Genomic DNA, 57,671 nt, shown 5'->3' with positions numbered 1-57,671 from the left:
AGAAATTCGTTGTCCGTTGAGGGGTCAGATGCGATCGCAATCCACTTCTTCCACCACGTCGCAAGTCGGCGCCCATAGCGCTTTTCCGAAGCCGCATAGTGCCAAGGATCATTGAACCTTGCCGCAACCGATATCTCGTGAACAAACTGCGCGATCTGCCCATAATAGTCAAGGAAGATTGGCTCGACATTGAAGTGGACATACCTCTCACGGAGTAAGCGTTGTAATTCAGTCTTGTCTGCTGCATTCAGATCGTTTTCCATTACAACGATGGCATAGCGGACCAAGTTTTGCTCGGCGCTTACTATTGCCGTATCCGCGAGCGCGCGCAGCAACGGCGGGTCAGTCATACTCGCACCAACGATTAGGACCGACGATTGACCGAAGAGTTTTTTGAGGGCGCCGTATGAATTTGCTTGGGTATCAAAGTAATCCTGTTCAGACACAACAGGGTGGCGATATGTGTCGTTATTTTTTCCCGCTCCACTGTGAGAGCGCGCAACAAAACCGTGAAGGTGAACGCAAGGCGCATCCCCAGCTTGGGGGAATTTGTCATCGCTTATCCACGAAGACAGCTTGACCTTTGATCTGCCAGGAATCCCGAGTGGTTCCACATTTGTCGGAAACTGCAACTGGGGCTTTGAGTCCCAGCGCTTGCGACTAAGCCTCGGACGGCTGGCCTTAGAGATTGTTTCGACTTCACTCCAAATGTAGTCATCGTAATTTGGAGTGACTATACAACTTCCGGGGGCGTTCAAACCCGACTCATCGATCTGGCGTTGGTTAAGAGCGAACATCAGATTGACGAGATTTGTTGCAAGTGATCCAACCCGCCAGTCTTCGCTGTTGTAAAGAGTGACTCGTAGTCGGTCCGTGAGGCGATCGCGATAGTCATCACCATGAGCATTCTGGTACAGGCGAACTGCAGTTGACGCCGCCTGAAGATCCGAAGCTGCCTCAAAGACTTTATTTCGCGATTCCTCAGTGGGAACGAAGGTTTCCATCAGCCCCGAGATAAGCTGACGCCAGCCAATCGACGAACGGTCAATTGTTACACCGGCGCCCGCATAAATCACGAGACGATCCCGACTCGCTAGTTCGGAGATCGCATCCTTTGTGGCCTGCCGACTGAAGAGCGGCTTATCACCTTCAAGACTAACCACCGCGCCTTACCCCCGTCTAACCGACTCTTTCGGCGATACCCCGAGTCGGTCCTATTTTCGTGGTGACGTCGACAGAGCGTTCAGAAGCTCTAATGACCCAGCCTCGACACGCTCTTGATTTCTCTTAGCAGCGATGGCCGCCATCCGCTCGGGACCGCCAACTACAGGCAGGCGTCTGCCGCGATCCTTTCGCGCAGAAAAAACCTTGGTCGCGTGGACACCGCCGCGCTTCTTTGCACGACTCACGGCGATCTTCGCCACGGTTGCCGCCCTAGCCATCCGCTTGCCCGCGTCCGGTGGGGGAAGATTTTGTTCGAGGTTTTGCACGTGGACGTGCCGGTGCAGCGCTCTCGTCCCAAGCTCGCGCTGAATACGCCCGCGAGATGCGCGAGACCGCTCTATTGACGAAAGCCTTTGATGTCGCTCCATAGCTGCGCGTATGGTAGACGACATTTGTCACTTTGTCAACCTTCTCTTTGTTTTCTTCGAGCACCGTGATCGAGCGCTTCGGACGTAATGAAGTGTACTAGTTGTATCCAATCTCAAAATGGAGATTGAGGGAACTTCAGTCAAAATTCCCCCAGTAGCGGGGGCGGTTGTCAGTGATACTACCCAGCGATGCGTCGGCTGAGCTCGTTCCCAGCTGAGTATCGGCTTCGCGCGACAACTACTCCGCGCCACGCTGGTATAGCAATCTGAGGGTCACGCATCTTCGGCGGATCGTGCTCTCGCTGTACTTCCGGCGACGTAGAAGTGCAATGTACTGCTTGATGTCCCTCTCGCTAAGAGCGAGCACGTCCCTCTGGTGCGCTACCGACCACTCGAACCAGTCCTGCAGGTCGGCCCAGTAGGCGCGGGCGGTGTTGTAGCCGTAGGACAGGAGCAGCGCCTCTCGTCGATCGACGAACTCCTGCCACCGAACGGGTATGGCGGGCGCGAACGTCATCGCGTTATCAGGGTAGCGTTCGCGGCTGTCCACGCGACTCATGGTAGTCGCGTGTTATCACGCTTGTGCTTTGTACCTGATCAGGTGGCAATTTAGCCTCGATTCGTGCCGTCACAGATAGTCAGCCGAGACGCCTCCGTGAAGCCCCTGACCCACCTATGACCGCTCAGTGGTCGCCACCTCCGGCTCGCGCCATGACCCGCGGCGGCCGCACAAGAACCCGGTCAACCCCTCTCCCACGCACGCGACAATCGAAAGGATCATCATGTCTTCTACTGCCTTAAGGCGAGCATGTGCTGTCGCAACCTGGGCTGCTTTTGTCGTCTCGCTTTCCGGCTGCTCCGCTGGTTCGATCGCGGGCGCTGGTGCGCTCGACCACCTCCAGCAGCTCCTTAGCAGCTGCCCCGATGGCGCCGCCCTCAACTCCCTCGACCAGTTCGACGGCTCCGGCTCAGCGCAGGGCCGCCCGGACGTCTACGATGCAGCTGGGCCGTCCACCAAGGGGGCAAATTGACGATTGCAGATACGACCGAGGTAGCACCGACCTGGGCGCAGCGACTGACCGAAAGCTCTCGCGGCGACGGCCGGACGTTCGCCCATTTGCTCCCGCAGTACGGCACGCACGTAACTTTGCAGAATACAAACGCCCGCGTTCGCGTTCACTTTGTGGCTCACGATGCCAATGGGCAGGTCGCGTATGCTCAGCTCGCCGAACAGATGGTAGACACTGTTGTCGACTACTGCATTCCCCGCAAGATGATAGAAGAAGCGGATCGCGAGGCGAAAGAATCAAAATCGCAAGCACCCTACGGCCGGTTGAACAGACGCGCCAAAAGTTTGTTCGTAGATGCCGATGGAACGGGGGAAGGGGGCGAACTCCTTCTATACCTGCTCACGGAACAAATCCTCGGTTATCCGCAGATACTAGCCAAGATGGACTTGAAGACCAGCTCGAACATGCATTACCACGGTTCCGATGGAGTGCACGCTACTTTTGCGGCAGATGGCATCCTCGATCTCTTTTGGGGAGAGTCAAAGCTCTACGCCGATACCTCAAAAGCATTCTCTGACTGCTTCGAAAGTCTCGCTCCCTTCATAGATCCAACGTCAGATGGCTCCGAGCGCCATAACGACATTCTTCTGCTAAACGGGCATCTGGACGCTGGGCAAGAAGAGCTTAGCAAAAATCTGGTTCGATACTTTGATTCGAGAAACCCGGAGTCTCTGCGGGTTAGATGGAATGGAGTCTGCCTAGTCGGCTTTGATCTGGAGGATTACCCGAACACCGAAAAAATGACCGCCGAAGTTGTGGCGCAGCTAGAGAAAAAACTGAAGTCGTGGCACAGCTCGGTACAGCATCGGATCAAAAAGCATAAACTTGAAATGATCAACATCGAGGTATTTTGCGTGCCTTTTCCGTCGGTCGACGCCATGCGCAAGGCCGTCCGCGAGGGGCTGGTGGGACCCAATGGCTCAGACGCTTGAAGACGTTGTATTCGAATCGGAGTCGTTCCGAGCGATTGATCGCGAGCTTCGCATGCGGTCGCTCGCTCTTGAGTTTCCGATGTTGGAGTTTCGGCAAGAATCAAGCGAGATCGACTGGAGTTACGCGTTGCTCTGCGCTAGCGGACTGACGTCCTCGAAATCCGAGCGCGCGCAAAAAGCGGTGTTGCGGACGGCGGTCGCATGCCTCCGGGATAATTCTGCTTCCCTTGAACACAAGGTGGCTGCGGGCGCGCTCTTAGATCGGGCCGGGAACAGCCTGACCGTTCAACTAGCCGAGGCAAAGGACTATGTTCCAGTAGGGGCATGGAAGCAACTGCCCCCCGCTTTTCGACTAGACGTAATTAGGCGAAAACTGGAACTCACGCTTCCCCTCCGTTCGGGAGCAGACCTCGTCGTGAACGACTTCCAAAAACAAGTCTGGGAGGTGCTGTCGGAGAAAAACTGGGTGAGTATTTCGGCCCCAACTTCCGCCGGCAAATCGTGGATTATTCGACATTGGTTTGTAGAACGAATTCGTAATAGAACCAAATACACCGCAGCTTACATTGTTCCCACTCGTGCTCTTGTCATGGAGGTCGCCGAGGCGCTGCGCGTTGAGGTCGGGAGCGAAGCCGGTGTTTTCCTTATGCCCTGGGATCCGAGTATCTCAGAACACAGCCGCCGCATTTTCGTGCTGACTCAAGAGCGCCTCCACCTTCTTCAACGTGAAAGACCCGATTTACAGATCGACGAAATGTTCATCGATGAAGCGCAGAATCTCGGCGACCCAGGTAGAGGGATTCTTCTTGCACAAGTTATTGAACGTTCCGCCCGAACTTCTCCGGAAATCCGAATCATCTATGCCAGCCCACTGAGTTCAAACCCATCTGAGTTGCTATCAGATAGACCACCAGGTGTGAACGATGACGACTTACTTTCTGAATACGCGACAGTCAATCAGAATTTGATCTGGGTGGAAAAGTATCCCCGCCACCGCGGGAAGCGACTAGTTCGCCTCATTCATCATGGAGAGCCAATTGAAGATGCAACTTTAAATCTAGTCAGCCGAGTGTCCGCGGTCGACGCGAGTATGGCGCAGATCGTCTTTGCGATGGGTGGAGCCGTGGGCGGAAATGTCGTCTACGCCAACACGCCGCAGCGGGCGGAAAATGTTGCGATTGAGCTCCAGAAACTTGTTCAAGTGAAAGCAGACGTTCCTGCGGACATAAAGCTGCTTCAGGATCTAATTAGTAGAACAATCCACCCCAATTACTCACTTATCGCGTCCTTGAATGTGGGCATTGGGTTTCACTACGGAAATATGCCACTTTCCGTGAGAACCGAAATTGAACGCCTTTTTGCCACAGGTTCACTTGAATACCTGATCTGCACGTCTACCCTCCTTGAGGGCGTAAACCTGCCGTGCAGAAATATTTTCATCCGAAACCCCAAAAAAGGCAGAGATGGCCTGCAATCCGGTGATTTTTGGAACCTTGCGGGGCGTGCTGGGCGATGGGGGAAGGAATTCCAGGGAAACATTATTTGCATTGATACCGATAATGCCGAGGCGTGGCCCGAAGTTCCACGAGTGCGCCACCGTGGAAAGCTGACGCGGGCCGTACGGACCGGCATTGCGAACCCCGATGATCTGCTCGCATTTTTGCGCGTAGATGCGGACGTAGTGAACGGGATGACGGATACCGCTGGACTCTTTAGCTATCTTTGCAGTAGCTACGTCGAGACCGGCCCAACCGGGCTCACCACTTTGCTCAGCGTTATTGATCTAGAGTCGGATCGTTCGGAGGTCGAACTCGCCGTCATACAGGCTGTCGAGCGAGCAAATCTACCTGATTCTCTGCTGGTGAAGCATGCTGGCGTGTCGCCCAACTCGATGGCTCGTCTTCTCGCCCACTTCAGAGCGAGCGGCCAGCAGCCGGATTACTTCCGCCTTCCGGAACCGCGTGAATCGAATGCAAGAAGGTCTTACTTTAGGGCGTTCGAGATCCTAAGCAAGACCATGACGGCTGAATTTGACGGATGGGCTTGGCGCCCAGGACAAGGAGAAGATAAGCGTAAACATCAACTAGCCAACTTGATCGTCAACTGGATGAATGGCATGCCGCTTCGGGTTCTTGTCGAGCAGCGAGTAGGCAAAAAGACCGAGGCAAAGACCGTTGGAGGCGATATCCGTAGTGTCTTGAAAGATATTGAACAGGTAGCCCGCTTCCTAGCGCCCAAATATCTTGATTGCTACGCCGACGTGCTCGATCACTGGTCGATTGAAGAAACTGGCCTTCCTGTCCAGAATGCGCCTGACCTCGTGAAGATGCTCGAGCTCGGAGTCGCTCGCCCCGCGCATACCACCCTAATGACGCTCGGCCTCTCGCGCACGGCCGTGCTGGCTCTGCCCGACGCTGAATTGGATGACAAGTGGACACCTAGTGAAGCACTCAGTTGGCTTGCTGGAGTCGATCTGGCGGACGTGAACTTGCCACACCTAATTGCACGCGAGCTTCAGGACTTGGTTAGATCCTTTGCGCCGGGCGCCTCAGCTGAATCTAGCTAGGGCCGTGGCGGACAGCCACGCTCACCTCTCGGACCGCTTTCCCGCTCGTGCGATCCTGTAGGTTTCTCGATTCTCTGAGCACTGGATTGATCTAGTTCGATCCATGCCAAGGAGACGCTGCCGAGGCGACGACTTTAGTTGAGTGCGAGGTGCGCACTCGCTCTTGTACCTCCCTCGCGAGCGGCCGTATTAGTACTGCGGCTCCGCCGGGACCCGGACGCGATTCCGGTGGTCCCGGTCGAGATGCGGGACTCGCCAGCGCCGACGGGTCTGCGCCGGCGCCGGTTCAAACGAGCGAACATGTAGTCGCGCGACTCAGTGCTCGATCCACAACGGCTGCGCGCATGCACCGCAGTCCTCCACCACGCTTGCCCGCGCTCCCCTGCACCCCAGAGACGGGGACTCCCTGGCGGTGGTGATTCATGTCGAAATCTTGCCGAGAGGGGATGGTCACGACTAGGGTTCCAGCCATGTGAGCTCGGCACACCGGGCCCCGACCCCGCCAGGAGGCGGTCATGCGTATTCTCCCTGCGGTCACACCGACCGCGGAACAGCTAACAATCTTGCTCGAGAGCCGGCCCGGCGTGTTCGTTGTCAACGGCGCCGCCGGCAGCGGCAAGACCACGACCGCGCTACTGCGGCTTACCCGGCTGTGCGGGCAGTGGCTGAGCCGGAAGCAAAGGCTCGGGCTAACCCCGCCGGTGCGCGTTCTGGTGCTCACTTACAACAAGACCCTCGAAGGGTACATCTCGGAGCTCGCGAAGACGCAAGTGGCCGACAGCGACGTGCTGGCCGCCGCGGTCGCCGTCAGTGACCTCCAGCTGGAGGTGTCCACGTTCGGGAAGTGGGCGATGGAGCAGCTTCCAAGTGGTTCATCTCCTGACGCCGACGACTGCGGAACACTGCTGTCGGCCTTCGCCGCAGGGTTCCCCTTGCCGTTAAGATTCGTGACCGACGAGGTGGAGTACCTTCTCGGGAGGTTCCCGGCGGGCAAGCTGGAATCGTACATCGGCTGCGCGCGGGATGGCCGCGGATCCTCTCCGAGGATGGATGCGGCGATGCGTCGTCGCCTGCTCGACGAGGTCGTCTATCCTTACCTAGCGGAAAAGGAGATCCGACACCTGCGTGACTGGAACGACATCACGGCTGAGGCGAAGACCTCCGGGCACCAGATGTGGGATATCGTCATCGTCGACGAGGCGCAGGATTTCGCGGCCAACCAGATTCGTACCCTCATGGCGCACGTCGCAGACCCGCACAGCGTCACCTTCGTGATGGACGCTGCGCAGCGCATCTACCCGCGCTCCTTCACCTGGAAAGAGGTAGGGATCACTGTAACGGCGAGCAAGAAGCTCGATCGCAACTACCGCAACACCGCCCAGATTGCCGCATTCGCTCGCTCGCTGCTGGAAGGGATGGTCATCGGCGACGACGGCACGATGCCCAACTTCGAACAAGCCTCCACAGCCGGATCCAGGCCCCGCCTGCTGGTCGGAAAGTTCAGCGAGCAACTCGCATGGACGCTCGAGCATGTCGTGAAGACAGCGAACCTCAAAGAAGAGTCCGTCGCGTTCCTGCACCCCCTCGGTGGAGGGTGGTTCGACTACCTCAAGACTGGACTACGGGCAGCGAGCGTTCCGTTTGTGCAACTCACCCGTGCCTCGACCTGGCCTGGCGGAGACGAGACCGTGGCTTTGTCGACCATCCACTCCGCCAAAGGCCTCGAGTTTGACCATGTGATCGTCCTCGGCCTGAACCAGCAGGTCACGCCGCATGGTGAAGGCGACGGGGATGCCCAGCTCGAATATCTCCGGCGACTTCTAGCGATGGGCATCGGACGCGCCCGCAAGACAGTCACCCTCGGATTCAAGGACGGGGAAGCATCTGATCTAATCGACCTGCTCGATCCAACTACCTACGAGCGGGTCGCGCTGTGACGGATCCGATTGCGGAGTTCGTCACCGCGCATGAGATCAGTGAGGTCCTCCACTTCACCACGAATCACGGTCTCCTTGGCATCTTCGCCCGGGGCGCACTGCTCTGCCGGGACGACCTGCAGACCGACGACCTTCTGGAGAGCGTGCGGCTGCTGAACTGCGTGCAACGCAAGGATCCCGACTGGACCGGCTATGTCAACCTCTCCATCAGCGCCGTCAACCGCGACTTCCTCGGCTCGTCCCGCGGATGGCATCCGCCGAGAGACGGGCTGTGGTGGACGGTCCTGTCATTCTCGCCGCGAATCCTTGAGGACCCAGGCGTGGTATTCGCGACAACCAACAACACCTATCATGCCGTCGTCTGTCGAGGTGAGGGCCCGGGAGGCTTAGCTGCCCTATACGGCCCAGAGATTCCATACGGATACTATAAATCGATCGCTCGGCGACACTCCGCGGTTCCGATAAACCGGCCCACACACGAGCAAGCAGAAGTGCTGTACCCCGGCCGAGTTCCTCTCGCGGACCTGCAGGCCGTCTATGTTCCTGAGGAAGATCACATCGACGATGTCCGTGGGTTCATGACTTCAATCAACGGAGTACCGAACGTGCCCGTCGCTGCGCGGCCGGAGGTATTCCTGTGAACGGTCGGTTAGAGCGCACCCGCGCATCGATGCTCTGGGCCGCTTGGGCAGACGCGCTGGGATTTATTTCTGAGCTGACATCGGCGGAGAACCTCCGGCGACGAACCCGAGGCCGTGAACTGACCCGCCCGATGCCGTGGTCGCGGATCGTCGGCGGCCGCATGGGTGTCCGTGTCGAACTACCAGAGGGCTGTTATTCCGACGACACTCAACTGCGGCTTGCAACGTCCCGTGCGATCAGCAACCACGGCTTCGACGTCGAAGCATTTGCGCGCGTGGAGATGCCCGTCTGGCCGAGCTACGCACTCGGCGGCGGGCGCGCCAGCAAAGCCGCTGCCGCGGCGATGGCAAAGCAGCAGGCGAACTGGGCCAACAACTTTTTCGATGGGTGGGAGAACGCTGGCGGGAACGGCGCCGCGATGCGGATCCAGCCTCACGTTTACGCGGCACCCGAATTGCGATCGCTGCGACACTTAGACGACGTCATCTGCAACACCATCGTCACGCACGGGCACCCCCGCGGCATCATCGGAGCCGTATTTCACGCCGTCGCGCTCACTTTCACTCTGGACCGCGGAGCCGTCCCGGGACCCGATAGCTTCGGCACACTGCTACAGGCCACCCGCGACGCCCTCGGAGCGTTTGAGCGTCAACCCGAACTCGCCGGCTACTGGTTGCCGCAGTGGGAACGAAAGACCGAACGCTCTTTCGCGCTGTGCTGGCACGAAACCATCGACGAGGTCGAAGAGATCCTCCGCACCGCCGCGCCGGCGTGGCGGATCCTGCACGCTGCCGGACAGAACCGCGATGAAGCGATCCGCGGCTATGGCGAGCTGGTCAGACTTCTCCGGCTCGAAGATGAGACCGTCCGCGGTAGCGGCACCCTCACCTCCGCCGCAGCACTCCTGCTCGCATCCGCGTTTCCCGATCATCCGGCCCAGTCAGCACAGATCGCAGCCTCTAGACTACATACCGATACCGACACCATCGGCACTATGGCCGCAGCGATTGTCGGAGCCGCGTCACCGAAAGACCTTCTCAGCCCCGTTCTTGACGAGGATTACTTAAGATCTGAGGCCGACCGTCTCTACGCAATCTCCCAGGGGCGCGCCGCAGACACGTTCCCCTACCCGGACCTGCTGAATTGGCAGCCGCCGAAGTCAGCCGTAGACGCCACCGGCATTGACGACGGAAACCTCGCGCTGGCAGGAATCAGCTACCTATCCGTAACCGGTCAGGCCACCACGAACAAGGACGGCGCCTGGGTTTGGGCAAGGACCTGGTTCGGGCAATCCGTGCTCGTAAAGCTTCGCCGCGAACTTCGCCAGCTTCCGACTGGGAACCGTCCACTGGAGCGTCGACCTCAGCCAACCGAGGCGATCCCATACGAGGAACCGACGCCGCCGAAGTCCGCACCCCGACAGCTAGAGCTGACCGAACAGCCGCTGTTCGACGACGCGGACCTACGCGCTAGTGGCGTGGCGTTAGACGATCTTCTAGCCCAACTCGCGCGCGACGGCTACCCCGATTTGGGTCTCGGAAAGGCTATCCGGCTCCTTGCGGAAAACGGCAACGAGGACGATCTGCGACGATTCACCGCCGAGATCGCCCCGCGGCTCAAGCGTCGATAAGTCGGCCCACCCCGGGCATATCTACTTGCCGAGGAGGCGCGGAGTTTGACCTCCGGTTGGGTGCGTCCACGGCCTGCAGGTGGCCCGGAAACGCGCACAGTGGTCTGCCTACTGGATCAGAGGCGCGCCGCTGTAGCTGTCCGACCGTCCCCGACGCACGACAGAGCGGGCAGTCTCATCCGAGATCAAGCTCCTAAAGACCGGGAAATGGCTCGCCAGAGGGCCACGGATCGGCCAAGCCAAACAGCTCGTGAATCTGTTGCCGCGCTTCCAAAGACTCGATCAGCTCTCCGACAAGCTGCGTGCGATGCCATGCACCTAGTCCCGCGACCTCGACCAGTGGAGAAGGGTGGTGCCATAAAGTGGCCGTAGCTGTGGCCGCAGTCCATGGCGCGACGTTCGATCCAACGAGGACAGCACTAACATCACGATGACGCCACGCGCCAGGATATCCCCAGTACCCGTCGGTGTTGCGAGTTTCGATTGCGTTATCGGGATTAGCCGCACTGAATGACACCATCGCAGCACCGTAGAGCGCGTTCGCGGTTTCGAAGGATCGATCAAAACCGGAGTCAAGATTAAAGGCAAGGACGAGTGGATGGTCGAGCTCCCCGTATGCGCTTCCCTTCGCATCGAGTGACGCCCTGATAGTCGTCGCCGACTCGGCGGGACCATCATGAGGATTCCAAGCCGCGACGACCTGGTGCTCGAGTCCGCGCGCCTCAGGACTGATGGGAAGCGGATGAAAGTGAATGTCCCAGCCATCTTGCGTGATTGATCGTCGCTCGCCTAAGTCCTCAAGCCATGCGTGCGGCTTGACGATGTCAGGGTCCAGGTCGTTCAGCCATGTCTCAAGATCGCGCCGAAGCTTCTTCGTCGGCAACGCGAGGCGCCCGATTGCCCGAATGTCGAGGCTGAGGAAAAAGTTGGGGCTGCGCACCTTGTTCAGGGCGTCGAGGACTTCGTTCAGACGAGCGGCCGATCCCGTCGCTTTTCCGAACAGCGATTTCGCCTCTAGATAAAAGGTCTCCCCCGCGCCTTCCGCGAGGAAATCCGGGCGACGACCACCCGGTAAGTCCGGATGCACCGTAACGTCGAAATCCGCCCGGCGAAGCGACTCGTGTAGATACAACTCCCACCACGCCGCACTCGACTGACGATCGATCGATGATCGCAACCGGCTGACGAGGTCTCCCCGCGCATCCGAAGGGTAATGGTCAGACCAAGTCTCGAGCAGAGCCCGAACCTGATCCCAGTACGCACCGGTTACGCGGTTCAGGAAGTGAAAACGCGGCTCGTTGTGCCTTCTGGAAGATGGGTCCACTCTTCGGACAGCGTCAAACACCTGGAAACTCATGGTCAAGCTTCCCTCAGGATCATGCGCACGGTGACTCTCGACGGCGTTTCACCGCCATCCGCCACCGAAGCGAGACTGTCAGGCGGCCGCTACTTCCTGTCTCGCGGCGGGAACGGGTCGTTGCCTGGCGCGACGGTGTCGGAGTTCCGTATCCGGTTGTCCCGCCCGTGCGTAACCACTTCCCCACCACCGGCGTTGTGGACGATCTCGCGTGCCCGGTCGATTGCCTCGGCCTGCGTCGCCAGATGAGCCGATGCACGCTGAGCATCGCTCGCGCGCACGTCCCAGCCCCCATCGGGATTTGGAACTACGTGACGATTGTTCGGATTCGTACCCATCAGGGATCCTTAGAACGAGGGCGTGAGTCGGAGCGACGCGCCGAGAGCTCATGTTTAGCACATCGGTTACTGAATCGCGCTACAATTCGGCTCGTGCCAACCGAACCTGATCTCCTCGCCGCTCTCGACCGCGGCCAAGCACTCGAACTCATCTCCTGGGTCGCAGCGACTGCGGCCGCCCGCGTATCAAGAGATTTTGACGAGGACGCTGGCCATGACCAGGCGGTGGTGGGCTTCCTGTCGTACAAGTACCACGTTGACCTGTTCGACCGAGCTACCTCCTCCGGGCGATACGCCTTGCCTGCTGACGCACCGGCCGAAGTCGGTCTCGACATCGTGAGACGCGGAATCACGGACGAGGCCTACGAGAAGATGCCCAGAATTAAGCCGCGCATGATAAAGCGCAGCAACTTCCGGGGCAGTCCCGGATGGGCAGTCGATGATGTTCGTTGGGTGCTGCAGTCCTTCAGCTTCGGTCAAATCGACAAGATCGTCTGGGCGCAGAAGAGCGACACGAAGCAGGCGGTCGCGCGTCAGCTCCATGCGGACGAAGCCAGCTACCTCTTCTCGTATGACGAGCTAGGCGTCGATGAGCCACCGACCGAGACCCTAGACGACGACTTCGCTGGTACCACCCTGGTCTTGTGCCACTCTCTCGACAAGGAAACCGGCAGCTACCAGGAGTACATCGGGGACAGCAAGATCTCTGAGCACTACGGCGATGGACCTTGGAATTGGCGGAGATTAGTTGCAACTGGCGGTGATACACCTACCGGTTTGACGACGACTATCCCAGATGACCTGCCTGGTGTCGCACCGTCTACTGACGTCGAAGACGCGAATGTGCGGATCCGACTCGACCGCAACGCCGAAACTGCTGAGAAGTGAGCGATGAGCTTCGTCCGGTCAGTCAGCTCCAAGGTGTCTCGTCCTCCTTTGACGGCTCGCGGCTGACGCTCGCTCGCCAGCTGGCTGGACTCAGGAAGGTAGAACTCGCCAAGCTGATCGAGATGACGCCGGCGTCCGTCGCGGCTTGGGAGAATGGCACGAAGTTTCCGGCGAAGACCGCGATTGCGCGTCTGAGTATGAAGCTGCAAGTCCCACCCCGGTTCTTCGCGGCTCAGAGCGCAACTGGTCTGGCACCAGCGGCCCCTCACTTCAGGTCGCTCCGTTCAACCACTCAACTCGCTCAAGACCAAGCATTCGCATACGGGAGGCTAGTAGGCGACATAGCGTCGGTGATCGAACGCACGATCGAATTCCCCGAGCGTAACCTTCCCGCCAACCCAGTCGATTCTGGAGTGCCGTCAAGCGATGGACCCGAACGAGCGGCGCAGGCATTGCGAGTTCACTTCAAGCTTCCAGTGGGACCGGTGCAACATCTTGTGCGCCTAGCGGAACGCGCCGGCGTGCTCGTCGTCTTTAGTGCGCCCAAGACCGCGTCAATCGACGCATTCTCAATGGAGGCCTCTGGGCGACCTTTGATCGTCCTAAATCCCGCGAAAGACGACTACTACCGCCAGCGCTTCGATGTCGCTCATGAGCTCGGCCACCTGATGATGCACGTCGATGCCGAACCAGGCGGGCGAATCGCGGAAGATCAGGCGCAGCGATTTGCTTCTGAATTCCTGATGCCGGCGAGCCAGATTCGCGACTACCTTCCGAAGACGACGACGGGAAGAGGCTGGGCAACCCTGCGAGCTCTTAAAGAGCACTGGGGCGTGAGCATGCAGGCGCTCCTATTCCGAGCACGGACTCTTGGTGTCATGTCGGACGTAACCTACCGGAACGCCATGATCAGAATTTCGAGCTTGGGTTGGCGACGTGCGGAACCAGGCAACGTGTCGGTCGTGGAGATGCCTTCACTGATTCCAAAGGCCGTCGAGGTACTCGAGTCGGCTGGGGTTTCTGCCGCAGATCTGATCCACGGACCCGGCCTTCCTCTCGCGGTCTTCGATCTCATCGCTTCCCGCACACCCAACCAGGTAGCCAGCTCTCAGCAGGCGGATGGCGAGAGCGGTCTCCTGTCAGCGCTGCTGCGTAGTGAACAAACGAGCAAGGAGTAAACCCGTGAGCGGCTTTTTCGGCGGGCTTGGAGCCCCTGACCTCGCAGAGACGACGACCGACCCAAAGCGCTTATTCAGAGCCCTACCCAAGCCGTCGGGTTCCCCATTCGTATTTCCTCATGACATTCAGTCCGAGGTCTGGGACAAGTGGTTTGCGCGGCGAAACGAGTCAGACCTGGTGATCAAGATGAACACCGGTAGCGGCAAGACCGTCATCGGGCTGGTCATCCTCAAGAGTTCGCTCAATGAAGGCCGTGGTCCAGCTGTCTATCTCGTTCCTGACACCCAACTCGAATCACAGGTCCGAGAGACGGCGGACGCTCTTGGAATCGCATGGACTGATGATCCTCGCGACGCCGTCTTTCGTCAGGGACAGGCCGTTCTCGTCGTAACTGCGCACACGATGTATAACGGCCTGAGCAAATTTGGACTGCAGGGCCAGGGTGGTCGATCGATTGAGGTGGGCAGCATAGTGGTCGACGACGCCCACGCCTGTATCCCGATCTTTCAGAACCAATTCTCGCTTACGGTCGATCGTCACGCCCACCCGACGGTCTGGGATGTGCTTTTCGATCGCTTCTCCGACCAGCTAAAGGAGCAGTCGCTTGCAGGGTGGTCCGGGCTGGCCGATGGGACCGGAACGCAAGCGGTTCCTCTTCCCTACTGGGCTTGGCAAGCGAACCTCGAGGAGGTCTTTCGCATCCTTGATGGACTGCCGGATGAGAGCGACGCCAAGAAGTTCAACTGGCCCTTGATCCGAGACCAACTGCGGCTCTGCGACGTGGCGTTCACTCCCGGCGCCATGCAGGTTCGGCTTCCGTACCCGGACCTCGGCAAGCTGCCGTCGTTCAAGTCCGCACGGCGGCGGATCTACATGACGGCGACTCTGGCGGACGATTCCGTCCTCGTGACGCAGATGGGTGCCGCCGATCAGAGCGTGACCGCTCCGATCACACCCAGCTCTGCCAGCGACATCGGGGATCGTCTCATCCTGACGCCGATCGAGACCAGCAGGAACGTCAGCGTCGACGATGTGAAGGCGTCAGCAGCTCGCTGGGCGCAATCGCAGAACGTCGTCGTCATCGTGCCATCGAATCGCCGCGCCGAACAGTGGAACCATCTGACGAGCGAGATCCATGAGCGTCGCACTATCAGAACCGTGGTTGCGCGCCTCAAAAGTGGTGAGCATGTCGGACTGGTTGTTCTCGTAGCGCGCTATGACGGCGTCGACTTGCCAAACGGGGCTTGCCGCGTACTTATCCTGGACGGGCTTCCCGAACGGTACTCGCCAGTCGAGCTGGTCGAAGCCGTCGCACTAGGCGGCACCGCCGCAATGGACTCGCGGCAGACTCAGCGCATCGAGCAGGGGATGGGCCGCGGCGTCCGTTCGACCGATGATTATTGCGCGGTGATTCTTCTCGACCCCCGCTTAGTCGAACGACTCTTCGCGGCGTCGGACCGACGAAAACTTTCACCCGCAACCCGCGCCCAGTACGACCTCTCTATGCAGTTCGCCAGTCGCGGTCGCGGTCAGTCAATGAGCTACTTCGAAGGCGCCGTCAACGCCTTTCTCGCTCGCGACACTGATTGGGTTCGCGCCAGCAAGCAGGCTCTAGAAGCAGTGACCTACGAGCACGCCGACTCGGTCCCCGCGGCTGCAAGAGCTGAGCGCGATTCGTTCGCGTTGGCACTTGCCTCGCGGTTCGTAGAAGCAAAGGAACTTCTGGCTGGCGCGCTCACCGAAGTCGACTCCGCGACGAGGGGGTGGCTGAAGCAGCGCGCGGCCACATATCTCAACGCGACCGACCCAGCGGCGGCGCGAGAGCTGCAACGCTCGGCTCGGATCGACAACAACTTCATCCTCAAGATCCCTCACGAGACCGCGACGACGCGGGTCACCGCCGTTGGCGATCAGGCGGCCGCCTCTGTTGGGTACATGACCGCCGAATTTGCCACGGCAAGGACCCTCGAGGTCGCCGTCGAGGCGCTGCTGCTTGATCTCGTCCCCAGCACGACCCACAACAGCCACAAGCAATTTGAGGCCGCACTGCAACGGCTTGGACGGCTTCTCGGTTTCGCCTCCTCGCGACCCGACCAGGAGACCGGCATCGGACCGGACAATCTATGGGCCATAGGAAATGATCGATACTGGGTGATCGAGTGCAAGAGCGAGGCCACAGTCGACGAGGTGTCACGTAAGTATCTCGAGCAGCTCAGCCATTCAACCGACTGGTTCGACTCCGCGTATCCCGAAGCCCGTTACTTCGGGGTGCCGCTGATGATTCACCCTTCGCGGCAGCCGATGTGGGATGCCGTTGCGCGGCAGGGCGCCCGTGCCCTGACATTTGCGCGCCTGGAGCAACTTCGGACTGCGGTATCCAGCTTCGCTGGCGCCATCCAGATTGGTGACGGCTTTAGGGACGCAACCATCGTTGGACGGAATCTCACGCAGTTTGGGCTGAGCAGCAGTCAACTCGAGCAGCGCTGGACTGAGTCATTTTCACCTTCGTCTCCGCACCGATAGGGCTGTAGTCGACCTGGCTCCCGGGTCCTGGTGAGCCTTGACAGGGACGCGCAACCGACGCGTCTGTCCCTTCACCTCGCTACGCTGCCCGCCCCAGCTTCAGCCGGGGTGGGCAGCGTCATTCTGCGTTCGATCGGTGACGCGCGAGAGAGGGCCGGCAAGTGCGTTGCCACGGATAGGCTCGCGGGAGCTCAGGTGAGACTCCGGAATGCGTTGGTTCCGCTCACTCTTCCGCGGTATGGAGCCAGGAAGCCCGAGGCCGCCTTCGTCCGAGCCCGGCTTCGCTGTGCCGGCCCTCTCTCCCACTCCTCGTCACACCATCCGCCTGATGACAACCAGGGGTGCGAGGCGACGGCCGAGATCGACCTGCCGGCCGTTTCTCAGGAGCCGCTCCTCTCGATCGAGGAGATTGAGCGGGAGATCGCGACGGCGAAGCGTAATCTGCGGAAGGTTCCCCGGGTCTCGAAGGTTGGGGGTAAGCACTTTACCGATCACGCCAACGAGACGCAGGCACTCCGACGTACTGGGCGGTACGAGGAGGCGCTCGAGCTACTGTTCGAGTGCATCGCGGCAACGGAGCGAGCGGACAAGCTCGAAGCGAACAGTCCGGCGCCGCCGTACGCCGGGTGGAGGCCACAACGCTCCGCATGCGAAAGCGCCACGGGGAGGACGTAGCGGTCAGCGAGCGGTTCTTCACGGGGCGCTTAACGCGCGAGGAGGGGTGGCGCCTTCCGGCGCCACCCCTCTCGAGCCTCAACTAGTTAGCGGCGTCGTATGCGTCGACGACGTCCTGAGGAATCCGTCCGCGGCTCGAAACCTCGTGCCCGTTTGCGTTGGCCCACTCGCGAATGGCCTTGAGGCGCTGGGGGTCGCTCTTCTTCGCCGCCGAGGAGGAACTCGACTGCTGGGCACCCCCACCCCGAACCTTCCGAGCGCCGTCGATGTAGGGCGCGAGCGCCTTCTCGAACTTTTTCGAGTTCTCAGCAGAAAGGTCGATTTCGTAGTTGGCTCCGTCGAACGAGAAGCGAACGGTGCCGCCGTCCTCGTCGAGCGCGGTACCGTCGAGGTCATCGACGAGGGTGACTTTTTGAGCCATGAGTTCCTCCAGTAGGACCGTTTATCTTCACTTGAACAATACGGGCTTCGCCGGTCAAACTTCAAACTCGCCGCGGTGATTCCCTGCTTTGTCCTCTCGAAGACGAACGTCCCGTCTGTGGAAGAGCGGAACCGCCCTTCTGGTTCCACAAGATTCGATTCGTGATGGGCGCCAGGGCTGCCCTGTTACTCACCGTCTCCGTGCGCCGAGCGAGTTCAGCGCAACAGACTGCCCACTAGCGCGCCGGCTGAACTGCGTCCGCTCCTCGCCCACCGGCGGACGCTTTCGCTTGCCTCCGCTGATCCCCTGGCGGCCGTGTCTCAGCCCACACGGCCGCGTTACCCTCGGGCATGGCCTTCATACCGATCATCCCCGACGGCATGCACCTCGGAACCTCGAGGCTCGTCGACGGTGCGGTCGTCGGGCATCTCTTCGACGACGAGTCCAACGAGCTCAGAGGGCACGCCGCGTGGCAGTGGAATGACGACTCCCACGGGGCCGACGAGGCGCCTCCCTACCGGTCGCCTGACGAGCTGACGCCCGAGGAGCGCGAGGCCGCGATCCAGCTCGTGGCAATGATCGTAATCATGGTGGCGCGAGCTGCCTCTCCTCACGTGAAGCGCTGGTGGAGTGCTATCGCTCTGCCGGCCCTGCGGACGAGTTGGCAGCGCCTTCGTGCCCTTCGTAGCGCCGGGAACCCGCGCTCCGCCGGCAGCCACGAACGCCCTGAGACCGCAGCGCCGGCCAACGCTGACACTGCGCTGGTTGACCTCCTCTCGACGCTGAACGTCACGATGAATCGCGACGAGTGGATCCGCGGATACCAGAGGATCCTCGCGTCGGGGGCCGTCACGAGGGAGCAGCTCAGCATCTTCCGAGCGGCCGGCACGGAGGAGATCGGATCCGATCCCAATGCTCCTCTCACCGAAACTCAGTTCGCTGACCAGTTACAGCTCGTCCTGCAGGCGAACCCTGCGGTGCTCACCTTCGACACCACCAGGAAGCTGGAGCGGGCCCTGCCCCTTGAGCTGGAGGCGTAGGAGGACCCTGGCGGCGAGAAGGGCGGTTCGCGATCGCACGTGACATTGGCGCCCAAATGATCCTCGCGGAGTGGCTCTTCGACGAAACCATAGGCGACCTGGAGCGCCGGAGGAGGCATCGACCGACTTACAGCCGCTACGAGCTGCTCTGCATCGCTCCCCTGCTTCGGAAGATCCAGTTGAACAGCATCTTCCAGCCCTCGACCGTAAAGATCTCCGTTTCCTGGAACCTGAAGCCGTTCTACGTCCGCACGATCCGCTCCCCCGCGAAGTCGGCCTCAGAACGCATCTGCTGCCCGAGGTCGTCGAGCGCCTCGGGTCGGGTGCGCAGCATCTCCTTCTGGTCCATCGATCCACTGTCCCGATAGCGGCCCCGTCACCGGGCATGTCATCGAGCGAGTCCTACGGGACGCTGCCGCCCGCGCCCGCGCGCGGCGCGTCTCGCTCGCCGATGTAGTGCGGTGAACCACCCCAGCCGGACGCCTGTTGACGACGTCCACACTGGATGTCTTGACCAGCGATGCCGGCGAAATTGTCGCAGCTAGAATCCTGGCATGACCGCTCCGTCATCTGTGGAGGTATCGCGGCACCGGCGTCGTCCGGCCCGTCGACGACTGTCCTTCTTCGGCGTCCTCGGTGAACTGCTGATGACCGCAGGCGTCCTCGTCTTGCTGTTCCTCGCCTGGCAGCTGTGGTGGAACGACGCCGTGATCGTCGGCCGTCAGACCGATCAAGCAGCCGAGCTACACCAAAGCTGGGGAGACGACACCCCTCCGACTGAAGATCCGGGCCAGCCAAGCGCGGAGCCGACCGCGCCCAGCGACCCGGTGGTCGCCTCCGTGTCGGCTCTGGATACGACGTTCGGCAACCTCTACATCCCTCGATACGGCGAGGGGTGGGTGCGCACGATCGCTGAGGGCGTGGACGCCGAGAAGGTGCTCGATATGGGAAGCATCGGCCATTACCCGGGAACCCAGATGCCGGGCGAAGTGGGGAACTTTGCGATCGCCGCGCACCGCTCCGCCGCCGGCGGAGGAATGCACCTCATCGATGAGCTCCAGCTGGGTGATGCGATCTACATCGAGACCGTCGACGGCTGGTACACGTACCGATTCCGGAACCTCGAGTACGTCCAGCCCTCCGAGGTGCAGGTCATCGATCCCGTCCCTTGGACGAGCGAGGTCGTTCCGACCGATCGTCTGATCACGATGACGAGCTGCAATCCGCTGTTGTCGACCGCGGAGCGGATTATTGCCTACGGCGTATTCGACTCTTGGCAGCCGCGATCGGCCGGCGCCCCCAGCGAGATTGCCGGATCCCTCGCGAATCAAGGCTAGACACCATCACCCTCGCGTAGGGCCCCAACGCACCCAGCCCCGTCAGCCCTGCGATCGCCAAGTGACGGACGGTCGAAACTTCGCACTTACTGGGCGAATGAACATCGTTTGAACACCGGGTTAATCACACAGGGTGCCGATGCGGAGCGGGGACCTCATCCCGTGCGATACCGCAGTTCAAAAATGAGGCCCCCGCGTGAAGGCTGTGTGCACTACCATGGGGATCACTAGCTCAGCAAATTTCACCACAGGGGATGGTAGATCATGCGCACGAACAAGAAGTCACTCGTCGGTCTGTCCGCATCAGCAATGCTGCTGGTCGCAGTCGCCTTCGCGCCGAGCGCGTCGGCCGCCGAGGTGAACCAGTCTCGCTCCTGTGGAGGGATCCTCACCGTCCGAAGCGTGTCGTCGACGTCAGGCGGTACGAGCCACATCCACTTCGGCAACACCGGCAACAAGACCTACAGCTGGGGCACCGGAGGCTCGCACACTGCCAACGGGCCGTACACGTCCGCAACGGTCAACTTCACGGCTTCCACGATCAATTCGTACAGCACCTCCTGCTACTAGGCACAGCTCGTGAGCATAACTCGGCGTCGTAGTCGAGTCCTCGGCTTCAGAACAGGTACTGCCACTGCAACCGCAGTCGTTATCGGACTCACGCTGTCAGCATGTTCTACGCCTACGCCTGCACCATCTGTAACCCAATTGACCGAAGAGCAGAGCGAAGCCGGCATCCAGCAGGCCAACGACTCAAGTTGGGAAGCAGTATCCGCACAAAACCCCGGAATCGCGCGGCCAGAGGTGGAACGTGTGCGGGTAGTTAAGCCAGCCGAATGGGCGGGAGCAATGGTCGGCTGCCTTGACGCCGCTGGTTTCGCGGCCGAAGAAATTCCCGATGGTGGCATCACTTCAAGTGAAGAGATTCCCACGGCACAAAACGGGGCTTACGCTCTTGCTCTTTTCGAATGTCAGGCCGCTTATCCCGTCGATCCTAGATACACAATCCCACTGAACACAGAACAAATTGACTATCTCTACTCGTACTATCGCGATTCACTGAAACCCTGCATTGAAGGCCAGGGATACGAAGTGCCAGACGTCCCGAGCCGCGAGGTGTTCTCGGAGAATTTCGACGTTGACGGCGGATGGGACATCTATTCCACTGTCATTTCTACTGCCAGCGCAGACGAATGGTACGCTCTGAAAGAGAAATGCCCGCAGTTCCCAGACGAACTGTACGGATGAGGCGATTTGCGACGAGAGATAAGTCGTGTGCTGTTCGTCCTAGACCCCTCCTTGAGACTTTCGGCAGCCAAACGCAGCACTGCGCTCCACCGCGGGGACCGAACCTCCTTAGGAGCTGTGCATGAGTACACATTCGAATACCGCGAAACGCACCTGGCGGCCCTTCGTGCTCATTGTTAGCCTGGTCGCTGCCTGCGCCGGCGCTGCTGGTTGGGCTGGCGGCGTCGTCCTCCAGCCAGCAGCAGATCCGCTGGTTCAAACTGCCTTCACGACCGTTTCAGTGGGGCCGGGGGAGGTGGGATCGAGTCTCAATCTCAACACCGTGGCCGCATGGCAACCAACCACGATCGGCGCCAACCAAGCCGCAGGAATTGTGACATCCGTGGCTGTCTCAGCCGGAACAGAAGTCGAGCAGGGCGACGTGCTATACACCGTCGACCAGCGGCCTGTCGTCATCGCCCAAGGCGAAGTTCCTGCCTTCAGACCAATCGGCGAGGGTGCCGAAGGGACAGATGTCATGCAACTTCAGGTTCTGCTGAAGGGGCTCGGCTTCTACAACGGGACGGCCGACGGCGTTGCCCGCGGAGCGACTGCTCAGGCAATTCGCGCATGGCAGAAGTCTCTTAAAATTGATCAGTCCGGCAGCGCTGAGCTGGGTGACGTCATTTTCGTTCCAATGCTTCCCACGCGGGTCACGTTGGACAGTTCGGTCATCTCCCGCGGTGCCGCCGTATCGGGGGGAGAGCAAGTTATTCAGGGGCTCTCTGTTGCTCCCGCGTTCACAGTGCCCGTGACGGACGCCCAAGCGGCACTGATCTCGACCGGAACGCCAGTTGCTATCACCGCTCCGGACGGAACAACCTGGGATGCCGTCACAACCGATCAACGAATCGATGATCAGACGCAGACTGTGGTAGTGAACCTCGCTGGGCGTAATGGTGGCACAATCTGCCGAGAAGCGTGCGGCTTGGTTCCTGTAACGGGCGAATCCCATTTTCAATCTCAGGTTGTAACGGTGCCGACCGTTGATGGGCTGGTCGTTCCCTCCGCAGCACTCGTCACCGATGCCGCCGGCGAGATGGCAGTGATCGACGCCAGCGGAACGCGAATTTCCGTCACGGCAGTAGCGTCCGCTCGAGGCATGACCGTCATCGAAGGCGTCGACTCCGGCACACAAGTCAGAGTCCCGGCAACTGTCAACTGAACGTGGCAGGGCCGGACAAGATGGAGATAATCACGCCTTCTGCTGGGAAGAGGCTACAGGCACGCGACATTGCGTATGAATACACGCGAGGAACGCCTGTCCTGGACCAGTGGTCCGCCGAATTCTTGGTCGGGTCCATGACGGCGCTGACCGGGCCGTCGGGTCGCGGTAAGTCAACTCTCCTTTACCTTCTCGGACTGATGTTGAAGCCGTCTTCCGGTCAAGTACTTTTCGATGATCGAGCGACGTCGGTAATGCGCGACTCGCAGCGCGCACAGCTGAGAGCCAACCAGTTTGGATTTGTCTTTCAAGACGCCGCGCTTGACCCGACTAGAACAGTTATTGATAACATCATCGAAACAGCGCTATATCGAGGCCAGACGCAGCATCATGCTCGGTCGCAGGCACTAGACCTGATGAATCGGTTTGGCGTGGCCGTCCCACCTGGGCGCAAACCTGGGCAAGTTTCTGGTGGCCAGGCGCAAAGAATTGCGCTCTGTCGAGCCCTGCTGAACAGCCCCGCTATTCTGCTCGCCGACGAGCCCACCGGAAACCTCGACCCCTCTACAGCCTCCGTCGTCGTCCAAGCACTGCGTGACCAGGCCCACGCTGGCGCAACCGTGATCATCGTGACCCACTCGCCGGACGTCGCCGCGTCCTGCGACAGGGAAATCCGTCTGTGATCCGCATCGCTAGCTTGATGCGGGAGGCTGCGGCTACCGCCCGGTCACAAGCGGTAGCGTCAGGTCTGACCGTGCTGGTGATCGCCGGGATGATTCTGACCGTCATGCTCACGACTGGGAGGACGGTCGCAGCTGAGCAGCAGGTGCTCGGATCCATCGACTCGGCCGGCACAAGATCCATCACCGTCCGAGCCGACAACACCGCTGGCATCACTAGTAACGTGCTCGATCGGATCGGAAGGCTGGATGGTATCGAGTGGGCCGGCGCGTTTTCCTCCGCCATCGATGCCACCAATACACTAATTCCCGATGGAACACGTGTACCGGCTCGCTTCGCATACGGACCCAACATCGACACTCTTGGTATTTCCCCCAACAGCCCTATTCCTGGCGAGTTGGCCTATGCATCACCGACCGCCCTTGCCCAGCTCGGCCTCGTCGATCGGGTCGGCGCGATAACACTCACTACCGGTGCCAGCTACGGAGTGGCGGGAACTCTGACGGCTCCAGACTTTCTGAATCAGCTTCAACCGCTTCTGCTCATTCCTCAGCCAGAACCCGTAGGTACCGAGCCGGTCAGCGTCGTTGTCGTAATTGCAGAGAGACCGGACTTAGTAGCACCTTTAAGCGATGCAGTAGTATCGGTGCTAGCAGCGGACGACCCGCTGAAAGTTCAAGTGGAGACCAGCGAGAATCTCGCTGAACTCCGTGCTCTGATCGCCGACCAGCTTGGCTCTTTCTCACGGGGACTTGTACTGGCTCTCCTAGCACTTACTGGAACGCTTGTTGCGATCCTTCTCTACGGGCTAGTTGTTATGCGCCGTAAAGATTATGGACGCAGGCGCGCGTTGGGGGCAACTCGTTCCCTCATCGTTTTTCTCCTTCTCGCTCAGACCGCCATTCTCGCCACCATTGGTGTCATTGTCGGATTCATTGCAGCAACAGCCATTTTGGTAGCAAGTTCGTCACCATTGCCAAGCTTCGCCTTTACCGCGGCTCTCAGTACACTCTCAATACTCACTGCACTACTGGCGGCATTACTGCCCGCCGCGCTCGCAAGCCGCCGAGAACCCATCAAAGAATTGCGCGTCCCCTAAGCTCGAGGAGTCGTCGACGACGCTCATAAGGCAGTCGGCCGAGACGCAGGCCGATTTGCTTTCTTCACGCAGCTCGCGCGCAAGAAGGGCAGGTTGTCAGCCGCGGGCCGGCGAAGGTGGGGCGCTGAGGTCGTCGGAATCCGCAAACTTTGAGCAAATGATTGGATGAGAAAGTAGGGATTGGCACCCGTCGAGAGGCAGTGCTGATTTCACCTCCTACTTTCGGTCGGCTCATGCCCTCGCGCTATTCTGCGTTCGGACAGCGACGCATGCGACATTGCCGGCGGGCGCCTTGCTGCGGGTGGGCCCGCGAACGTTCGCGGGAAACGCCCGTATGGGTTGGTTCCGCTCACTCTTCGGCAGCGGCGGCGAGCCAACGGGTACGAGCTCTACTCCGCGGTGCCGGCACCCTCTCCCCCACCCGCGCCTCCACCCACGATCCGCGAGACGACGACCGCGAGCACTGGGCGCGAGACGACGGTCGGGGTCGATCTGTCGGCCGCGTCCGTTGAGCCGCTCCTCTCGATCGAGGAGATGAGAGGGGAGATCGCTGCGGCGGAGCGTCAGCGGCGGGAAGCTGCCCGGGTCACGAAGGTTCGGGGGAAGCACTTCTCAGCACACGTCGACGAGAGCCAGGCACTTCGACGTGCGGAGCAGTACGACGAGGCACTCGAGCTGCTGTTCGAGTGCATTGCGGCTACCGAGCGAGCCGAGGAGGTCGAAGGAAACGGTCGGGCATTCGCGTACGCCGAGTGGGCCGCAATGACCTTCCGGAAGCAGAAGCGCTACGCCGACGAGGTCGCGGTCATCGAGCGATTCTTCACGGGGCAGAAAAATCCTGCGAGGGCGAATCATCCGAAGCTCATGGACCGGCCCTCCTTAGTGCGCTTGGCGCGCTCGGGCGTGATCCTCACACGATGAAACTCGGAGTAACAACAGAAAGGATGCCTACATGCGGCTTAGCAACATCTACCTGCTTGGCATCAAACGGTACATCTCGATTGCTCAGTCACGAAGAGTAGGCGAGCGTTCAGGGCTCACCTACTCTTCGTGAATTGGAAGCGAGGCGAATCAGGCGGAGACGACCTTCCACACAACGACCCCGATTCCGGTTGCCGCAGTAATCAAAAGTAGAAGTCGAAAGGTCGGGCCCCACCCCACGATGGCAGCCCTGACCGTCCGACCGATCTCTTTGTACACGTCTCACCTCCTGCCACGAAAAAAGGACCCGACCATGGGTCGACTCCTCAATCGCGACAGCGCCCATGGCGCGAGGATCGCAAACAATGAAGTTTGGCTATCGACGTCTCGCTTTGTTGCGAGCCGGCCCCTTGCAAGCACCCGCCGTGCAACTGATTAGTCACGGCGGCGGCTCGCTGAAATGTGGCCGTCTCGACCAGGCGCTGAACCTGATGGTCTCATCATGGCATCGTTGCGCGGAGTCTGCAATCGCTCCCGTGTGACGAACGTCCGCATGGGTCGACGTTCGCGTCCAAGCACGTCCGCACGGCTAGCCGTGTCGATGCGGGCAGCTTGACGACCCGCCATCCGTCGGCAGGATGACGGGCACAACGGCACCGGGAGATGAAGCCTGAGCCCGCCCGAAGTGCCTCTCTAGTTTCGCACTCCGACGTGCTGCGGCCACCTCGTGACGCTACGGATTGGGTAACCTCGCGTGTCAGGCGCACTTCTGCGGAGCGAGTCCGGAGTGTGGGCGTCGACACGGCAGCGCCTGCTCAGGCGTGAGCACACGAGGACCGCAAGGCTGGAAGCTTGAGTACCGGTCAATCTAGATCGCCCGGGAAAACTCTCCTAGACGATCCTGTCAGTCGAACGGATACCCAGCGGCCCGAAAACGATGCAACGATGTGATTCAAGCCTCGGCGCTCTGCCCGCGCTCGTCTAGCATGACCTTGATTCAACTACGCTCACGGCACTTTTACTTGGTTTGTTACTCGATCTGATGCAACACCGCCAGGTAGACACCCAGCAACGGCCTCCGTCCCTCCGTGAGACTCGGCACTTCAGACGGTACGTTTGATAGTCGGGCGCAGGGCATGACCGCAAGTTTAGACCGGTACTCCCAATGAAGAGAGGACGGGCAAGCTCTCACGTGTCGCTTCAGCAAACAAGGCATGCAAAGCGGCATATCACGGCGTGATCCGGGATTGATCGGATTCAGATATTCCTATGACAGTCGGGTATTAATCCAGCCATGCGTTTACGATATTGATGCGCACAGGAGCGGAGATTGGAGGCGCGCTTCAGGGACGGTCCGAGCCGATGTTGCCGACCATGAAACGCATCTCCCTTCGAGCAACCGAGCTGTGCTCATCGAGTAGCTTATTAATCAAGATTAAATCAGTGGTGAATACAACCTTGTCAATGAAAGGCTGCGGGTCCTTGCCCGCACTTTTCTTCGCAAGACGCAGTACATCAGGCACCACCTCGTCGAGTTTTACTCCGGGCGAATCGCTCGTACTTCCTGAAGCCCAGTATCTTGCCTTATCAAAGAAGATCATTGGAGTGAATTTAGTCACATCGTTCTGATAGTAGTTCTCCTCAAGATCTTGGAATACTTCTCGGATAGTTCCGCCACCACCTCGTGCGTAAACGATTCCGGCACGCGAGCGGGTTACTAATGCTTCTTCCCGGATTGAATTGTTGAAGTACTTTGCGTAAGCCGAGGCGAAGGGCATGATCGGCTCGTGACCGTACAACCACGTCGGTACCGCGAGGCTGACCCCAACCTCTTGCTCGAGCAACGTCTGCAGTACGCTATGAGCCGGAAGCAGCCAGTTGTGCGCCTCCTCGAGAATCGCCGGGTCGGCTTCAAAAGCAGGATCGAGCATTCCGCGCAGGTCAGGCAGCTTGGGCGCGTGAAGCGCAAGGTATGAGAGCGCGTCGTCAAGGACGCTGTCTTTCCGATGGGCCGAAGCAGCACCCAGGTGACCCGCCTCCATGGCTCCAGGCCCACCACCGGTCGCAATGACATACCCACTACGAGTTAGTTGTCGCGCCAGGATTGCAACCTCGCGATATGCATCCTGATCGCGAGAGAGACCGTGCCCACCCATAATACCCACCAAACGGGGGTCGTGAGATATCAGCCACTTACGGAGACCTTCTGCAATGTACGCATCGTGGCTCGCGAACTGGAGTGCTTCGGAGAGCTCATGCGCGGTCTGCCCACCGGCGCGCATAAAGCGCTGAAACATCAGAAAATCGTACGTCGCGCGCAGACTCTGCGAATCTTGCGGCATGAAGCCGTTCAGAAGGTCATCGGACGAGTACAGCGCGCTCGGAGCTGACCAGGACATTGTGACCTACTTCCTCATAGTCCACCGCGCAGGCACAGCCCGCCTGCGCGGTCATCCTGACACCATCAGGGCTCGCGGTCCAGCCTCGCTTGGCACCGCAGCGAATGTCCCGCCCTCTGAGGGCCACTATGCCCTGCGCTATGTCAGCGAGGTGGTTACACGACTGATTAGTTGTGAGTCGGGAGCGGCACGCGCTCTTGAGCAAGAAGCCGTCGGTCGGGGCGGGCTTCGGCCGCGCAAGCCGTAAAAGACAAGTCACACACGTCGCGTACGGACGAGTTCCGCGACCGGCAGCGTGCGAGGGCGCTCGACAACTTCGACCTCTTCATGCAGTTCTTCGCAGGGATCGATGCGGACGCGTTCGAGGCTTCGCTGACGCGGATGCTCGAGATCTGGAATTTCATGCGGTAGGTAACGGACCTGCGGAAGTGGGACGGTGTCGAGGGTGTGTACGTCATGGTGTTAGATGAGTCCAAGTAGGCCTGCGCCGGGGCGCGCACCAACGTCTAGAGGCGCGTCCGCAGTCACTGGACGGGTGCCAAGCAGTTCGATCGATCGCTCTGGGGATCCGTATGTGAGTCCATCCCGTCTATCGACTCATTCCGTGCGCTCAACACGACCCGCCTGTACGCGGCTCGGACGACCGGCACGTACGAACGAGCGATCAAGCTCGAACAGGCACTCCCCGCGACTCCCTGCTCAACTGCATCGGCGGCGGCGAGATGACTTCCCAGCGGCTGCGCTTCGCCTGCCTCGAGATGTGGCGGCCCCTTCGCCCCGAGCGCTGACCAGCACAAGGGACGCGATCAGAAGGCCTGCTTGTCGAATCCGGCCGGCGCCGAGTTGAGCGGATCCTGCCACTCGAGACCAGACGCAACAGCGCGGGCGAGACTCTCGAGCCCGGTTCCGTAGTAGCAGTAGCCGTGCGTGGCGTCGATCTGCTACCCGGGATGCAACACGACAAGACGCCAGTTGTAGAGCATCTTCCAGACCCCGACTGAGCACGAGTCGGTCCCCTGCACGCGGAAACCGTTCTCGATCGGGATGACACGAGCGCCGACTCCCTGCGGCAACGCGCGGAGACCCCGCTCGAAAGCATCGAGCGCTGTCTTCCCAGGCTAGCGTTCGCCCCCGCCTGAGTGACCGTCCCAAGAGCATCCCACGCCGGCGCCTGGAAGACGAAGGTCGACGTCAGCTCGCGCCGCACACACCGGCGGCAACAAGGCTGAACAGCAGGCGGTCGGAAGCGATACGGCGAAGGACCGTGGAGTCGAGCACACGGTGCACCACATCGACGACACCATCGGAACGAAGAACTCGTCCGGCAACGATACGCATCCGCCCAAGGGCAAGGCACGCGGTCGGCCAAATTTGATTACCTCAACGGCGCTGCCCGCCCACTACTAGCGGAACGGGCAGCGCTGTTCCAAGGCTGCTCAGGTGTGTACTCGACCAGGACGCATGCCTCCGGTTACGCGGACAAATAGCAAGCTCTACATGCCAGCAAAGCCGGGCGCCTCACCGCGATGCGGCCTAACGGCGGTAGAGCCGAGGAACCGCGTGTGAAGGTGCGCCATCGAGCTGGAGCGAGTACGAGTAGACCTCCGCATCCGTAAGACTGCAGATATAGTCAACGACGGCCCTCGCGACAGCTTGACGAGGCGTGCAAAGCTCGACAGACGTGTTTTCCAGTTGCTGTCGAGCGAGAGTGATGTAGTCGTTCAATCTTTCAGGGAGCCTCTTGCTGAGGCGATGGAGCACCCTCCCCCTCCATTGAGATTTCTTGCTTTCACCTCCAAGCGGAGCCGGAGCGAGATGTGCCTGAGCAGCTAACGCAAAGAGTTTTTCGAAGCACGCCAAAACCAGATTCTCTTGACCTTCACGGATTGCCGTCAAATCTGGGTCGTCGATTACAAAATACCAGGTGATCTGCTTCAAGAACTCCATTGAGGACTCAATGTAGGGAGAATCGAACTTAGCGCGGCCGTCTTCGATCACAACATTATTGACGAAGAGCGAGATTAGGAATGCACGCCAGGATGACAAGGCTTGTCGTGACTGAAGACTTCCCGAATAGGCCTCCCCGCTCACCTTATTTAGGCAAGCTTGGAGCTGATTGAGATGCGGGTAGAGCAAGGCCCCCTGTGCATCGCGATCCTCCGCCTTATGATCGAGCCCTACGAACTTCTCCCACTCCGCAACGATGCTAAGCACCGGACTTCCCGAAAGTGGGGCGATACCTTCGTCGTCCGGGTCCGGTTGTGCAATCGGATCGACTTCATCCTTCTCGGATTCCGCTCGAATGTATGCGATTAATTTTGAGAAGGTGGTCGAACGCAGCTTCTGGAGCTCGGCGGCAGGGATCAGGCCAATTTTGAACGCATCTTCTAGATCATGGACGGCGTACGCAATATCGTCAGCAAGATCCATCACAGAGGCTTCGAGGTGCTGAGGTCGCTGTCCGGCAACATCGTCGACGCCATCTACAGCAAGCACCCACTTGAAGGCTTCAAGATCGAGATCATACACACCCCATTTATTTATCTTCTTAGGATGTTCTTTTTCTAGCCAAGGATACTTCAAGGACGCCATCAACGTGCGACGGGTCAAGTCCAAACCGTGTTCTGGAGAACGAGGATGATTCGAGGCGAGCAACGTGATAATTCGAAAGCTCTGAGCATTACCCTCGAACCCGTCGAGGAGCAGGCATGGCTTGTTTGGATCACACCGATCCGGCGAATATTCGTTGTATTCGTCATCGCCCACATTTTTCAGCCGCTCAAGCAGTCCAGGGCGAAGGCTTTTTCTATGATTCTCGCACGTAACCGCACGCTGGAGAGCTTCCTCACCAGTATGACCGAACGGCGCATGGCCGATGTCATGCACGAGAGCCGCCGTAGCTACAACGTCTACGTCGATCCCAGCATTGGGGTTTCGCACGGTGATTGCCTGAGCGATTTGCTCCACCCGGTAAGAATGAGTTAGCCGGTTACGGACAGATGAGGAAGTGAGAGTTGCAATCTGTGTGACGTCTTCAAGCCGCTCGAACTCCGCTGAGTAGAAGACCCGATCGTGATCGCGCCGCGCAGCGGACCGACCGGAACGCTGAGGCTCATCCTCATCGGGCCGATTACCCGCTTGCTCACTGCGCCGCACCCAGTCGTTATTCGTGCCCATCTCAGCCGGCGATCAACGCGGCGTTGGGACCGACTGAGTATCTCATCTCATCGAGCGCTCTATTTGCGAACTCAGATGGGACTCCGTGGTCACTCATGTCGGAGATAAAGTGATTGTAAGAATAACTTGAATCTAAGGCTCCATCTCCGGAGAGATGCGACTTTAGCGCGAGCTCCGCGATATGCAGCGAGTATCGCATAACCCTAAACTCTTCTTCGGTCGCCATTCGCGGTATCCTCTCGAACATACTTAGTTGATTAGGTGGAGATTGCGCTCTGCGGGGTGCTTCCTGTGAATATTCCATGTAATAATTGTAACAAACAAGTTCCTCAAAACAAGGACACCTGCAGCTACTGCTAGTAGCACGCTCGCAAACAGTGTGAACTTATCAGATGAGCCCCGCTTAGAGCGAGGGTTTCAACCTCGGTATTAGTCTGTGTCCGACCAGGCGGTTACGCGTTCGTCAACCCGTTCAGGCTCGTACCAATGACGTCCAAGCACCGACAGAGAGCCGAGCGAGGTGGGGTAGCGCCGCGGGCGGCACCCCTGGCCAGCAGGGGGTAGGCGTCTCCTGTTCGACTGCTCCGTACCCTTAGACCCAACCTCTTCGCTCCTTGTATCCCTTGACTTGCCGGGGCAAGCTGGGCGCACGCACGACCACGAATCGGCTGGCTTCGCCGACCCCGTTCTTCGTCTCCTCCACGCAAGCGCCCGCGCCCTTGCCCTCTACGGCGCGCTGACGCCCTCACTCGGACTGGTCGGGTAGCGCTGGTCTGAATGTCGGCAGTCGAAGCGCCGGCCACGTTGCCCACGCGACCACGCCGGCCCTCAAGGCGCCAATGTATCCGGCCCTGATAGAGATGGGGAGCACGCGGTGCAAGGCTGCTGACGATCGTCGCTCTGGGTAGTTCCTACGTGGCAGGGAAGGGAGACACGCACCTTCTACGACGGGTCAGACCGTGCCCGGGAGCGACACTTGTCGTCGGGCGCCGACAGCGTTCCCCGGCTGGTTGGTAGAGAAACTCGATAGATCGGTACGTCCAGCCTGCCTGCCCACGAGCTAGAGCTGATATTCGTGGCGTGGTCCGGCGCCGAGATAATCAAAGGCGGTATCAAGTTCCCTAAACTAAGACCCCCGGTGCGCAAGCCACTCCACAGTTCAGAGGTCGATCTAGAAACACGGATGGGGGCAGGCCCACACGGGCCTGCCCCCATCACCGAGTTGTGGTTTCGTGGTCCTAAGCGGGGTTATTTTCCTGGAAGTACCCACACTGTTGGAGGTCCTCGCGCACACCACTCGCGTCACCAGATTGCGCCTTTTGAAGAACATTCTTCAGCCAAGCGCCTTCAGGATCGACGAACTGCTCCTTGTAGAAGGGCAGCTCTACGAACTTCGCGATCTCCTTCAGCGACGCCGATGCCTGCGTATCATTTTTCTCATCGACGGCTGTGACATAGCTGTCTTCCCAGGCGCAGAGCCAGTAGATCGACGCAATAGCGCGTGGGACACTAGCGTCCATCTTCACGTCCTTCTCCTTCAGGAAGTCGGGAAGCGAAGTAGGCCACGAAACACCTGCGGGCAGGAGGGCGTTGAAACGGGTCACCTCCCCACGGAGCACAGAACCCGCCTGGGATGGCGTGATCATGCTTAAACTTGAGTTTCCACGGTCCGAAGACGCGGTCGCTCCCGTCGATACGAATGCACTTCCGATCGCACACCCCGCCAGTACAGCGGCGGCGACTGCGACAGCTCGTTTCTTTGAATTGCGTCTATTTTCAGTCATTGTGATTCCCCCTCGACGCTAAAGCGTCAGCGTTCCGCCCCAGTAAATTCGGTCGTTCGGGTAGTAGCAGTAGCCGCCGCTCCGGTTGTGGGCCATCATGGCGTATGTGCCCGTCGGAAGTGTGGATCCTCCACTCCAAGTGAACGACTGACCATACCCCGTACTGTTCCACGTAGGCATATTCGTCTCGCCACCCGAGCCGTTGTACATGCCAATCCCAAGCCGTGCGCCGCAGTAGCCAGGCGACGCAGAGTTGAGCCTGAAGTTCGAGGTACCGGCCGAGTGATACCTAAACGTTCCGTAGTACAGCTTGTACTCGCCCGTGTGCACATCACCGGTAATTCCGATTGCAGCGGCATTTGCCGCCGTCGGCACCGCGACAGCTCCGAGCAGCAACCCTATGCACATCGCTGTTGCAAGGATCGCCCTATTTTCTCTCAGTTTCATTCGCTCTTTTCCCTCAATGAGCGACGCAAGGCGTAAGAAGCCCCCCGAGCGTCTAGCCAATATTCGTCATGCACTCTTCTGCGGCACTTGTGAGGACCATACAAGCGGCTGAGAAAAAGCGCAACATCTCCTACCCACCCCCATCCGAGGGACAGAGCGAACTAGGATGGGCCAGCGTACTTTGCTGCGGCTTGCGCTTCGAGCTGAGACGAAAGGCGCCGCCGTGCGCGCGAGTATCGGGCCCTCGCAGCATCTGCTCGAATGCCGAGCAAAGCCGCGGCGTCTGCTAGCGAAAAGCCTTCCCAAGCGATGAGCAGGACCAACTCCCGATCCGAGTTAGAAAGCTCAAGCAGAGCTGCCTGTAATCCGCTAGCCTCGCCGGCGCTGCTCGGTTCCGAGCGACCGGTAAGCATGAGCTCTTGGCGGAGCGCCTCGGCTATCGTGTAATGCCGTACAGATCGACGTGTTGCAGTTCGAAGAACGTTGCGCGCGATCCCAAATGTCCACGCCCGACGTTCGTCATTACCTTCAGGAAGCTTAGTACGCTTTTCCCAAAGGATCAGAAGAACTTCTGCTACGCAGTCTGCTGCTTCTTCGCGAGGGATAATCCGACGCGCAAAATAGCCGAGAAGTGCGGGTGACACCTGACGTACGAAGCACTCAAATCCTGCCCTCGATTCCTCTTCGTCAGACTTCAGAACCCGCTTGCCTACATCGCTCGCTCGACCAGTCACTGATACACCGGCCCATAAAAACCTTCGCAGGATCGCTGGTAGTACCACAGAGCGTGCGCCCGATCTCCGGATGAGACATAGCTGGCCTCTTCGGTCAATCCTGCCACGACTCCCCCTCCGTCGCTTGCCGTCGTAGCTGGCCAGCTCGCGGCCTCGGTGATCCCGATGGCCGCCGCGTTCGCGCGGTCCTCATCGTCGCGCTCATCTGCGTCGAGCCATTCCCGATACCAAAGGCATCGAGCTGCATTCTCATAGATGAATTTGACCGATGTCTCTTGTATTAGAGAGGTTTCCGTGGAGTTCTGCGGTGCAGTTCCCATTTCACGGAGGACTGCGGAGGCAGCCCCGACAACATCCGTTCGACTCGCGCCGTCAGGAAGCGACAGGTCATCCGGGTAAATGCTTAGCAAGGCCTCGTCTACTCCATCAGCGTGAAGGCCGATCCACTCGCTCCGATCCACCACCTCGGTGCCGGAGCCTCCGAAGGTTCCCGTTCGGGCGTTCAGGAGTCCGACCGCCGTCGCTGCGACAGGGACCAACACCAACAGGGACGCGACACCGACCAGCGTGGGCAGCCGCCACCGACGCCGAGACACAGATCGGGCGAGAGACTCGCGCACCTGCGCATTTTCGAGCGCATCGACCATGCGGTCGAGCTGTAGGTCCACGGCGGGTGTGCCCACCGGGTCAACTCGCAAGCGTGCGAGGAGTTCGTCAAGTTCGTCCACCGATTTTGCCTCGTCGTCGGAGGCTGATTTTCTCGTCATACCCGTACATGCGATCTGAGGGCTTGATCGTGACAGCTAGCCATCAGTTCCCCCCCGAATTGGGGCCAGCCTACTCGACGCGCCAGCTTCCAGTCCCATCTCTTTGATCGATGCCGGCCTCGGCATTCCACCCCAAAAGAGCGCTTTTGCTGCAAACGCCAGCTGTTTCAGCCCACGTCGATTCCAGGCTGAGAGACCTGACTCCCGGGCCGTGTACCCCGTTTAGTCCCCCGAATACCCGACTTGACCCGCTGAAAGACGCCAGTCAACCTGCATCAACTAGCCGACGCCCGAGCGCCGACTGAGGGGCCTTTGGGGGACGGACACATGTCAGAGCAAGAGCGCAGCGCAGCGAGGATACGCCACCGGACCCGCGGTTCGGCCAAGTTGGCGCGGCCCTACTGGAGGCTCGGCGCCGTCGTCGCGGCTCTGACGGTCACCGTTGTCGTTGGCACAAGTGCAAACGCAACCGTGAAGACCGCGCCGGTCGCCGTGGTCACACCGGCCGAAGATGACCTGGTGCCGACTCCGTCGGAAGTTGAAGCCGGTCAGTCCAGCGTGCCGGAGGCGACCCGAGATGCGGCACTGGGCGACGGGTGGACGAGCTCTGGCGACACGGCGTTCTCAGCTGTAGGCGACGCCTACGCGTTCAACATTTACGCTGCGCGTGCTTCTGACGGATACTCCTGGGGTCGCATCGCCAGTCTTCGAGTCGTCGGCGTCGAAACAGATCGATGGATCGGCAACTTCTGCCTGAGCGAGGACGGAAGCAAGATTGCGGCCGTCTACGCGCCCCGATTCGTGACAAATGACGAGCAGATGTTCAATCGTGGCGCATTCGGAGCAGTCGTGGACGTCGCCACTGGAGACGTCCACGACCTCGGCCTCGGATACTCCATCGCGTACTTCAATCCTGGGTGCGGATCCGGCTCGAACGCCATGTTCAGTGCCTTTTCCGATGTGGGCGAGTCTCGCCTCGACATGGTCGACCTTACCGCCGGCACGCTGACGTCGAGCCGAACGACGACGACACAACTCACGTCAGCCATCCCCACTGAAGAAGGAGTCATCGCCGCGGCCGCCGGCGAAGTCGTGAAGGTTGATGTAGATGGAAAAACCCAGCATGTCGCCGAAGCTTCAGGCGTGCCGTTCGATCTCACGGCAGTCGGGTCATCTATTGCCTACGTAGACGCAGAGGGCGAGACTGGACGACTGCGAGTTGCCGATCTTGATGTGAAATCCCAAGTGGACGCCGTCCTCGCAACGGGAGTGCTCACCGACATTGGGATCTCGCCTGGTCTTCACTTGACCGCCTCGGTGACGGGCGAGCCCGTCGTCTCCGAGATCCTTCCCGAAGGTCTCAAGGTCGTCGACGCTCCTGTCGGCGCTCTCATATCTTCGGAAGCTGAGCTAGCGGTCACTGAAATTGCCCCACTTTCGCGCGCAGCAGACGGCAGGTTTGACCCGACGGTCGGGGACGTGCCAGTTTCGATCGCGGCAAAGAGCCTAGTCAGTGGGCAAGAACTGTCTTTCTCGGTCGATCCTGGTGCGTCGACTGCGCCCGTCAATGAGTCGGGTGTGCTGGTCGAACCGGCGGACAAGAATGCAGCATTCCGCGCCGCAACGGCAACTACCACTTCGGAGTTGGCAGCTGTCGCGGCCGCAGGCTCTCCGTCAAACCCCATCGAAGCCGAGCGTACTTGTGCCGTCGCTCGAAATGACCCCGGGTCGCAGGCGATGCAGCCGAAACCCCGTCAGGTCGAGTGGGCTGTGAACCAGGCAGTGCTTGGCCAGCTGAATGTCGATAGGCCGGGTGGATACCTAAACGTTTCCACCACCTCCTACAAACCGCAGCAGCTCTTTCCAAGTTTATCCCTCCTCGGCGGTGGGCGCGTTCCGTCGCAAGTCATGCTCGGTATAATCGCGCAAGAATCGAACATGTGGCAGGCATCGCGATATGCGGTGCCCGGTGTGACCGGGTCACCCCTTATTGGAAACTTCTATGGCCTGACCGACCGGGACAACGCCGTCAACTGGAGTGTAAACTTCACCAACGCAGATTGCGGTTATGGTGTCGCACAGGTCACGGACGGCATGCGGCTCGCCGGCATGGAAAACGGCGGCGTCGCGGCAATGTCCACCATCAAGCAAAGGGCCGTGGCGCTCGATTTTGCAGCAAATATCGCCGCTGGCCTTCAGATCCTAGTGGGCAAGTGGAACGAGACGAAAGGTGCAAATCTCACAATCAATGACGGCGATCCGCAATATCTTGAAAACTGGTTCTTCGCCGTCTGGGCATACAACTCCGGATTTCACGCACAGAACGGCACTGAGCCTTACGGCGTCGGCTGGATGAACAACCCGATCAATCCTAACTATCCGGCGAGCCGAACCCCTTTCCTTGAGAATCGGCCGTCCGATGCGTCTCACCCGCAAGACTGGCCCTACCCGGAGAAAGTCATGGGCTTCGCGGCCTGGGGATTCGACGCACTTGAGTCGATGAACGGCGAAAATGCGACCTATGTCTCATCGTTCCGGCCCGCTTGGTGGACGCAAGAAAGTGACCGCACTGCGGTCAAGCCACCGCGCGCCCTGTTCTGTAATTCCTCCAACAACTGCGACACAACCAAGTCTGTAAAGCCGTCGGATCCCGACGTCGCGACCGAGCCGGCAGGGCCCTGCCTTCATAAGAATGCTGCTGGGCAGTATGACCTGGAGTGCTGGTTCCACGTACCGGCTACCTGGAAGGCCGACTGTTCAAGCTCGTGCGGGCATGAGTTACTACGCTTTTATTCCGGTTACTCCTACCAAGCAGATGCCAATAGTTTTCCACCGAACTGCTCGAAAGCTGTGACTAATGCAGCAAACCCCATGTCTCGGGGCCTTCCGAGTGGGACTGTCTACTTAATCGACGATGTGCCGAACGGTACGAAGCAATATCGGAGTTCGTGCACAACGCAATCAACTCAAGGAACCTTTGCCTTTACCTTCGCGAACGCGTCAAATGGCACCTACCCTTCGAAGATTGACACGCACCAGCTCGGAGGAGGCTTCAACTCCCATTTCTATTTCGCACACACTAGGCAGAATGGGAACGGCAGTAACGTCAACCAAACCTTGAACGTGACGGGTAAATGGACGCTTAATACAACACTCAATCAATGGGCCCGCGTCCTAGTTCACCTCCCGGACCACGGAGCTTGGACGCAGCAGGCGCAGTACCAAGTTGGTCTCGGCAACGGGACCGTGAAGACCCGGTCGGTGCCGCAACGAACTGGCGCGAAAAGCTAGGTTTCGATCGGAGTGTTCCAATTCGCAGGAACGCCGAGCATTTCGCTCTCCAATACCACCCACGACGGAGACGGCTACGACGATATCGCGTGGGATGCGGTTGCTTTCCAGCCGCTTTCAGCGAAGCCCGCGAACTTCGTCGTCGCGATGGGAGACTCGTACTCCTCTGGCGAAGGAGCCTCTGTAAATCTCGGTGAAAGCTATTACAACGAAACCGACAACAACGGAGGTGTAACCGCGAATCCTTCCAGCATCTACTACAACAACATCAACGGTAACACGGACCTGAAGTACAACCGTGAACGGAACGCTTGCCATCGGTCGACTGAAGCTTGGAGCCGAAAGGCGAACATCCCCGGCTCAACTCAGACAATCGGGGCAGCTGCGGACAGCTATGGTTCGAACATGGACTACCAGTTCATTGCATGCTCCGGCGCACAGACGGAGAATGTCTTGCCATACTTCACGGCAAGCTCAGCGTTTCCTACGAACGCCTGGGGGCAGAGCGGAAGATACGGAAAATACCGCGAGGACTCGCAGATGGACCGCGGCTACCTCGACGCGAACACGACTCTGGTGACCCTCACTATTGGTGGAAATGACGCGAGGTTCGGTGAGGTCATCCAGGCGTGTGCTGGCTATACAAACTGCTCTAGCACGGTGCTCCCTGGGGATACAGCGCCACTTCCTGCCGCGCAGAATGCGCTCATCCCGAAAGTTCAAAGCGCTATCGTAACAATCCTTAAGCAGATCGCGACCCGGGCGCCCAACGCGAAGATTCTGATTCAAGGGTATCCGATGCTCTTTGAGCAAGGTGGAAGCTGCGTCTTGGTTTCAATAGGGCAGTTCTCGTGGCTGAACCAATTTGCGCGCGACCTCAATTCGAGCATTAACGCAGCCGTAGATACGACAAACGCCTCGCTCACAAGCAGGCGCGTCAAGTACGTCGATGCGCAGGCAAGGTTCTCCGGTCACAATCTCTGTAGCGACCAAGAAGATGCTCGAGTCGGCAGCGCCGGTCACGACTCTGCTGTGTACGGTCAATCAGCCCTAAATGGACTTGTACTTACGGACCTCACACCCGGCGATGCAGATTTCTGGGGAACGTGGATCGTGACTGGCAGCCCCGTGGTGCCGTCAGCTCAATCTATTCACCCAAATAAATTTGGAACTGATCTATATGCACAAGCGATGAATGCGGCGATGTCTCCGTGGTGAGCCGCAATAGGAGTGTCGACGCTGCCACGATCAGAACTTTGGTATTCATGGTCAGTCTCTTTCTCACGATCATCGGCCCACTGGCATTCCTCTTTTTGAGTCAACGCGGGATGCTTACAATCTATGGGATCGAACCAACACCCGCCGCACGTGACGCGTCACGGTACTGGCTGCTGTTAGCAGTGATTTCGTCGGCGGCAGCATCTGCGCTGACCTTCTTCCTGACAGCTTTATTGAGTCGCCGAGAGACGCTGCTGGGCCGAGACTTCGTCTGGCCAGCGGCCGCCGTGGCAGTACTACTAGTCGCAGGCTCAATGTATTCAGTTGTGTGATTAGTAACCCTGTTCTTTAGGGCGTAAGATCGGAAAGTTCGCCTTGCTCGAGGATCAGCAGTGTTTCAGAGCCACGTTTCCCAAGGACGCGCGCTCACGTCGCCTATTGCACATGCACGTCCACCCATGCCGTCGTGCCTCGGTCCACCAAGGCTGCGCTCAGCATCGATAGCCATGCACAGTCTCCCAGACTCGCCCGATTCCCGAAGTGCATGGTGACCCGAGGAACGATGCGGGGCGGGCAGCGCTTAGCCTTCGGCGACCTAGCGACCGTGCATCGCGATTTGAGGCTGTCGTGAAGCCCTGCCACCAGTTCGGCGCGACAGCTGGCATGGTCGCCCCGGAATATGAAGGGACGGAGCCGGTAACGGCCCCGTCCCTTCATATTGACATCAGCGATCAGTTGGCAGCTTCGAAAGCGTCCAAGATCTCCGGCGGTATGCGTCCGCGGCTTGACACCTGGTGGCCGTTTTCCGCAGCCCACTCGCGAATCGCTTTCAGGTGGTCAGGGTCGCACTTACGAGAAACTCCCGACGAAGGTGCCGGCGAAGATCCCGACCGCGCTTTCCGCGCGTTCGATACATACTTGCCGAGTACCTTGTGTAGCTTCGACGTGTTGTCGGCAGACAGATCGATCTTGTAGTTCGCGCCATCGATTGAGAACCGGACGGTTCCTCCGTCACTGTCGCGCGGGGTACCGTCGATGTCGTTGACGAGCGTTACTTTCTGGGCCGCGAAATCCTCCGAGGTGAGTACGGCGTTATTGCCTGCGGATGATGCTAGAGGCGCCCGGAGAATGTCTCAAGCCAGAAGGAACGAAGTGCCGCCCAAGGTGAAATCAATTACTACAACGATCGGGCTCTACTTCTTCGGCCCGACGGTCGGCAAACCAGTAGTTTTGTAGCGCGCTCGCCGAGAAGCATCGACGTAGGGACGGAACGCCGCTCGGAGCTTCTGGCGGTTCTTCGGAGACAGGTCAATTTCGTAGACATCGTCGTCGATCGAGAACCGTACGGTCGAGCCGTCTGGTACCAGCAGTCCGTCGAGGTCATCAACAAGGGTCACTTTGATTGCCACTCACCTAGTGTGAGCCAACCACGGGCCCGGACACAATTGGGCACGACGCAGGCAGCTCAGCTCGCCAAGCGAGCATCGCGCCCGGCTCGTTAACGACGAGTGGTCTTGCTCACCGACGCGGGAGGTCGGCTTCCCACGGGTGCACGGCTGGGAGCCCAACACGGTCGAGCAGCGCCTGGGCGCGCATGGCGGGAGGAAGGAGAACGGGTGCGTCATCTGCAGACGAATCGAGTAGGTCCCAGCGGTCTTCGTATCCGGCCCAGGTGGGCAACGTGAAACGTGCCCGGTCGACCGGAGCGTAGCGCTTGCCGGCTGGAACCAAAGGGTCTGTGAGCCACGCCTGGTGCTGAATCCAGGCTGCGGCCGAGAGGACATTTCGTGGAACAACGAAGGCGCGCGGCGAGACGAGGTGCTTGGCCGGCAGCCATACAAAAATGAACCACTCGCGGTCCGTCAAGGCGATCGACTGTGACTTCGTCGTGATGGGCCAGCTCGTGTTCGACCCAGTGTCGTTTGCAGTCTTGACCTGAATCTCAACCACCCGGCGTTCCCCAGTGGTCTGCACAGCAAGGATGTCGGTCCGTTCAAGGCCGTCCCGCGTGAGAGCTACCGCCCAGTTCAACCGGCTGAGCATCGAGCAGGTCCAGTGCTCCCCTGCTCACTTCGTGAGCTTCGTATCAGCCATGGACGTCAGTCTCGCGCATCTGGCCGCCGACTCCCGACTGAGCGAGATATGGCCTCGCATTGCTCGGTGTCAACGCCCACGCAGGGCTGGATCCAGAAGGTGGATGTTCATCGACGGCCCGTCTGGGCCAACTGCTCACTCGGGGGAAGCGTCGTCCCCAAGGGTGCCGGGCAGACCGTCTTCGAGGTACGGAGTCCTGGGGCCGCCGACGCGGAACGGACGGAACCAGTCTTCGAACGCAAGGGACATTTCGCCGGCATCGTCGTAGGGTGCGCCGGACCAGGAGTTCTCGTAAAGGCGCTCGTGGTCGAGGTCTTCGAGAAGGATCCCCTCGAGACCGTCCCTCCACTCGTGCGGCAGGTCCAGCTCGTAGAGATCTTCGGCAACCTCGACCTTGTCGAGAATCAAGCGGACGGCGAGTTCCTCAGCGACACTGTTCGGCGCGCGCCACTCGGTCGCGAGGGCAGCCGTCACGGCTGCAGTGGTCAAGAGGAACCGACGTAAGAACCGGATGTCGTAACGGGCAAGAAACCGCTCCGGCAGCGCTCCGCGAATCCACGGTTCTTCGCCCCACGCCCCACCCTCCAGCGAGGCCAGGTCCGCGAAGCACTCGTCGATCACGATGATCGACGCGTTCCAGACGGCACCAAGGAGCAGATCGACCTGGAGCCGTTGGCGTCTGGAAGCAAACGCGTCTAGTGGTTCGTCCGGAGCAAAGTACAGCTCAAGCTCGTCGCGGATGCCGCCCACCGCTGAGGCGTGGTCCTGGAGCCACTGCTGGGTGCTGCGAAGCTCCGCGTCCATTGGATTGACCCACTCTCCTGTTGCCCTGAGACCGGATCATGTCGTTCCCTGTGGACGAGCGCAACTGCCCATCTGCGGCGGTCCCGCCACGGCTTGGGACCCGAACGCTCGCCTGCACGCGCTGCGGCGCGATGACGGTCCGCCGTCACCCAGTACCTTGGATGACGCGGCCGTGGAATGTCTCGCGCACGTCCGTCTCGGAGATCGCCGTCGGCATCAGCCGAATGAACTCGACTAGCGACCAGCCTCTGAGAGCATCTCGACAGGATCGCGGCCGATCGAGCCGGCGATCTTCTCGACGGAGCGAAGCGTAAGGTTGCGCTCCCCTCGCTCGACGCCGCCCATGTAGGTGCGGTGCACGCCCAGCTCGTCGGCGAAGGCTTCCTGGCTGAGACCGAGAGATTCGCGGTGGCGGCGCAGGTTGCGTCCGAAGACCTTCTGCAGCTCACCTTCCACGTCATCGAGCCTCCTGTGGTGCTACTTGAAGGTCTACATACTTATGAGTAGCATCACGACCACGGCGGGCCAGAGGGGCAGGCCTCGAGGCGCGAGGCGGGGTGATGAAATGAGCGGTGGCGACTTCGTCGGGGCGATGAACCCGACTACGCGGCTCTGGCGGCGAATGCGCTTCCAGCGTCTGCTGAAGACACTTCGCTGGCGAGGGTCCACACGAAAGTGACCTCCGCCTTCGGAAGCAGCCAGCCCGGGACATCCAGAGAGATCTCCCGGGCTGCAGTCTGTTCTGGGAGCCGAGACACGTGCGGACGCTGCGCTGCGGAGACCAGGTCAGTGACGCTCATGTGGGCGATGTCCGTATCGGTGTAGTCGAGGGTGAGCGACAGCCCCTTGGTCGGCTGTGCGATTGCGACGTAGAGACGGTGGCCGCTGCGCGGCGTGATGGTGCGGTAGACGTGACGGATGCGGACCATGCGGCCGTCGCGCACGGCGTCGTCACCGATCGCGACGGAGTACGTCTGGCCCGTCTTACGAGCGCTCCGACGGATTCTCTTCTCCTCGCCGTCAACGGTGAGTTGCAGAAGCTCAAAGGCGTCCCGGCTGCTGGCGTCGAAGCCCGGGCGCGGAGTCATGAACCAAGTTGAGGTCGATGGGATATCCGAGACCAGTTCGTGGAACTCATCTCGATCGGAGGTGCAGGCGAAGCGCTGGACGGGACTGCTGGGGATGACTGAGTACTCCCACGTGACCGTTACGACGAACCGAGGAACACCGAAGGTGTTCCCCTCCCCCGTAGAGGAGAGCCGTATCCGTACGTCCACGTCGTGCCAGCGCTCGGGAGCCCGGACGACGGTGTTGCGCAGATCGGCGTATATCTCACGGGCGAAGGCCGCATCGCCGAGGCGAAGCCCAAGGGCGTTGGTGGCTAGGTCATCCAGGAGTGCAGGGGTGGCCACTCGGCGGAGATCGTCCGGACTGGACGCGAAGCCACGAACGACGGCATCGGTGAAGTCAGGTGCCGACTCGGCCAGGAGCCGCCGAACCCGAGCGTCGTCGCGAGCATCTTTGTCACGCTGCGTCCAGAAATCGACAGCGACTCCAATTAGACCCGTCACCAGAACGGCGTCAGCTAAGCCGTCCAATACCACCACCACGATATGCGGCGCAGACGAACTCACATCGAGCCAGTTTCCGACAATCAGGAGACAAACACCAGCGCTTGCGGCGCAGAACCCGGCAATTGCCACCTTGAGTTTGTAGATTCGCGATAAGAGGCCAATAAGCATTACTGAAAGTATATCAAACTCATCATTAGCTGTAAACTACCTGGATTATCTAGTTGTACTGGTGCTCGCCTAAACGAAGGACGGGGCACCGCAGCGGGCGTGGTGCGACACCCAACGAAACGATTCGGTCGGGAGCCCGATTCGAAACAAGCCCGACGCTTCCTGGAAACAATCCACGCACCCGGGCTGAAATCTGCATGAGCACGAGGACGCTACAGCACACCAGCACCGCTCCTCGGTTCCTCGACACGCGCGAAGGCTGTCGCCAGACCGGTCCAACAGGAGTAACGTGATCATCATACGCACGTCCACTCTTCGGGAGAGGCCCAATAATAATGGTACCCTATCAAATCGCCTGGCGCTCAACGTTTTCCACTCCCGATAGTCAGTCGAATGACTCAGCTATCTGCTCGGACAAGTGTAACTCTATTGATACGATTAATGCTTCATGCTTTAATAGTTACATAAATGAACATGGAAGTACCGCATCATCAAGATCCCAAGGACAGAGAGGTGTATGTCTCAATGTCTAGGTTCGCGACCAGAAAAAACCGGCATCTTGACGAGCCTGATTCACTTGAATTCGAGCGAAATTCTCTCGATGACCAAACTGAAAGACTTTCATTCGAACTCGGTGAGATCGACCGAAATCTTCGAGTGCTAGAAACCATGAAAAAAATTGGATTAGGCGAGCGCGACATACTCGAAGTCCAAGCGGAGGAGCTTCCAGGACTAATCGGCTTAGCTCTACTTGCCGGAAAACGTAGCGAAGTGGCGGAAGGCCTTGCACGCTGGGCCGTTTTCTTCTCTTTACATCTTACCACGCTCGAGGATCTCGTGGGAGATATCAAGCAATCTGCGAGCGACAACGATCCAGCTGTTAGGAGCGCACTAGAGATGTCACGTTCAATGTTGAGTGCCGCCAACGCAATCGTTCCAGAAGACTAGTTCCCCGTTTTCTTCCTTTTTTCGGCAGCCTTGAAGGTTTCTGCGTCTGCCTTAGTGTGATCGGCTGCGCTCGCTGCGGAACTCGTCAGTTCAGCGCGTATGCCGCCTGGCAGCTCAATTGTAACTTTGGAACTATCAGGATTCAGTATGACGAGAGCCGCAAGAATAACCGCCGATAAAGATGGGCCAGCGACGAGAAGCCACGGCGGTACCGATCGTTCGGAGCAGGTCACAGTGCGTGACTTGTCTTCTGGTATTTCCACCTCGCTCGCAAAGCTGTACGACACGGTCTCTTTTAGTGTGCAGTACGAAGGATTGCCATCAGTAGAGACTGGCCAAGCGAAAAAGATAACGGCAGCGGTGTACAGAAGCAACGAAAACAGAAAGGCCCAAGCGAGGGCTCGCCGAAGAAATGACTCGCGCCAATACTTAGCCTGAGCTTCCTTAAACTCGATCCAGCGCTTCTCTACCTGCATCGTCCCATCATCTCAACTCTCGACTTAAGGCTCGAACACTGAAGCAAGGTAGATTGTAGCGAGCACAGTATTTACCTCACGCCGAAGAACAACACGATCAAAAGGCCCGTAGTTGTACTTCCACCCGCGTCCTGAAACTAAATCGACTCGTAGTTGGCAAACCTCAAGAACCAACTCGCCCACTTTATTCGTAGGTGCCCGATGACTGAGAAGGCGGCTCGTCGATACTCGATTCAGACTCCACTTTTCTTGCGCAGAAACTCCTGGATCACGGAGGCGTCTTACGCGCGCCGCTTCATCTGCCGGCGATCCGCGGTATGCGACTACTGGTCGCTCTAACCTCAACGCTCGAGCAGCCTCCGAGAGCTTGAATACGGAAGAAGTTGCTCTTGTGTAAAGAACTTGCTCATGAAGACGGCCTTTACTCTGTTGGTTCTGTAGCGTTCCAGCTGCACTACGAAATTCTTGCAGATACATAAAGTACCGAGTGAGCGCGACTGCAGCGCTATCGTCCGAGACTTTGAATTTCACCGAGTTCGCCGTTCTCTCATGTCGCCAACTACGACTCCTCCTATACTACTCGACGACGAGCTCTTGTGCTTCTCGGTTTCGTCTGGCGTGTCGGAGATGCCACGACGGTGCCATTGGCGAGGTGAAACGCACCTGCAGTCTCGGCATTGATGCCGTATCTGGTGCTGCCTAGCAAGATTATTACGCCGCTTCGGTCGCACTGCACCGATCAAATGGTCGCAATATAACGAGACGGAAGCAGATCAGACACAAGATCGTCCAGAATCGCGAACTTCGCGCACGGCCTCTCGGGCAGATGCGTCGAGCATGATCGGCGCAACACCCGAATGGTTGTCGGCAAAGCGCAGCTCGCCTGAAACGAGATTGTCCCCTTGACGAAGCGCGTCATCGATACCTCTGTGGGCCGGGCCGCTATTCGACACAGCTCGTCGACTTCGCGCCCGCATCAACCGGAGGAGCCTGGTTGGCATCGAAATCTTCTCCAGCCCGCTACCAGTTTGCACAGCACCACAGCCTGCCACCCAGCGGCAGTCCTAGCAATGCTTCCCGGCGAAATGCTACATCTAGCGCTGGCGGTTGATTCTGCCCGGAGCCTTGCGCTAGGAGTGCTGGCCTGCGAGCCTTGTGGCATGGATTGCCCACTCTGCGGATCCGCGACACGCGTTATACGTACTACAACTCCAGAATCCGACCGGCGCCTGATCGTGCGGGAACGACAGTGCCTCCAAACGCCCACACACCGATTCGCCACTGAGGAGCACGAGCGGCTGCAGATAGCCGACGTCGCGGTCCGCCAAACAGGGTCCGGGAAGATCACCCCGTACGAACGAGCAGTTCTTGAATCGGACCTTCGAAATGCCCTACTCATCAGGAGAGCATCAGATAGTGCGGTTGACGTACTTATTGACGAGATTCTTGATCGAGTAGAGCAACGAATAATGAGAAGGGAAGTGCCCACTACTGAGGTGCTGCCCGCGGAGAGAAGTCGTTTACTAGAACGCAGCGGAAGAATCGCGGAGGCCGATCCATTCAAAGCCGCTAGACTATCAGGTATTCGCGTCCTTGTTCCTGATTCCGCAATAGAGAGCGCCGTTGACTCCGAGTTGGCACGCTCCGATAAAAGAAGATCACAGCGTGTCCTCTACGCACTTTCCGTCAGAGGCCGCCAAGGGGGCACGAGAACCCATCCGGGGTGGAAAGATGCAGATTATGTCATCAACTGGCTTGCCAAGTCTTTCCCGGCCTTCGAGTTCGAGAATCCGCCCTCCAGGACGCGGGTGTCTACTGTAGAAATCACTGTACCAGTTGCCCGAGATCTCCCTGTAAGTGTCCTCAAGCGAGACGGAACACGTATGGACTTTGATTTTGGGCGATTCCGGCGCGCGGTATTCAAGGCAATTAAGGGCAGGCGAGACGAAGATGTCAAAACAGACGGAATAGTGTGGGCAACTTTGGCCCGACTGCAGGGCCAAAGCGTGATCACTTCAACACAGCCTTCTATCATCGGGCTCGAGATTATGCGCGCAACAGACGAAGTGGCGTATCTGTGTGCCGCGGTGAGAGTGAAGGGCCTCTCGTCCGTGAGAGACATATGGAACGAGGCGATCTCGCTGCGCTCACACCCTTCCGAGCGACTCCTGTTCCGAGTACCAACTACCCAGATCATCATCCCTCGCACTTTATAGAAATGCGGATAACTCAGCCGCCTCCTGCCCCTCCTGGACTTATTGCCCTAACGTATCCGTGATGATCTGTCTAGCTTTGGCTTCGAAGCACATAAGGGTACGTGAATTGTACTGAAGCCAACCTTTCCGTTCATGTCTCGGAGGGCCAACTCTCGGGGAAACCAGCGAACGGAAGTGAACGGTGCGGATGTTCCCCCGGCCATGCACCCCATGTGATCGTTGCCTCTGTCATAAAATTGCGTTGCGTCTGAACCTTCGCGACCAAGCGAGGATCTGCGAGCTGCGCGGCGAGCACCCATTGCGGCCAGACGGGCATTCGCCACTCGACGTCGATCTTGAACAGCCACTTTCCGGCAGGCTCTAGCTCGAACCCGTCGACATGCTGAAGCGCCCGTATGTAGCCAGTGCGGTCGCTTGGCGCGCTGAACTCGAAGGCTAGGTTCTCGAGTCGCTGGTCGTTAATCCAGACGGCCGGGGGGCTGTACTCCGACCCTGGGTCAGCATGCAGCGCGATGCTGGCGAGCACCCGGCTGCCGAACTGATAGATGGTTAGGTGCCCCCACGGGCGGAAGAACAATGCTTCGTCGCGGAAAAGCGTTGCGAGCTTGTCTGCTCCGCGGTCGCTGCGGCGAAGGCCAGTGCGCTCCTCGACGTGATGCGCAAGGGCATACGCCTCAAGCCGCTTGTTCAATGAGGTCCCTCGGAGGCCAACGCCGCTGGTCTCGAGGAAGGCGCGGATGTCGCCATCAGGTTCGACGCTGTAGCGCTTGAACATCTCGAAGAGGGTGGCATGCGCCTGTTCGACGCTGCCCATGCCGACAACACGGACCAGCGCTTCGCAGACTGCGACACGGTCCGGCTCGAACGCACCCTGCCCCTTTCGCAGCTCGCGGAGCTCGGTGCGCAGCTGCAAGCGCAGCGGATCATCGTTCACATCGCCATGGTGTCAGTTTCGTGTCAGTGACCGCAGGCCGCGCCGTGTCTGATCCTGGATCTACAGCGATCACCGGGTAGCCCACCTCGTCCACCCTCAGGGGTCGGCGGTGTCGACTCGCGCCAACGAGTCACCACCAGGCGCCCGGCCGCTACCACTCATCCATCTCCATGATGTCATTGAAGGGGACCGAATGCCACCCATCATCTTACGACTTAGAGCGAGCAGGGTCTCCTGCGTCGCTGCCGCCCTAGCCATGTTGTGCCTGAGCGGCTGCGCGGGACACGAGTTCGCCGACGGCCCAACGGCTGACCTCAAAGAGCGGCTGACGGTGTGTCCGCCGAGCGGCACGTACAACTCAATTGATCTCCTTGACGGCTCGGGCTCGTCTCAGGATCCGGTCCTGCTCGACGACCGCTGGGGCGCTGTCCGTGCGCACCTGATTCAGGCTGCCGTATGCGGCGGTCATGCACGAGTCGTCGTTGGTTCGTCATCATCTGCCACGTCCGTCATCCTGCTGGACACGGATCTCGAGCCTGCTGGAGCGACCGAGAACGCTCGCCTGCGCCGTGTCGAGGAGCTGGTCGATGCCAACCTTGCGACAGCGAAGGAGGCCTACAACACCGCACTGCCGGAGCTCGACACAGGCGGCACTGACATGACGGCCGCGTACTTCTCACTCGCTGACTACATCACGGAGCGGGACAGCGTTGTTGGTGAGCAGGTGTACAGCGCCCAGGTCGAAACGGACGGGATCCAGAACGTGGGCATCGACCTCAGCGCCCCATCCTTGAGTGTCGAGTCGTCCGAGGCGCTCACTTCGTCCGTCCATCTGCCACAACTCGATGAGCGCATTTCAGTTACATTTCTCGGCATCGGGAAGGTGGCCGGGACCGAGCAGCCGTCGACCGATTACGTCAACGGTCTGAAGGCCTTCTGGTCAGCGACGTGCAAGGCAACTGGCGCCGGGTCGTGCACGGTCCTGACCGACTTTGGCGGAGGATCCCAGTGAGCCTACGAGGACTGGCGTTCCATTCTTCATCCGAGTCCGAGCAGGCTGCTGACCTCGCCGACGGCATCGCGCTACAACGGATCGATGAAGCGGTCGCTACCGCACGGCCGTCCTCGATCGCGGAGACGTACGTCGAGGAGGAGTACGACGCGTTCTCGGGCGCGCAGCCGCCTTCCTGGGCGGCAAGCAGCGAGGCTGCGTCGCGTGAGGACGATGTCCGTGCCGCCGGTCTCGAGTATCAGGCCGAGAAGGCGCGCGAGGCGTCGGCCGGCAACGATGTGGTCCTCGCTGACTCCCGAACGCAGCTCACCGCGGCCAGGCAGGCGCTGTCGCCGTTCGTGCGGCGGAAGCCGCATGCGGGCCGTTGGTACGTCGGGTGCTGGTTCGGCTTCGTCGGTGGCGATGTCGCGGGGATCGCTGGTGCGGCCATCTATTTTGGAGAGATCCCGGAGCTGGCGGTCATCCAGGCCGTGTCGGTCGGGCTCGCCGCTGTGTCGGCCGGCTCTGTGGGCGGAGACCTCCGTGATCTCCGCCTCGCTGCCAGGCGGGAGAAGGACGCGGAGGAGCTGTCGGCTGACTTGCAGCCGTTCGGTCACCTGTTCACTGGTGTGGACCCGGGTGCTCGCTTCGTCAAGCTCGCCGGTGGGACGGCTGGGTGCGTGGCGGCTTCGATCTCGATCGGGATCTTCGGATTGCGCTCGAGTATCGAGGGGCCGCTCGCGGGCCTGATCTACGGCGGGTTCGCGCTGGCGGTCGCGGCCGGGTCGTTCCTCAACGCCTGGGCGTACTCGGACGAGGTCGATGACCTCCTCGGTTCGTTCGAACAGCGCTATCAGAAGGAGTTGCGTCGTTCAGCGCAGCTCAGCAGCGCTCGATCGTTGGTGCACTACGCCGAGCATGCGCGGCGAGCAGAATCAATACGAGACGAGCACCGAGAGCGCGGGAAGGCCGCGGTCTTCTCCTACGCCGCGCTCAAGGCACGGATCCTGCGCCGTAACCCCGGCGTCGTCGGTCATGGTCGTGCAGCCGAGCCCGTCGGACGCGTCACCGCGCCCGCGAAAGATCGGGGGCGTCCTTGAGCGTCATCGCTCTGGCAAGTTCGCAGCTCGCCCAGGCACATCTCGTCCGTCCTGGCCTGCATTCGTTCGGAAGTGGTGCAGGGCGGCCTCCACGTGGTCCCCGAATCCAGCTCAGCCATCCGGGCGGGCCGTGCCGCGGAAAGTCGCTGACCACCGTGATCGCAGACGATTCCGGCTCCGTCATTGGACCGGCCGGCGTCGACCCGGTCTCCAACCGCTACCAGGAGTGCAAGCTCGCCTTCCGCCGCATCGCGTCGGCGGGCGTCGGACGCGACGAGCTCGGGGCAGTCCTGCACTTCGACGTCCCAACGTCGGGCGATGTGCCGCCGGTGCGACTTAGCCAGGCGGGGCTGCGCTTCATCGAGCACGGGCTGCGCACACCCCTGGAAGCTCGAGGCAGTTCCATCCTCGGGCCGTCGCTGCTGGCGGCCCGGCGGCTGGCGGCAAATCGGCCGGAGCATCTGGCGACGCTGGTGGTGCTGTCGGACTTCGAGCTATTCGACACTGAACCGGCGGAGACCCTTCGCCGCTTGTCGGAGTTCCCTGGCGACGTTCATGCGGTGGTCCTCGGGGGCGGCGGGCCGACCGACGCCGACTTCGGTAACAACACCCTTATCACCCGGATCTCCTCCGACAACGAGCCCGGTGCGGTCGCCCGTGCGGTTCTCGGGTCGCTCGCGAAGCACCGCCGCAGCTGATCCAACTGTGACCGAAGTGACCGTTTTCCACAGGGTGTTGTAAAGAAAGCGTCAACGGCTGTGGATACCGCTGCGGCCACCTCTGGTATCTGAGGTCCGGCTTTCTCGTCGCTTGTATTCCGCTGAAGGTTCGGTCTTTACGGATCGGCGTTCATGCCTCGTAATACGGGGTAGTTCGCGGCAGTCAAGCGTAAGCCGTATTTGTCGCGCCGAAATAGTACTCATCCCCTCTTGAAAGGAGACCCCTCCCCTATGCCTACAGACACGCCTCAGAAGTTCTCGACGATCCTGGCGGACCCGCCGTGGAATATAGAGCAGACCGGACGCCTCGGCGCCGCCCAGCACTACACCCTCATGAGCCTGGACCACATCAAGGCGATGCCGGTCGAAGCGCTGGCAGCGGAGAACGCGCATCTCTGGCTTTGGGTGACGAACGCGACGCTGGAGCACGGCTACGACGTGATCCGCGCCTGGGGCTTCACCCCGCGCTCACCACTCACCTGGATCAAGCCCCGCATCCTCCTGGGCAACTACCTCCGCAACGCCACCGAGCATCTCCTCTTCGCCACGAAGGGTAAAGCGCCGGTGCGATACAAGTCGCAGCCGACCTGGATGTTCGCGCCGCTCCAGGCGCACTCTCACAAGCCCGAAGAGCAGTTCGCCGTGATAGAGCGCATCTCTGATGGCCCGTACCTCGAGCTGTTCGCTCGTCGTCGCCCACCGTCGAACGCCGACTGGTCCGTGTGGGGGAACGAGGTCGACTCCGACATCTCGATTCCGGGATACCCCGTTCCGTCCGACTGGACGCCGACGCAGCAGAAGACCGCACCTGTAAAGGGGCCAGAACGATGAGAGGGAAGCAGTATGTCCGAGAAGAGGAACGCCTCTTGGCTTTCGAGCGCACTGCGTGGAGCCGTCGTCCTGTGTGGAATCGCCGTGCTCGTGTCGATCGCAGCCCGACTCCTGCTCGAGGTCTGGTGGATCGTCGCGGTCGCCCTCGCGGTCGGCTTCGGCCTGTGGCTACTCGTGCGCTTCATCCGCAGGAACGACCTGTGACCCAGCAGACCGGCGCAACCAGCGCGCGGGCGGAAGGCGGGCGACATGGCCGGCCGTAAGCAGAAGCCGGGCACGTCCGCGTCGAGTCAGGTGCGCGTGCAGCCGATCTGGAACCAGCCGATCGACCGCCGCAAGTTCGCCCGCGCCGTCATCGCTCTCGTCCTCTGGCAGATGGAACACGACCCGGCGAAGCAGCGCTCAGCTGCGGACGAGGAGTCGACCGACAGCCACCAGACGGAGGGGACTTCGGATGCATAGCGCGCCATCAGTGATCTGGAGAGAGGTGCACTGGAATCGGCCTCTTGCCGTCGACAATGCCATGGAGCTTCTGCAGCGGATCGCGACCGAACCGTCGCTCGGCGCGGTCCGCCTCGAAGCCCGCGCCAGTGCGGCTGGCATCCGCTGGCTCATCGGCCTCGAGAAGTCACAGATCGGCACCGGCACCGCCATGGTAAAGCAACTCACCGGCGCTCGACTGACCGCGCTAGCCGGTCCCCGTGTCGCGGTGGTCAGTGCCGGCCGGGTCGGACTCCGACACCCAGCGCTCAGCCTCACCACCGAGCGAATCGGCGCAATCACCCGGTCGGTGCTGGCGGCGCTCGCGCAGGCGAATCGGGACGGCGACAAGCTCGTCGTGCAAATCGTCTTGGGCGCTCGGAGGGGCCCACATCTGGTCCCGGAACGAGTCGAGGATCCGCGGCGGGCCTGGTGGCAGCTCCTCTGGGGCACCCCTCAGGCACCGACCGAGGTCCGCAGCTCGCTGAAGCAGCGCGCCTCCCAGCACGGCTTTCGCGTGGAGATACGTATCGGTGCCGCTGCAGCGACGCCCGAGGGACAGCGGTCCTTACTGACCTCCCTCTTCGGAGCGCTGCGTGTCGCCGAAGCGGCCGGGACCCGGTTACATCTCGATGGGCTATCCCCAGCCTCCGTCAACGCAGCGCGCAGACCGGTCAGCTACCGACTCGCCCTGTCGGTCCCGGAACTCTTGCCGCTACTGGGCTGGCCGCTCGGCGACGGTCCGTTGCCCGGGCTTCCCGCCGAGCATCCCCGGCTTCTGCCCGCCTCACCCGGCCTCAAGGACGGCGGACGAGCCTTCGCGACAACGACGGCACCCGGCGTTGTCCAGTCGGTCGGGATCCCGATTCAGGACGCCGCGTTCCACACCGCTCTGCTCGGCCCGACCGGATCAGGCAAGTCGACGGCGCTGTTGTCGCTGATCGTCGCCGACATGGTCGCTGGTCGCCCAGTGCTCGTCGTCGATCCAAAGGCCGACCTCGTCCGCGACGTCCTCGAACGTGTCCCCAAGCACCGGCGCAGCGACGTCGTCGTGATCGACCCACTCTCCGATCAGCCCGTCGGCATTAATGTCCTGTCCGGAGCCAACCGCAGCCCTGAACTAGTGGCCGACTCACTCATGGCTGCGTTGAAGGGGATCTTCGACAACTGGGGCGTCCGCTCGGAAGACGTCCTCGGCTCCGCCCTGCTCACACTTGCCCGCACCCCCGGAGCGAACCTGCTCTGGCTGCCGACCCTCCTCACCGACCCGGCGTTCCGGCGCAAGATCACGAGCCGTATCGACGACCCACTGGGCGTCAGCGCCTTTTGGGCTAGGTACGAAGCGCTCACTCCGCAGCAGCAGGCCCTCGAGATCGGGCCCGCCATGAACAAGCTGCGGAGCTTCCTCATCCGCCCGGGAATGCGTGCCGTCCTCGGACAGTCCAGTTCCCGCTTCGATCTCTCGGAGCTGTTCACGAAGAAGAAGATCGTGCTGATCTCGCTCAACAAGGGCCTACTCGGCCCGGAATTTGCCCGACTCCTCGGCTCCCTGGTCGTGGGTTCGCTTTGGCCGATCATCCTCGGTCGCAGCGCCCTACCTCAGGAGAAGCGCACCATCGCGTCGCTCTATATCGACGAGGTCCAGGACTACCTCGCCCTCCCCGCCTCTGGCGACCTCGCCGATGCCCTCGCGCAGAGCCGGTCGCTCGGCGCCGCCTGGCACCTTGCCCACCAGTACCGCGACCAGCTCCCGGCCGCGATGCGTTCTGCGATCGACACGAATGCCCGCAGCAAGATCGTCTTCGGCCTCGAGCAGGCGGACGCTGCAGCGCTCGCGAAGACCACCCGCGACCTGAGCGCCGAAGACTTCCAGCTCCTGCCAGCCCATCACGTCTACGTGAATCTCCGTCAGCAGGGACAGCAGACCGGCTGGTTCTCCGCCGCCACCCAGCCGCCACCTCCTGTGACGTCGGATCCGATCGAGATCCGCCAACAGAGCGCCGAGCGCTACGGCCGTCCCGTAAGCGAGATCGACGCGGCGCTCCGCCGCGACCTACACCTCGACCAGCAGGCCAACACCGCTCCGCGCGACACGAGTACCGAGCCAGTCGGGCGGAGGAAGCGCGCATGACGCACGTCTCCCACACCGATAAGCAGAGACCCGTCGTCAGACTCGTCGCTCTCCTGAACACGCCCGTACTCGCCCGACAATCCGTCACATCCGCTCCCCTTGTGGCTATGACTCACCCACCGTTCCGGTGGGTACCCGGCCCTCGCCCAGGACGATACCTATGAGCGGCCAACGAAGACGAACCGGGGCAGAGCAGAGGCCGACCGAGCCGGAGCAGGCAGTCCTCCGATTCCTGCTCGAGCAGCGCTACGCCACCAGCCGACAGCTCGCCCGAGCCGCCCGCGCCAGGTACGGCAGCGACCGCTCTGCCGCCCGCCAAACCAACCGACTCCTGCAGAAACTCGGAAGCGTCGGCCTCCTCCATGTCCTCCCCCGCACCGTCGGAGGACACGCGCACGGTTCCAGCGCCGGCATCTGGACCATCACCAACCGCGGCGCCCGGCTCGCAGGGAATAGCAACGCGGACCCCGAGCAAAGGAAGAAGCGCTACCGACGTGATCAGTACCCGTCCCTCACGTTCCTCGAGCACACCCTCGCCATCTCAGAACTCCGCGTCCAACTCGCCGAACTCGAAGACAGCAAGCGGCTCAAGGTCGAGAGCATCACGCCGGAGCCCACCTGCTGGCGGCCCTACCTCGGCCCCGCCGGGCAACGACTGTTTCTCAAGCCCGACCTCGCCGTCATCACCAGCACCCCCGACGGGTACGAGGATCACTGGTTCCTCGAAGTCGACCTCGCCACTGAGAACCCGGCCCGCATCGCCGCCAAGTGCCGCCAGTACCAGCACTACCGGCGCAGCGGCCTCGAACAACGACGCACCGGCCTCTTCCCCGCCGTCGTCTGGATCACCCCCACCACCCGGCGACGCGACCAACTCACCCACCGCATCACGTCCGAGCCCGGCCTCGACGACCAGCTGTTCACCGTTATCAGTCTCGACGAATTCCAGCCACTGCTCCGCGCCGGCGCCTCCAACTACAACACCAGAAAGGAACACCCCAATGACTAACCCCGAACACCCACGACCAGAGACCTCGTCAGCCGAGGGACTCGCGCCCAGCGCGCAGGAACTGAGCGAAGACCCTGCGTTCGTCGCCGAGTTCGCCACGCTCATAGAAGCCATCAACGCCATCGTCGACGCTCTCGGTTGGGACCCCGAGCTCATCCCCGAGCATGACCCGGCCCGGCCCGACCCCGTGCTCGAAATGCTTTACCGCGACGTCTTCGACGTCCGCGAGTACCCAGACCGCGTCCTCATCTACCGACACCACCACCGACCACTCCCCCGCACCCACAACCCCGCGGGGACAGAAAGGAGGACCTCATGACCTCGCCCGAACAAGAATCACCGCACGAGCGGCAACGGCCGCGCCATCGCCGCTCCGAAGCGGAAGAAGACATCGCACTCCACTTCCGCAACCGACCCGACTGGCGAGACGACGAGTTCATCGCACGCGCCATGCAGAGCCACCCCGAAGCGCTCGCCGCCTACCTCCAGCTCCCCGACGTCGACCCGAACTCCACAAGCCTCTTCGAAGACTTCGGCGACATATTCTTCTCGCAGTACGACAGCCTCGACGAGGCCATCGACGACCAGATCGAGAGTCTCGGCTGGAACGACGCCCTCACCGCCTTGCAGCGGGACTGGGGCATCACGCCCGACGAACTCCAGTGGAACTACGCCGCGATCGAACGCCGCTTCCGAGAGACAGTCGACGTTATCTACTACCGGGACAAGGTCTATATCTTCCACCAGTAGAAAGCCCGCCACCGATACAAGTCATCTAAGCGGGTGGGCAGAAAAGAGAACCCCAACATGACAACACCAGAACAGCATCAACACCCCGACACCCACGAAGCACGACCTGCCGAGCGCGCGGACAACTACGACCGAGCGAATGCAATGACCGCCTTCTTGCAGGTCTTCGACTCGACGACCGACCCGCGCACCTTCGACGCCGAGTTCGAGGACAGCTTCTTCGGCGAGTACCCGAGCGTCCGGACCGCTCTCGACGAGCACATCGCCGGGCTCGGCTGGCGCACCGCCCTCGCCCAGTTCCGCCAAGAGCAGGGCATCGCTGACCACGACCTCCGCTGGAACTTCGAATCGATCGAGATCCAGTTCCGCGAGATCTTCGACATCGTCCACTACGCAGACCGGGTCTACGTCTTCCATAGATGAGAGATGACTTCATGCCAGTAGCTACCCAGCCACAGAAGCACCACATCGAGGTTCCTTTCGATCCCGCGATGGCTCCTCTGACTGTAGCGATTTCCGCAACACAGGCCGATCGGGGGTCATTGGCCGACGATTCGGAAGAGGATCGACTGTCGTTACAGAAAAGACTCGACTCTGCGCGCGTTCAGAGCGTTAATCAGAGCGCTATGACACTCTCACCGCTTCTCGCCACCCCTACCCTGAGCCCTCAGCCGGCCACCCCCGACCCCCTCTCCGTGATCGGCGAGATGCTGACGCCGAAGGTCGCGGTCCTCTACCTCCGCGTGTCGACCGCTCGTCAGGCGCAGCGCGGTGATGAGAAGGAGGGGTTCTCGATCCCTGCGCAGCGGGAGGCGAACCGGAAGAAGGCTCAGTCGATGGGCGCCATGGTCGCCAAGGAGTTCGTCGACCGCGGAGAGTCCGCGAAGACAGCAAACCGTCCGGCGCTTCAAGAGATGCTCGAGTACATCCGTGAGCACTCGGTCGACTACGTCGTCGTCCACAAGGTCGATCGCCTCGCCCGCAACCGCGAGGACGACGTCGAGATCATGAAGCAGCTGACCGCCGCAAATGTGGCCCTGATCTCCGCCACGGAGAGCATCGACCAGTCCCCATCCGGCGCGCTTCTTCACGGCATCATGTCGTCGATTGCAGAGTTCTACTCGCGCAACCTCGCTCACGAGGTCACCAAGGGAATGACGCAGAAGGTTCAGAAGGGCGGGACACCCGGACGGGCACCGCTCGGGTACCTCAACGTTCGCGAGTTCGACAGCGACGGCCGCGAAAGCCGCACGGTTCGCCCAGACGCTGACCGCGCTCCGCTCATCTCCTGGGCCTTCCACCGCTACACCGAGCCCAACGTCAGCCTGTCCCAGCTCGCGCTTGAGCTC

Annotated in this window: 49 protein-coding genes and 1 pseudogene (2 of these 50 only partly in view); 31 read left to right on the top strand and 19 right to left on the bottom strand. The window is 60.4% G+C overall.

Annotation, left to right across the window (positions count from 1 at the left end; genetic code table 11):
- Together C5B95_RS07305 and C5B95_RS07300 are read right to left on the bottom strand one after the other, a co-directional pair.
- Positions 1–1,163, bottom strand: the 5' portion of a protein-coding gene (locus C5B95_RS07305) for an SIR2 family protein (protein ID WP_146076524.1). It extends 529 nt beyond the left edge of the window; 1,163 of the gene's 1,692 nt are visible here — the first part of the coding sequence; its start codon is at positions 1,161–1,163; its stop codon lies off the left edge, out of view.
- Between the two features lie 667 nt (positions 1,164–1,830).
- On the bottom strand, positions 1,831–2,142 hold the full coding sequence (locus C5B95_RS07300) for a site-specific integrase (protein ID WP_181068022.1): 312 nt from the start codon (positions 2,140–2,142) through the stop codon (positions 1,831–1,833).
- A 477-nt stretch (positions 2,143–2,619) separates the two neighbouring features.
- Between C5B95_RS07300 and C5B95_RS07295 the strand changes: the two genes are divergently transcribed.
- The 5 genes from C5B95_RS07295 to C5B95_RS07275 all read left to right on the top strand — a co-directional run bounded on the left by C5B95_RS07295 (position 2,620) and on the right by C5B95_RS07275 (position 10,369).
- Complete coding sequence (locus C5B95_RS07295) at positions 2,620–3,594, top strand: DUF1837 domain-containing protein (RefSeq protein WP_146076523.1); 975 nt, start codon at positions 2,620–2,622, stop codon at positions 3,592–3,594.
- A 415-nt stretch (positions 3,595–4,009) separates the two neighbouring features.
- Entirely contained in the window at positions 4,010–6,160 is a 2,151-nt protein-coding gene (locus tag C5B95_RS07290) for a DEAD/DEAH box helicase (RefSeq protein ID WP_181068021.1), read from the top strand.
- Positions 6,161–6,675: 515 nt separating this feature from the next.
- A complete protein-coding gene (locus C5B95_RS07285) occupies positions 6,676–8,097 on the top strand; it encodes a 3'-5' exonuclease (RefSeq protein ID WP_104348827.1) in 1,422 nt (473 codons plus the stop codon).
- Entirely contained in the window at positions 8,094–8,738 is a 645-nt protein-coding gene (locus C5B95_RS07280; RefSeq protein WP_104348826.1) for a DarT ssDNA thymidine ADP-ribosyltransferase family protein, read from the top strand. The genes C5B95_RS07285 and C5B95_RS07280 overlap by 4 nt, the downstream gene beginning before the upstream one ends.
- Positions 8,739–8,767: 29 nt before the next feature.
- Complete coding sequence (locus tag C5B95_RS07275) at positions 8,768–10,369, top strand: ADP-ribosylglycohydrolase family protein (protein ID WP_146076522.1); 1,602 nt, start codon at positions 8,768–8,770, stop codon at positions 10,367–10,369.
- Positions 10,370–10,562: 193 nt separating this feature from the next.
- On the opposite strand, the gene C5B95_RS17120 is transcribed toward C5B95_RS07275, so the two are convergent.
- Positions 10,563–11,726 (bottom strand): hypothetical protein, encoded by a 1,164-nt coding sequence (locus tag C5B95_RS17120; protein WP_146076521.1) that lies wholly within the window; start codon positions 11,724–11,726, stop codon positions 10,563–10,565.
- A gap of 89 nt (positions 11,727–11,815) precedes the next feature.
- The gene (locus tag C5B95_RS18070; RefSeq protein WP_104348824.1) at positions 11,816–12,064 is read right to left on the bottom strand and encodes a DUF2188 domain-containing protein; all 249 of its coding nucleotides are present in this window, start codon (positions 12,062–12,064) and stop codon (positions 11,816–11,818) included.
- A gap of 93 nt (positions 12,065–12,157) precedes the next feature.
- On the opposite strand from C5B95_RS18070, the gene C5B95_RS07265 reads away from it, so the two are divergent.
- From C5B95_RS07265 to C5B95_RS17115, 4 genes are all read left to right on the top strand, one after another.
- A complete protein-coding gene (locus C5B95_RS07265; protein ID WP_146076520.1) occupies positions 12,158–12,952 on the top strand; it encodes a hypothetical protein in 795 nt (264 codons plus the stop codon).
- On the top strand, positions 12,949–14,130 hold the full coding sequence (locus tag C5B95_RS07260) for an XRE family transcriptional regulator (RefSeq protein ID WP_219813830.1): 1,182 nt from the start codon (positions 12,949–12,951) through the stop codon (positions 14,128–14,130). Before C5B95_RS07265 ends, C5B95_RS07260 begins: the two co-directional genes overlap by 4 nt.
- 4 nt (positions 14,131–14,134) lie before the next feature.
- A complete protein-coding gene (locus C5B95_RS07255) occupies positions 14,135–16,654 on the top strand; it encodes a helicase C-terminal domain-containing protein (RefSeq protein ID WP_181068020.1) in 2,520 nt (839 codons plus the stop codon).
- A 108-nt stretch (positions 16,655–16,762) separates the two neighbouring features.
- Positions 16,763–17,329, top strand: coding sequence for a hypothetical protein (locus C5B95_RS17115; RefSeq protein ID WP_146076519.1), 567 nt, complete (start codon positions 16,763–16,765; stop codon positions 17,327–17,329).
- A gap of 82 nt (positions 17,330–17,411) precedes the next feature.
- Here C5B95_RS17115 and C5B95_RS07250 read toward each other — a convergent pair whose 3' ends face one another.
- Positions 17,412–17,750 (bottom strand): Lsr2 family protein, encoded by a 339-nt coding sequence (locus C5B95_RS07250; protein WP_104348821.1) that lies wholly within the window; start codon positions 17,748–17,750, stop codon positions 17,412–17,414.
- 350 nt (positions 17,751–18,100) lie between these two features.
- Between C5B95_RS07250 and C5B95_RS07245 the strand changes: the two genes are divergently transcribed.
- The 8 genes from C5B95_RS07245 (at position 18,101) to C5B95_RS07215 (ending at position 25,280) form a co-directional block, all read left to right on the top strand.
- Positions 18,101–18,790 (top strand): hypothetical protein, encoded by a 690-nt coding sequence (locus C5B95_RS07245; protein ID WP_104348820.1) that lies wholly within the window; start codon positions 18,101–18,103, stop codon positions 18,788–18,790.
- Between the two features lie 554 nt (positions 18,791–19,344).
- Entirely contained in the window at positions 19,345–20,127 is a 783-nt protein-coding gene (locus C5B95_RS07240) for a class E sortase (protein ID WP_104348819.1), read from the top strand.
- A gap of 264 nt (positions 20,128–20,391) precedes the next feature.
- Positions 20,392–20,697, top strand: a complete 306-nt coding sequence (locus tag C5B95_RS17110; RefSeq protein ID WP_146076518.1) for a hypothetical protein — start codon at positions 20,392–20,394, stop codon at positions 20,695–20,697.
- Between the two features lie 138 nt (positions 20,698–20,835).
- Positions 20,836–21,375, top strand: coding sequence for a hypothetical protein (locus C5B95_RS17105; protein WP_146076517.1), 540 nt, complete (start codon positions 20,836–20,838; stop codon positions 21,373–21,375).
- Positions 21,376–21,496: 121 nt separating this feature from the next.
- Positions 21,497–22,579, top strand: a complete 1,083-nt coding sequence (locus tag C5B95_RS07230; RefSeq protein ID WP_104348817.1) for a peptidoglycan-binding protein — start codon at positions 21,497–21,499, stop codon at positions 22,577–22,579.
- Positions 22,580–22,599: 20 nt separating this feature from the next.
- Positions 22,600–23,262 carry an ABC transporter ATP-binding protein gene (locus C5B95_RS07225; RefSeq protein ID WP_104348816.1) on the top strand — a complete coding sequence of 221 codons (663 nt, stop codon included), beginning with the start codon at positions 22,600–22,602 and terminating at the stop codon, positions 23,260–23,262.
- Between the two features lie 71 nt (positions 23,263–23,333).
- On the top strand, positions 23,334–24,359 hold the full coding sequence (locus C5B95_RS07220; RefSeq protein ID WP_258059858.1) for an FtsX-like permease family protein: 1,026 nt from the start codon (positions 23,334–23,336) through the stop codon (positions 24,357–24,359).
- A 399-nt stretch (positions 24,360–24,758) separates the two neighbouring features.
- Positions 24,759–25,280 (top strand): hypothetical protein, encoded by a 522-nt coding sequence (locus C5B95_RS07215; protein WP_104348815.1) that lies wholly within the window; start codon positions 24,759–24,761, stop codon positions 25,278–25,280.
- Positions 25,281–26,623: 1,343 nt separating this feature from the next.
- Here the strand turns inward: C5B95_RS07215 and C5B95_RS17100 are convergent.
- The 6 genes from C5B95_RS17100 to C5B95_RS17420 all read right to left on the bottom strand — a co-directional run bounded on the left by C5B95_RS17100 (position 26,624) and on the right by C5B95_RS17420 (position 34,549).
- Positions 26,624–27,679, bottom strand: a complete 1,056-nt coding sequence (locus tag C5B95_RS17100) for a hypothetical protein (protein WP_146076516.1) — start codon at positions 27,677–27,679, stop codon at positions 26,624–26,626.
- A gap of 1,533 nt (positions 27,680–29,212) precedes the next feature.
- A complete protein-coding gene (locus C5B95_RS07205; RefSeq protein WP_104348814.1) occupies positions 29,213–30,856 on the bottom strand; it encodes a deoxyguanosinetriphosphate triphosphohydrolase family protein in 1,644 nt (547 codons plus the stop codon).
- A gap of 1,238 nt (positions 30,857–32,094) precedes the next feature.
- A complete protein-coding gene (locus C5B95_RS07200) occupies positions 32,095–32,502 on the bottom strand; it encodes a hypothetical protein (RefSeq protein WP_146076515.1) in 408 nt (135 codons plus the stop codon).
- Positions 32,503–32,658: 156 nt separating this feature from the next.
- On the bottom strand, positions 32,659–33,087 hold the full coding sequence (locus C5B95_RS17095) for a hypothetical protein (RefSeq protein WP_146076514.1): 429 nt from the start codon (positions 33,085–33,087) through the stop codon (positions 32,659–32,661).
- A gap of 161 nt (positions 33,088–33,248) precedes the next feature.
- On the bottom strand, positions 33,249–33,821 hold the full coding sequence (locus tag C5B95_RS18065; protein WP_374954253.1) for an RNA polymerase sigma factor: 573 nt from the start codon (positions 33,819–33,821) through the stop codon (positions 33,249–33,251).
- Positions 33,818–34,549 carry a hypothetical protein gene (locus C5B95_RS17420; protein WP_181068018.1) on the bottom strand — a complete coding sequence of 244 codons (732 nt, stop codon included), beginning with the start codon at positions 34,547–34,549 and terminating at the stop codon, positions 33,818–33,820. Before C5B95_RS17420 ends, C5B95_RS18065 begins: the two co-directional genes overlap by 4 nt.
- Before the next feature lie 366 nt (positions 34,550–34,915).
- Between C5B95_RS17420 and C5B95_RS17090 the strand changes: the two genes are divergently transcribed.
- Entirely contained in the window at positions 34,916–37,879 is a 2,964-nt protein-coding gene (locus C5B95_RS17090) for a hypothetical protein (protein ID WP_146076513.1), read from the top strand.
- A gap of 12 nt (positions 37,880–37,891) precedes the next feature.
- The gene (locus tag C5B95_RS07190) at positions 37,892–39,097 is read left to right on the top strand and encodes an SGNH/GDSL hydrolase family protein (RefSeq protein ID WP_104348811.1); all 1,206 of its coding nucleotides are present in this window, start codon (positions 37,892–37,894) and stop codon (positions 39,095–39,097) included.
- A 731-nt stretch (positions 39,098–39,828) separates the two neighbouring features.
- Here C5B95_RS07190 and C5B95_RS07185 read toward each other — a convergent pair.
- The 6 genes from C5B95_RS07185 to C5B95_RS07165 all read right to left on the bottom strand — a co-directional run bounded on the left by C5B95_RS07185 (position 39,829) and on the right by C5B95_RS07165 (position 43,737).
- Positions 39,829–40,227, bottom strand: coding sequence for an Lsr2 family protein (locus tag C5B95_RS07185; RefSeq protein WP_104348857.1), 399 nt, complete (start codon positions 40,225–40,227; stop codon positions 39,829–39,831).
- A 63-nt stretch (positions 40,228–40,290) separates the two neighbouring features.
- A complete protein-coding gene (locus C5B95_RS07180; protein WP_104348810.1) occupies positions 40,291–40,506 on the bottom strand; it encodes a histone-like nucleoid-structuring protein Lsr2 in 216 nt (71 codons plus the stop codon).
- 109 nt (positions 40,507–40,615) lie between these two features.
- Positions 40,616–41,047: a hypothetical protein gene (locus C5B95_RS17085; RefSeq protein ID WP_146076512.1), complete on the bottom strand. Its 432-nt coding sequence runs from the start codon at positions 41,045–41,047 to the stop codon at positions 40,616–40,618.
- Positions 41,048–41,326: 279 nt separating this feature from the next.
- Positions 41,327–41,995, bottom strand: coding sequence for a hypothetical protein (locus C5B95_RS07175; protein ID WP_104348809.1), 669 nt, complete (start codon positions 41,993–41,995; stop codon positions 41,327–41,329).
- Positions 41,996–42,229: 234 nt separating this feature from the next.
- Positions 42,230–42,451, bottom strand: a complete 222-nt coding sequence (locus C5B95_RS07170; RefSeq protein ID WP_104348808.1) for a helix-turn-helix domain-containing protein — start codon at positions 42,449–42,451, stop codon at positions 42,230–42,232.
- A gap of 146 nt (positions 42,452–42,597) precedes the next feature.
- Positions 42,598–43,737, bottom strand: coding sequence for a hypothetical protein (locus tag C5B95_RS07165; RefSeq protein ID WP_146076511.1), 1,140 nt, complete (start codon positions 43,735–43,737; stop codon positions 42,598–42,600).
- A 468-nt stretch (positions 43,738–44,205) separates the two neighbouring features.
- Between C5B95_RS07165 and C5B95_RS17080 the strand changes: the two genes are divergently transcribed.
- Entirely contained in the window at positions 44,206–44,685 is a 480-nt protein-coding gene (locus C5B95_RS17080) for a hypothetical protein (RefSeq protein ID WP_146076510.1), read from the top strand.
- On the opposite strand, the gene C5B95_RS17075 is transcribed toward C5B95_RS17080, so the two are convergent.
- Both C5B95_RS17075 and C5B95_RS07160 read right to left on the bottom strand, forming a co-directional pair.
- Positions 44,682–45,161, bottom strand: coding sequence for a hypothetical protein (locus C5B95_RS17075; protein WP_146076509.1), 480 nt, complete (start codon positions 45,159–45,161; stop codon positions 44,682–44,684). The two genes, C5B95_RS17080 and C5B95_RS17075, sit on opposite strands and share 4 nt — an antisense overlap.
- A 2,346-nt stretch (positions 45,162–47,507) precedes the next feature.
- Positions 47,508–48,311, bottom strand: a complete 804-nt coding sequence (locus C5B95_RS07160) for a hypothetical protein (protein WP_146076508.1) — start codon at positions 48,309–48,311, stop codon at positions 47,508–47,510.
- Between the two features lie 193 nt (positions 48,312–48,504).
- On the opposite strand from C5B95_RS07160, the gene C5B95_RS07155 reads away from it, so the two are divergent.
- From C5B95_RS07155 to C5B95_RS18060, 11 genes and pseudogenes are all read left to right on the top strand, one after another.
- Positions 48,505–49,323: a hypothetical protein gene (locus C5B95_RS07155; RefSeq protein WP_146076507.1), complete on the top strand. Its 819-nt coding sequence runs from the start codon at positions 48,505–48,507 to the stop codon at positions 49,321–49,323.
- Positions 49,320–50,402 carry a hypothetical protein gene (locus tag C5B95_RS07150; RefSeq protein ID WP_104348804.1) on the top strand — a complete coding sequence of 361 codons (1,083 nt, stop codon included), beginning with the start codon at positions 49,320–49,322 and terminating at the stop codon, positions 50,400–50,402. Before C5B95_RS07155 ends, C5B95_RS07150 begins: the two co-directional genes overlap by 4 nt.
- Before the next feature lie 155 nt (positions 50,403–50,557).
- On the top strand, positions 50,558–51,100 hold the full coding sequence (locus C5B95_RS07145) for a hypothetical protein (protein WP_104348803.1): 543 nt from the start codon (positions 50,558–50,560) through the stop codon (positions 51,098–51,100).
- A gap of 252 nt (positions 51,101–51,352) precedes the next feature.
- Complete coding sequence (locus C5B95_RS07140; protein ID WP_104348802.1) at positions 51,353–51,952, top strand: MT-A70 family methyltransferase; 600 nt, start codon at positions 51,353–51,355, stop codon at positions 51,950–51,952.
- 249 nt (positions 51,953–52,201) lie between these two features.
- Positions 52,202–52,414, top strand: a complete 213-nt coding sequence (locus C5B95_RS07135; protein WP_104348801.1) for a hypothetical protein — start codon at positions 52,202–52,204, stop codon at positions 52,412–52,414.
- Between the two features lie 61 nt (positions 52,415–52,475).
- Positions 52,476–54,563, top strand: a complete 2,088-nt coding sequence (locus tag C5B95_RS07130; RefSeq protein ID WP_104348800.1) for a type IV secretory system conjugative DNA transfer family protein — start codon at positions 52,476–52,478, stop codon at positions 54,561–54,563.
- A 160-nt stretch (positions 54,564–54,723) separates the two neighbouring features.
- Complete coding sequence (locus C5B95_RS07125) at positions 54,724–55,572, top strand: replication-relaxation family protein (RefSeq protein ID WP_104348799.1); 849 nt, start codon at positions 54,724–54,726, stop codon at positions 55,570–55,572.
- Positions 55,565–55,891 carry a hypothetical protein gene (locus C5B95_RS17070; RefSeq protein ID WP_146076505.1) on the top strand — a complete coding sequence of 109 codons (327 nt, stop codon included), beginning with the start codon at positions 55,565–55,567 and terminating at the stop codon, positions 55,889–55,891. Before C5B95_RS07125 ends, C5B95_RS17070 begins: the two co-directional genes overlap by 8 nt.
- A complete protein-coding gene (locus tag C5B95_RS07115) occupies positions 55,888–56,322 on the top strand; it encodes a hypothetical protein (protein WP_104348797.1) in 435 nt (144 codons plus the stop codon). Before C5B95_RS17070 ends, C5B95_RS07115 begins: the two co-directional genes overlap by 4 nt.
- 144 nt (positions 56,323–56,466) lie before the next feature.
- On the top strand, positions 56,467–56,745 hold the full coding sequence (locus tag C5B95_RS07110) for a hypothetical protein (RefSeq protein ID WP_104348796.1): 279 nt from the start codon (positions 56,467–56,469) through the stop codon (positions 56,743–56,745).
- A pseudogene (locus C5B95_RS18060) lies at positions 56,742–57,671 on the top strand (recombinase family protein); its annotated part runs 354 nt beyond the window's last position; the annotation flags it as partial. The gene C5B95_RS07110 and the pseudogene C5B95_RS18060, both read left to right, overlap by 4 nt.

The organism is Rathayibacter sp. AY1A7 (assembly GCF_002930845.1).
In the GTDB taxonomy this organism is placed as follows: domain Bacteria; phylum Actinomycetota; class Actinomycetes; order Actinomycetales; family Microbacteriaceae; genus Rathayibacter.
Note: the sequence above shows the minus strand (reverse complement) of the source record. Positions and strands in the feature narration are given on the sequence as shown.

Coding starts and splice junctions, on each gene's coding strand:
- C5B95_RS07285 (WP_104348827.1), top strand. CDS start 6,676: ATGCGTATTCTCCCTGCGGTCACACCGACCGCGGAACAGCTAACAATC.
- C5B95_RS07275 (WP_146076522.1), top strand. CDS start 8,768: ATGCTCTGGGCCGCTTGGGCAGACGCGCTGGGATTTATTTCTGAGCTG.
- C5B95_RS17120 (WP_146076521.1), bottom strand. CDS start 11,726: ATGAGTTTCCAGGTGTTTGACGCTGTCCGAAGAGTGGACCCATCTTCC.
- C5B95_RS18070 (WP_104348824.1), bottom strand. CDS start 12,064: ATGGGTACGAATCCGAACAATCGTCACGTAGTTCCAAATCCCGATGGG.
- C5B95_RS07250 (WP_104348821.1), bottom strand. CDS start 17,750: ATGGCTCAAAAAGTCACCCTCGTCGATGACCTCGACGGTACCGCGCTC.
- C5B95_RS07245 (WP_104348820.1), top strand. CDS start 18,101: ATGGCCTTCATACCGATCATCCCCGACGGCATGCACCTCGGAACCTCG.
- C5B95_RS07240 (WP_104348819.1), top strand. CDS start 19,345: ATGACCGCTCCGTCATCTGTGGAGGTATCGCGGCACCGGCGTCGTCCG.
- C5B95_RS17110 (WP_146076518.1), top strand. CDS start 20,392: ATGCGCACGAACAAGAAGTCACTCGTCGGTCTGTCCGCATCAGCAATG.
- C5B95_RS07230 (WP_104348817.1), top strand. CDS start 21,497: ATGAGTACACATTCGAATACCGCGAAACGCACCTGGCGGCCCTTCGTG.
- C5B95_RS07225 (WP_104348816.1), top strand. CDS start 22,600: ATGGAGATAATCACGCCTTCTGCTGGGAAGAGGCTACAGGCACGCGAC.
- C5B95_RS17100 (WP_146076516.1), bottom strand. CDS start 27,679: ATGTCCTGGTCAGCTCCGAGCGCGCTGTACTCGTCCGATGACCTTCTG.
- C5B95_RS07205 (WP_104348814.1), bottom strand. CDS start 30,856: ATGGGCACGAATAACGACTGGGTGCGGCGCAGTGAGCAAGCGGGTAAT.
- C5B95_RS07200 (WP_146076515.1), bottom strand. CDS start 32,502: ATGATCACGCCATCCCAGGCGGGTTCTGTGCTCCGTGGGGAGGTGACC.
- C5B95_RS17095 (WP_146076514.1), bottom strand. CDS start 33,087: ATGAAACTGAGAGAAAATAGGGCGATCCTTGCAACAGCGATGTGCATA.
- C5B95_RS17090 (WP_146076513.1), top strand. CDS start 34,916: ATGTCAGAGCAAGAGCGCAGCGCAGCGAGGATACGCCACCGGACCCGC.
- C5B95_RS07175 (WP_104348809.1), bottom strand. CDS start 41,995: ATGGACGCGGAGCTTCGCAGCACCCAGCAGTGGCTCCAGGACCACGCC.
- C5B95_RS07165 (WP_146076511.1), bottom strand. CDS start 43,737: ATGCTTATTGGCCTCTTATCGCGAATCTACAAACTCAAGGTGGCAATT.
- C5B95_RS17080 (WP_146076510.1), top strand. CDS start 44,206: ATGAACATGGAAGTACCGCATCATCAAGATCCCAAGGACAGAGAGGTG.
- C5B95_RS17075 (WP_146076509.1), bottom strand. CDS start 45,161: ATGCAGGTAGAGAAGCGCTGGATCGAGTTTAAGGAAGCTCAGGCTAAG.
- C5B95_RS07155 (WP_146076507.1), top strand. CDS start 48,505: ATGCCACCCATCATCTTACGACTTAGAGCGAGCAGGGTCTCCTGCGTC.
- C5B95_RS07140 (WP_104348802.1), top strand. CDS start 51,353: ATGCCTACAGACACGCCTCAGAAGTTCTCGACGATCCTGGCGGACCCG.
- C5B95_RS07135 (WP_104348801.1), top strand. CDS start 52,202: ATGGCCGGCCGTAAGCAGAAGCCGGGCACGTCCGCGTCGAGTCAGGTG.
- C5B95_RS07130 (WP_104348800.1), top strand. CDS start 52,476: ATGGAGCTTCTGCAGCGGATCGCGACCGAACCGTCGCTCGGCGCGGTC.
- C5B95_RS07125 (WP_104348799.1), top strand. CDS start 54,724: ATGAGCGGCCAACGAAGACGAACCGGGGCAGAGCAGAGGCCGACCGAG.
- C5B95_RS17070 (WP_146076505.1), top strand. CDS start 55,565: ATGACTAACCCCGAACACCCACGACCAGAGACCTCGTCAGCCGAGGGA.
- C5B95_RS07115 (WP_104348797.1), top strand. CDS start 55,888: ATGACCTCGCCCGAACAAGAATCACCGCACGAGCGGCAACGGCCGCGC.
- C5B95_RS07110 (WP_104348796.1), top strand. CDS start 56,467: ATGACCGCCTTCTTGCAGGTCTTCGACTCGACGACCGACCCGCGCACC.